The organism is Paenibacillus donghaensis (genome assembly GCF_002192415.1).
Taxonomy (GTDB): domain Bacteria; phylum Bacillota; class Bacilli; order Paenibacillales; family Paenibacillaceae; genus Paenibacillus_AQ; species Paenibacillus_AQ donghaensis.
The window spans coordinates 2,996,957-3,054,627 of sequence record NZ_CP021780.1 but is presented as its reverse complement, the minus strand read 5'-3'; the positions used below and the strand labels follow the sequence as shown (position 1 = coordinate 3,054,627).

Here is a 57,671-nt window from a genome sequence, read left to right as displayed (position 1 = left end):
AGAACCAAACTCCACACCGTATTCATCATCCCCAGGTTTTTAACCAGAATATAGGAGGGAATCAAACCGCCGCTGAAATACATGGTGAAGACCAAGGCTGACAAAATAAAGTTTCTTCCCCACAGCCGCTTCTTCGTTAACGGATACGCTGCGCAAATGGTCAGGAACATACATACGATGGTGTAGAAAATCGTAAGCACAATACTGTATCCAAGCGTATAAAGCATATCCACATCGCTCAAGATGGTTTTGTACGTTTCTGTTGTGAAGCCTACCGGCCACAGTCCTACTTTTTGGGAAACAATCGCTTCGTTAGAGCTGAAGGAAAGCGCTATCATGTACAGGAACGGAACAATACATGTGAAGGACAAGGCCACAATAAATGCAATTATCGCAATATCCGCTACACTCATTTTTTTCTTTTTGCGCATAGTGTTCGCCATCCTCACCATATCCCATCCTCACCTAATTTCTTCGCGATATAGTTAGCGGAAACCAGCAGGGTCAGGCCAACCACGGATTGGAACAATCCTACCGCTGTTGCCTGGGAGAAATCTCCCGAACTAATACCAACTCTGTACACGAAGGTACTGATAACATCGGAGTATTCGCTAACCAGTGAATTCCCCATCACGAAGGGACGATCGAACCCGATGGAAACCATCCTGCCAATTTGGAGAATCAGCAAAATATTGATGGTTGGCTTAATGCTGGGCAGTGTAATATGCCACATTTTACGAAGCCTGGTACAGCCGTCCATATCGGAGGCCTCATACAATTCCTTATTGATTCCGGTAATGGCTGCCAGATAAATGATGGTCCCCCATCCGACATTCTGCCATACGCCAACGGAGATATAAGTGATCAACCAAGGTGTTTTCTGCGACAGAAACTCGATTTTCTCTAAACCAAGGCTAGCCATGAAATTATTGACCATACCGCTATTGGAGAACATCAGGTATACGATACCCCCAATAATAACCCAGGACATAAAGTGAGGCAGATAAAGCACGGTCTGGGTCAATTTCTTGAATTTTGCCTGTCTCACTTCATTGAGCAGAATCGCCAGCAGAATAGGCGCCGGGAATCCCGCGATCAAATCCAGAACATTCAGGACCAGCGTATTCTTCAGTGCACGATAGAAGCTGTCCTGCTGGAAAATAAACCGGAACACATCCAGTCCAACCCACTCGCTACCCCTTATTCCTTCAAAAATGTTGTAATCCTGGAATGCCATAATCAATCCATAGATGGGAGCATATTTAAAAATGGCAATATACGACAGAGGCAGCAGCAAAAGGGCGTACAGGATGGCATCTCTTTTTATCCTGAGCCAAAAAGTGTTTCTTCTTTTTATTCCGATATGGTTTCGTTTACTGTCTAAAACCGCTTTCATTTCTCTCATCCCTCCGGCTGTATTAAGGAGCTCTCATGTCCTGTCCTTCATTATACCTACCGGAGCAAATAAGAAAATGTACTCCCTTAAATGAATTTTGTAATAAATTAAAATGTGGGAGGGCTACAGCAATTTTTTTCTGAATTCCTTTGGGGAGCATTGGTTGTATTTATAGAAGATTCGAGTTCACCATTATAAAACAAGCCCCCTCTCAGGGGTACAAAATAAGCCGATCCAGTAAAGGATCGGCTTATTTTTATAGCTTTCTTAAGTTCAATCACGTTTATTCTCAACAGATTTCATACGGTTTTGATCGTCAGGCAGACGGTCATTACTGAATTCCTGGCCTGCTTCTAACTCACCATGGCCGCAAACACTTCGGGAAAAATTTGTGAACTGCCTTTTTTGCTCATCCAGCTCGTGTTTACGCTTAAGAAGCTCCTGCGGATCCTGATTTGTCATAATGTTAACCTCCTAGGAAATCAAAATAAGTCTCCAAAAATGGAATCATGCTGTTTATTCGCACTACAGAAGTTTTCCATAATAGAGCGGTGCTTATGCAAGAAATTCAAAATCCAGCTTCTCTTTAGTTCTTATAAGGGATCAGCTATTTGATATTCAGATCCCTTCTATACTAAGTTTACGAAGCTATAGAATTATTGCTCTTTATCCCGGCCGAGCAGTCCGCTGAGAGCCTCTGTCACGTTCATACCGGTAAGCGTCTGTGCCAATTCAGGAACTTGGGCCATGATTTTGGCGATATCGCCGGTAATTTTGTTCACGCCGGATGAAGCTCCATCCTGGGATATCACTGTAATCTTATCGACCTTGGCCAGCGGGGAAGCGATTTTGTCAGCCAGCTCTGGCAGAACCTTCAAGAATTCCACTATAAGTGCGGCTTGCGTGAACTGTTTGTACGCTTCAGCTTTCTTCTCCAGTGCCCCCGCTTCCGCCGCACCGGCCAGTTGAACAATTTCCGCGTTGGCTTTCCCCTTCGCCAGTTCTGCTTCCGCTATTGCTAGCCCCCGATTGGTAATTGTGGCCGCCTCTGCTTCCGCCTCAAGAATTTGCCGCTGCTTGGCTGCTTCCGCTCTCATGATCGTAGCCTGGTTCTCCGCCTCAGCAGGCTTGATCACCGTTGCCTCCAACTCCTTCTGTCTCAGCTCAACTTCGATTTCCCGGACGGTCCGGTTGGCCTCCGCTTCCATCTGCGTGATCTTGACCTGTTCGGTAACCAGCGACTGCTTGATTTTGTTCTGCTGCAATTCGTACGCAAGATCCGCTTGTGCTTTTTTCACTTCAGTCTCCAGCTTGAAGTCCGCCTGCTTAATGTTCAAATCCTTCTCGAACAGAGATTCCTTGGCCCGAGCAGCGGTTCCCGCTTCAATGGTGGCCTGATGCGCATTGGCTTTGGCAATGGAGGATTCTTTCTCTGCCTCGGCTTGTTTGATCTGAATGTCGCGTTCCGCTTCCGCCTTGGCGATGCTGGCATCGCGTCGGATGCGCTCAATTTCCGGAACCCCCATATTGTCGATATACCTTTTGTCATCAGTAATTTTCTTAATGGTGAAGCTGACCACCTCAAGCCCCATCTTGTCGAGGTCTTCCGAGCAGGTCTCCCGCATCTTGCTGTTGATTTCGTCAGGTGTCTTTAGAATGGATTCCACTGTTAATTGTCCGATCAAGCCGCGCAAATGGCCTTCCACCGAATGCAGGATAATCGTCTCGCGGTCTTCTTCCGGCCTGTCGATAAACTGCTCACTGGCAGTCAGAATAGCGGTAGGATCGCTTTTAATCTTAATCTGAGCTACCGCCTCTAGGTTGAGCTTGATGCCCTGCCGGGAGAACATCGCCTGCGCAGGGATGACATCGAAGCTCATCAGCATCATGGAGATGGTCTTATTGTTCTGGAAGCCGGGGATGACGAACGTCCCGCCGCCCTGAACCACTCTTTTTCCGCCGAGGCCGTACACAATCATCGCCTGATTGGGCGGAACCTTTTTATAAGCGTTCACAATACTGAACAAAGCCAGCAGGATAACAACAACAATTGCCGAGATTAAATAAAGAATAACCATTCGGTTCGACACTCCCCGTTATTTATAATTGGTCGATTTTCCTCTCGAAGAGGGTTACTGCCGCCATTCCTTTATCCACCTTTAGAATAATCACCCTGTCGCCCCTCACGAGCTGCTGGCCGGTTTCTGCCCGCACTCCAATGGAACGCATCGTTCCATGCAGCACATATTTCATTTCTCCAACAGCTCCATCCATTGCAGAAATGCTGATGTACCCGAGTTGTCCCGCCTGCTCATAATCCATTTTATTCATGCTACTATCATACCGAGTCATCACCCGGGCCAGCACCACATACATCAGACAACCCAGAAGCAAGGCAACCACGGTGCAGATCAGCACCACTGCAAGCATATTCATACCGCTGAACCGGGTAAGCACATAACCAGTGCCACCCCAGACCGCGACAAACACCATTAGAGGGAGTATGGGCACAAAGCCCGGACCACCAGCATCGCCACCTCCCACATGCAGATGACCCGCCAGGCCATGCCCATGAAATCCGCCGCTGAGGAGAAGCATTAATCCAACCCAGAAACACACGATAAATACAGTAACGATAACAATCCCCCCTTTAAAGCATTTTAGATAGTGCCTAATGTCTCTGATTTTCGTTGTTATGAGATTTCTAGTCCTTCATACAGACCAACTTTTCTTTCTGCATGCGCAGCAAAAAGACCACAGAAGCGTCAGGGCTCTCCGTGGTCGGTTAATCGATCATGGCGCTCATCCTCTCTCTTCGAGGCTTACGGGGTTAGCTGACGGATTCGGGCAGCGAGATTGCCCTACCTTGCCAGATCGGCTTCTCAGCACGCAGCAAGGATTCACCCCAAGTGAGCGGCAGCATCAGAGCGAAAGCCGCAATCACCATTGGTTCCCCCGTTCCCACTATCGGAATTCAGCCATTTGAGAACAGTTATATTACATTCGGTTATTGATTGAATCTTACGCCTGTGGCCATTTAATGTAAAACGTTGCGGATGGCAAAAGAAGCCCAAAATGCCCCCTCTTCACGAATGAAGGCGCATTCTTTGGTTTTGTTCTTAAGCGGTCGATGATTTGCTCATTTTCGCTCCGCTTCAGAACTCTTATCTCATTTCTATCACACATTAAAGTTCCCGTCAGGAATATTCTGCAAATCATTCGGGAACGTTAACAGCAAAACTAATCGAAAGGTGAGCGCCTTATAATGACTAACCAAACTCAGACCTCATTTCCTTCTGTAGATCAAAATTCCGATTACATCGAAGCCGCACTGTTCTATACAAGTGACCTCAAAAAAAGATGCTTATCCTTTCACGGAAAGGAAGGAATGGTCATTTATCTGGAGTCTCTCACTGATACAGATTTGATTGAACGAAATGTGATTGTTCCTTTTAGCCGTAATCAGGACAAAGACCTTCCTGAGCTGTTCACAACACTTAGTTTCAGTTTGGAAACAGAACTAAACCAAGGTATTCAGGGGCTTCTTGAAGGAAGCTGTCTTTATTTTTTAGAAGGAACGTCTGAATTTTATGTCCTCTTCACTCCTGCCAAATACGAACGAAGCATTAGCGAACCTGAGAATGAAGGGGTTATTCGGGGACCTCATAACGGTTTTATTGAACAGATGAAGGTTAACTTATACCTGATTCGGAAACAAATAGCATCCCCAAACCTTATTGTCCGCTACTTCACACTTGGAAAATTCGCCCCCAAACAGGTAGGCATGGTATATATGGAGAATATCGCCAAACCTGAATTGATAAAGATTGTAGAATCAAGAATAAAGAAGATTTCGCTCGATTGGGTAATCACCACTGGCTTTATTCAGGAATTGACGGAGGATAACTCCTTCTCCATATTTCCACAACTAATCAATACGGAGCGTCCGGACCATACCTCATCCTATTTACTGGACGGATATGTCGCCCTACTGCTGGATGGGGACCCTACAGCTTTGATTTTGCCGGCGAGCTTCTTCAGCTTTTATCAGACACCGGATGACTATAACAATCGATGGATGATCGCTTCTTTTGTCCGGTTTATCCGTCTGATCGGCTTTGTAACAGCATTTCAGTTGCCAGCGCTCTACATTGCCACTGTTTCTTTCCACTCCAATGTCCTTCCCTTGCAATTGTTCTTTTCGATTCAAGGTTTATTGACCCGGGTCCCTTTTCCTCCGCTGATTGAAGCGATGCTGCTTGAACTTATATTCGAACTGTTGCGGGAAGCAGGACTTCGTCTGCCCAACCGTGTAGGTCAGACTATTGGGATTGTTGGGGGGTTGGTTATCGGGGATGCAATTGTTAAGGCAGGACTGGTTTCTTATTCGATGATCATTGTTGTAGCGTTGACTGCCATTGCATCTTTTCTTATCCCTTCCAACGAAATGAGCTCTGCTATCCGGTTTATGCGGTTTCCATTGATGATTGCTGCCTCATTATTCGGATATATTGGGATATCATTTGGGTTAACACTCATTTTCATACATTTGTGCAAGCTAGAATCTTTTGGGCAACCCTACCTTAGACCATTAAGTCCGTTAAATTTTCAAGGCCTGAAGGATACCTTCGTACGCTTTCCAATTTGGTCCATCCGAAAGAGTACAAGCAACCCAAAAACGAATAAATGATCATTAATCTACACAGTACTTACAGGAGTTGATACGGTGGCTCAAAAAGAAAAAAAGATCACAAGGGGACAACTCTTCCTTTTTATTATTCAAGCCCAAATCGGTGTTGGTATTCTGTCTCTTCCTAACAAACTTAACGAAACTGCCAAAGGTGGAGGTGGACTTTCTGTTTTAGTTGCAGGGGTTATTACCCAACTTGTCATCATTCTCCTGTGGGTCCTGCTGAAGAAATTCCCCGGTCTTAACCTATTCGGTATTTGCATAAAACTTGGAGGCCCGATTATTGGCAGTCTATTGATTATTCTGTACATCGGTTACTTTATTCTGCTTGGCTCCAATATTATGCTTAGTGCCGTTGAGGTGCTCCGGAGATGGATGCTGCAAACTACGCCAAGATGGGCTGTACTAGCTCTTTTTTCTATCATGACTCTCTATCTCGCAAGAGAAAAGCTGACAGTATTGGCAAGATTTTATACGCTAGCTTCCATGCTTTTTATTCCACTGTTTTTATTTATCATCTATGGATTAACTCAAGCCCATCTAGAAAATATGTTACCGCTATTGGAAAAAGGTTTCTGGAATATCGTAAAAGGAGCAAAGGAAACAACCATATCTATGTATGGTTTCGAATTAATGCTGATCATCTACCCGCTGTCTGAAGGTACAGATAAACAAAAATTGATAACGGTCAGTCTCTCTAACTTGTTTGTGACTCTGTTCTATTTCTTCGTGGTCTCTACCTGTCTGATGTTCTTTAACTCCGAGCAAATCAAAATGATTCCCGAACCGGTCATTTACTTAATGAAATCTCTAAGCTTTTTCATTATAGACCGTGCAGATATCTTGTTTTTGCCGATCTGGACCATAACCCTTGTATGTTCTATCGTAAGCTATTGCTATGCAGCGTCCATGGGGTTCAGTGTTTTATTGAGACGGAAAAGCCATCGAAATTTTACTCCGTTTGTGAAAATCATTACATTTATAATCGCGCTTGCGCCAGTCACTTCTGTTGGCATTCATCTACTGGATACAGCCTCTACATATGCTGCCTATCTCTTTATTGGTGGACTCCCGCTGGTAATGTTAATCATTTCTCTATTTATAAAGAGAAAAGGAAGTGGCCTTGCATGAGATGGCGCGTGAAATTAGGAACGTTTGCACTGTCGGTGTTGATTATTCTTTTCCCCCTCAGCCTCACCGGATGCTGGGACCGGGAATATTTGAAAGACTTGCATCTGGCCTACAGTGTGGGGTTTGATCTAAGTGAAAATGGAATGATAAAAGAAACTGTGGAATTAATCATTCCACCTGATATTGAGCAAAAAGCTACTACGAGCGAAATTCATACGAGTTATGGACATAACCTACGTAGTGCCAGCAATGAGATGCGTAATCGAGTGAGGGGAAACATAAGATTTCTTAAAAATGGTTTTCAATTATTTGGAAAGTCAGTGGCCGAGCATGGCCTTTACTCTAATTTGGATGTGAACTTCAGGGATCCAACCAACCCGACATCCAACGTTAGGGTAATTATTGCGGAAGGAAATGCCTCCGACATTCTTGAACAAAAAATGGTTGGGGAATTAAAGATTGGCGAATTCATTACACAAAAGATTGTAAGTCTTGAGGAAATGAGTGTATTTCCAAAAGAAACGTTAGATACCGTGTTCCGATTCCTGAAGGATCCTGGGCAGGACTTTGCTCTTCCCTATATAGCTATAGAAAGCAACGAGATTATCACGAAAGGATTGGCCCTTTTTAATGATCAGTATTATAGCGGGATGCTGAACCCAGATCAGTCAATATTACTAGTCCTACTGAAGGGGCAAAAGGGAAAAAATGCGCGATTCACAAAGAAAATTGTTCTGGGCTATCCGGACAATATACAGGAGTACATTACCATTAATGTAGGTTTAAAAAAAGTGAAACGCAAATTCAAGGTATCGGTTTCTGCTGACGAAAGTGTTGAAGTCAATTTGGAGTTAAAACTTCAAGCCATCGTAGAAGAGTTTCCCGGAGAGCGTTCGTTAAAAGAGAAAGATCTTCAAAAAATTAATCAAGCACTTTCGGAAATTCTCACAAAGGAAGCCGAATCGGTTGTGGAAGAAGTCCAAAAGGCTAACTGTGATATTTTTGGTGTTGGGAGAAAGCTTATTGCTTATCATCACAATGTCTGGAAGGAGAAAAATTGGTCTAAGGATTATCGTAAAGTACAATTCCATCCTAAAGTGGAGGTTAAAATTGTAGATACCGGCATTCTTGAGTAGAGATTCCCAACATTCTAAGGTGAATATCCGCTAAGCTCATGAGCTAATATTTGTCGGTTCCCGGCAGCTGCAGACGTAGGCCGTTAGTGAAGAACAGCCGGTAAATGAGTACGCTAAGCAGTATACTTGTAATGGCAGCGGATGACGTGAAAGAGAAGCCGATGAGTATCTGATAACGCACGGCTATGACCGGATTGGCTCCTCCCAGAGTAATATGCTTGTCCTATAAATATAAAAGACTGATCTTCAATATATGAAGATCGTCTTTTTAACTTTGCATTTCTTTTTGAATTTTCATTGCATAAATCATTGGCTAGCGACTTTCAATGGGACCATGTTCTTGTCCCTCGACATGTTAGCACCCTTAGAAATTCATCAGTAAACCCAGAGGTTTTTCCAAAGTTATTTAGCAGCAGTAATCATTTTTCATTATCTTGTAGTATCAGTATAGAGCGTTCTAATTTTGATATTATATCCCCGCTCCAGCCCCATAACATGACATTATACATTCCTCTAAATCCAACTTTTTTTACTTCACTAAGAAGGAGCAATAGGTCTAGTTCACCTTCATACAAAGGTTCAAATGTGGCAACTCCCCAGGTTCCATATGGAGATTTACGTGTCCCAGTAAGACTTACTTGCTTTAAATAAGGTGCTATGTCTTGTAAGGTTTGCGATAAATTCATACCGGAAACTGCAAACCAATGGATGACATTAAATACGAGCCCCAAGTTGGGGTGAATGATTTTATGGCAGAGTCTCGCTGCATCTTCATGACGTTCTATCCAATGACCAATATGTGCATATAATAAAATAGTAATATTCCGTCTTTCAGCAATTTCCAAAGCTTTGTTTAGCCAATTTATCGCAATCGCATCACCCTTCGGATTAGATGGTGCCACACCAGGGGCTACTCGTTGAATAGGAATTTTAACTATACAACCGTTATCAATGGACTCTAGCAAATGAAGTATTCGTTCATTTTGCGGGTGATCGAATCCCAAAGCCAAATCCGCCACCGTAACTACAGCTGAAAAATCCAGTTCGTATTTATCGTTCATACGGCTATAATTCTCGATCGCAATAAAATCCTCATCTGACCATAAAGCTACTTCAAATCCATCAAACCCGACCGCTCTTAGCATTTTATATTGAATATCAGTTTCATATTTATTACCGATAGGATTTATAAAGTCTGGAACCATTATAGATACTTTTTTACTCATAGGGTCCCCCTGGTTTTGTTAGTTGAATAGCATTAATTAGGAGGGCCCTACTTTTGATTCGTATTCTTCAAGTATGAACATTTGAGTCTTAGATCGGTCTTGGAAGTTTTCTTCATCTTTAGCGATTCTTGTTGCCGAGTCCGGGTGTTCAGCCAGTGCTTTCTCGAAGGATTCGCTATCCTTAAACCATAGTTCAGTCAGTACATCAAATGTTGCTTCGATAATGCCTGTTTGTGGTTCAATATCTGGTATCATTGGATGCAAGTATCTTCTAGCATAGCGTGCTGCGTTTGTACCAAAGAATTCCTCACCCAGCTTAGCGTGTTTAGATTCGTAATAATTGATAAACTCCTGCAACGACATTCCAGACTTGCGTTTAACCATAGCCAGCACTTTAAAATAAGGTAACGACCTATCCCCACATTCAGAATCGTGTTCTTCAACTGTGAACATCTGTGTTTTAGATCGCTCTTGGAAATTTTCCTCATCCTCAGCGATTTCAACCAAGGCCTCAGGATGCTCAGCCATCACTTTTTCGAAGATCTGCCTGTCTGTAAACCATAGCTCGGTTACTACATCAAATTCGGACTCGGCACCTCCCGATTGCGGTTCCGTAACTGGTGCCATTAGATGTAGATATCTTCTAGCATAGCGTTCTGCACATGTACTATAATATTTCTCTCCCAACTTCGCATGTGTTGATTCATAATAATCGATAAACTCCTGCAATGACATTCCGGACTTGCGTTTAACTAAAGCAATTATTTTAAACATAGTGTTTTCCTTCTTTCTTATGATTTTAATGAATAACAGATATTGATCGACATGTGTTGCTGCAAGATGTGTGTACTTCAATCACCTCCCAAACAAATGTGACAGTTTCAATGCTTTTCATAAATTATTCTTCATGAGTGCATTTAAAATGTGGAACCACAAACTCTCCTATCTCTTGTATGACTTCCTCTACAGGTCGGTAGCCGAATTTCAGAGCCAGGGGAACATGATTAATTCCGGCTTCTTGCAAAGAATAAAAATATTCAATCAAAAATTTATATCCTGTTTTGAATCCCGATGGTGACAGTGCAAGTGGTACCTCATTCGGATCTTCAGAAAGAACGATCCCAAATGGTTGGATAAAAGGCTTAAATTCTCCTGCTGTCAGACGCCATTGTTTAATTAGTTCACGTTGACGATCTGGAATTTGAGGATAGAAAAGCCACCCATCCGTATTTCTGGCTAGCCACTCAATTGATTGGCCCGAAAAACCTGTACCAAAGACAGGGATATCTGATAATGTTGGTTTTGGAATAATATCTCCATAATTCATATCTACTCTTATTGTTTGAATTTTAGGGAACGGTTCTCTCCAAACTTTTTTTACGACATCGATAGTCTCTCTGAATAACGCAGCTCTTTCTTCTCGATTCACTTTAAAAGCAGGAAATTCAATAGGACGATCACCTGTTGCAACACCAAACAAAAAGCGTTCTTGGGACATTTTATCCATAGATGCTGCCGACTTTGCCAAGTGAAGCGGATGTCGATAGGTTGTTACAATACTGGATGTACCTAATGCTATCCTTTGCGTATGAGCTGTCAAATATCCGAGAAATATCCAAGGATCATAAATTAGACCAGCGTCTCCAAATGAGGGATCACGCAGTGGCGAATCCCTAACCCACAAGGAGGCAAATTCCATCTCTTCTGCTTTTTTTGCGAGTCTCATTTGCTCTTCCAAATCCATCTTAGGCATCTCTGAATAATTTTCTATTGGAATTTGCAATCCTATTGTTAATTTGTTCTCTTTAAATGATCGTGCAAAACCATTATGCGATCTGAATTTCTCCATATTTTCCTCCTAATTTCTAAATTTAAATCGAACGTTCACTCTAAAGTTGTGTAAAAAAGTAACCGGTCCGAGTACCGGTTATTTGAAGCTATTTTCCTTTGGATACCGATTTCCAGCAAAAGCTAATCAATACTTTAATCATATCATCGCTCAATTCTTCATTCAGATGTTCTTTTAGGAAAAAAACAACCGAGCCGTAGTTCAACTGAACCATCAAGTGTGGATCAAATTCAGTGAAAAAATTCTGCTTGATCGCTTCAGCATAAAGGATCTCCAAAGGCCCGCACCAGCTATCCTTAGTTACTTCATCTTTAGTTGATTGATAAATGTAAGGTGACGAAGAATATCTTTGAATAAATTGAGAGGCATCTGGATGCTCTTTATAGAACTTAATGAAATTCTCCCATGCACGATAAAAACGTTCCTGAATGGAGGTAGGATCATAGAAATTATTTAACACATAATCACTGCATTCCTTCGTAACAGCCTTGTAAAGCTCATTAATAATATCTTCTTTACTCTTAAAATAATAATATATATTACCCGTTGATATGCCAGATTTTTTAGAAATTAGAGACATTGAAGTTGACTGCAACTCTTTTTTCATAATAATTTGCAGTGTTGTTTCTAAAACCGTTTTTTGAACTTTATTATATCCTTCAAACATGTAAAGTCACCCCCTTATAGAATCTTGAGGAAATGTTAAATCGAACGTTCATTCTAAATATAAAGATGACACGGTGTTTTGTCAATCCATTAACCACAGTCCAAAGCGAACGCGCTCAGATTATATTGCTTGATGATGCTCTCTGCTGACTTAAATCCGGATATTCAAACAGTGAATGTATTCTAAATAGATATCTATAATCTCCATTTCCCCTATTGTCATACTTCAGTACGAATTGCCTGGGCATCATGAGTATAACGGCTCCGTATTATATTCAATCCCTGTATTTGCATCCGAACGGCCGCCAGGTTAGCGTCCTGGCCTGGGACACACTCACACGACCGTCTCCCGGTATTCTATCATGGCTTGGGCTTGGCTGTGCTTTTAACACTTAAATCGTTCTCCCTATGTAGCTAACCGCCCAAAGACCTGCAGCAGCAGCAAATTCTCAATGGCGATATGTGCCTTCCACCAGTTCTCGCTGATCGCATACTCCCGCTCATACCCCGCCCAGCTCCAGGTCAGATTCCAGATCCCTTCGGGATTTCTGGTCTCCAGCAGATAATCCAGCTCTTGCTGCATCAATCCTGCTTGATCTGCATATCCGGGGCTTTGCGGTGACTTAATAAAAGCGGACGGTCTGCAACTGTATCCGCTCCATTCTGCAGCATCCCGGGCAATCAGCCGTGCGCTTTGCACCTGGACTGCCTCCTGCAGCGAAGAGTAAGGGAACTGCTCCTGCAGATCCGCCCAAGCGATGCATTTCAGCAGAGTGGCAACACATTTCAGCGGGTGCATTTCAAGTTCCGGATCCCGCAGGAAAAACTCCGCCAGTCCCCGTGCGATGTCCACTCCGCGTTCAAATAATGCACTATCCCTGGCAGTAAACTTCAGGATGAACCCAGCCAATATTGCTGTCGGGTTATAGAAGCTGCGTGCAGTGCTGTCCGAACTCGTATGCCACCAGGGTGCGTGGGGATAATCGTTGTTGGAGGCTACGACATTGTTCCACGTCCGGTCTTCCATGTCCACACCGCTGTCCAGATATTTCAGGATGCCCTGCACAATTGAATGTTCAGCATCCTCAAATTCCAATTCCAGCAGTCTCTCCACAGCGGTTGCCGTCTGGATAGGGGTGGAATTCGGATTCCACGCATCCGCCTCCAAGGCATGGCCGAAACCGCCATCTTCATTCTGATAAGCTGTCAAAGATTCCAGCACAGGTGATATTCCGCCATTTTCAAAGTGAAACTTCCATCTCGCCAGATCCAGCGGGCGGGCATTGTGGTAGATCCAGCGCCTTATAACCTCGTAATCCTCCAGCAGCAGCTTCATGAACAATCTCCTTTTAGCAAAATAGGTATGAATACTATGCTATCTTTATTACTATATTAAAGAGACTTCCATTAAAATACAAGGGAACACAGATTGCTAAAGAGGGATCTATAAGCGCGTCTTCCTGCTTCCAGACCGTCCAGCCCAAAAGAAAGAGCGCCCAAGTGCGGAGGTTTTCTTTCCGCTTGAACGCCCAATCCATGTCATTTCAGCTCTATTTCACATAAATCCGGATTTGATTGGCTCCGGTTCTCACTAATACCTGACACCCTTCAGAAGATGCGGTTGCTATTCCGTCGTCCCGTACGAGAAGTTGGCCCATGGTTCCGTCAGCCGCCTATTCCATTTATTGCGAATAATATTTACTTACTTTCTAGAGCTGAACGATCCCAAGCGTTATTCGGTAGATATACCTGATAACAGAAGTTGGATAGCATTTACATGTACGGATGCATATTCATCACTGCTTAAATCAGGCATGGCTAAGCAAAGCTGGGTTGCGCCTACTAACATGGACAATACTGCAAAGCTCAATGACTCGGTATCCGTTCCTTTGAAGGATTGCTGATCAATGCCTCTCTTCACAGCTTCCTTTATGGCATTCGGTATTAGCTCCACACTTTCTGATACCTTCGATAAAGCGGACGAATCATCTGTTAGCATCTTAAAGTATTCTTCAGCTACCGTAAGCAAAGGGTTTTCACATTCTCTTCCAAACTGATCTGCCAGCGCTATAAGCTGTTCGGATGGAGACAGAGATTGATATTCAGTACTAAGCCATCTGAGCGACAGTCGCCCAACATAAGTTTCGAGAAGCTGAAGGAAAATATCCTCCTTATTTCTAAAGTGATGATATATATTACCTTTACTTAATTGAGTTAATTCACATAGATCGTCCATTGTGGTTCCTTTATAGCCCTTCTTTATAAATAATGTATGGGCATTGGATAAAATGAATGCTTTAGATTCATCGGCCGGTAATCTTCTTCTTGCCATGTTTCCCTCCTACATATCATTGTCCATGGGTCACCTACTGGAAATAAATAAACAAAGGGCCCATGGCCCGATCCGTCTAGTACGAAGGTTCCTGCACCGCACATTCATACAAGGAGAATCTCTCATGAGCTACCCTCATTTTAGCATAGTTGAACACAAATCCTCCACCAGCAGGGAGACAACGTCCGAGTCTGTCCTATATTATATTCATCCCTTCTTAACTGAAACTATTCAAGAAGTGGTGCGAGTACAATCAATTCCCAGGCTTCGTAAATACCCCGACCAACAAAAGAACCACTATCGGAACATAGAGCCATGCGGTCTGAATAAATCCGTGTTTATACCCGCTCCAGCAAGATTTGATACCGATGCTTTTAGGAAATAAAAATGATTTCCCTTGTAGATAAATTGCGAGCATGACAAAAACGTAGGCCTGCCCTTCAATTAGTAATGTCAGATAATGCGGAATCAACATAGCTTGATATTCAAGCGGTGCAAACGCCATACCCCAAAAAATTGCACGATATAACCCCATAAAGAGACCGATAAATGGTATAACAAGTGATGGTCCTGTCATAGTCAGGATTGTACCAAGTATTAAATTAACAAGAAATGTTAATAAACTAGCCAATAATATATTGCCGCTAGTATAAGCGGATACCGCCGTTGATTCCAGCCAAGGGGATGAAAGTTGTTGATTGGCACTATCAATCGCCTTTACCTGCAACTCGGGGAAAAAACAAGTAACAAGCATACTGAGAAGGAACAGTCCGTAAAAGACTGCATTCATCAGAATGAAGGCTTTCTTATTTTCCCTAATGAGTTCAATTGGTTTTCGTATCACTTTCAGTTGACGCAATGACTGCTTTGGAATTGTTCCTCTTATGGGCCAGATACTTCTTCTATTTTTAACTCACTCTTTGCTGTATGAATGAAGGCCGCCATTGATGGAGAAATCCATTTCTCATGATGCCAGAGCATTTGTGCCGAAAATGATAAATCAGATAAATCCCATGGTAAAGCAACCAGCCTCCCCTCTCTCAACTCTTCCTTCAAGGCCATATCAGGCAACAGGGCGATCCCAAGACCAGCCACAGCACATTGTTTAATTGCCTCTACGCTATGAAACTCCAGTTCTGTCAAAGCATCGGCGCCTTTTTTCAATAGGGACTGGTGAAAATGACTGCGATAAGAACAGTTCTTTTCGGTCAACAAAAAATGCTGTCTGTGAAAGTCATCAATAATCAATGAGGAACGAGATGCCAGCAGATGATCCGGAGATACCACCATTCGAAATAGCTCATCTTTCAAAAACTCTGAATGAAGGTCTTTGGCTCCAACGAATTCATCCAATACAAAAATGACATCTGCAAGCCCTTCTCTTAGACTATGTCTAAGCTCTTGGCCGGACAAGGGACGAAACAAAAGACGAACGCCTGGAAAGTCTTCACGAAAACGTCTAAACAAGGAGGGAAGAAGGTATGCGCAAAGAACTTCGTCTGCCCCTATAATAACGGTTCCCGTCGTTTCTCCGTGCTGACTAGATACGCACTTCGCTTCTTCTACATCGTTTAAAATTTTAGTGGCATACGGCAAAAATTGTTGGCCGGCATCCGTTAACACGACATTCTTGCCTAATCGATCTAGCAATTTCACGCCCAGCTCTTCTTCCAAGGATTTGATTTGCATGGTTATGGTAGATGGTACATAGCTCAATAGTTCAGCAGTTCGACTAAAGCTGCATGTAGAAGCAAGAGTACAAAACGTTTTAAGTTGGCGTATTTCCATTAATCTAGCACCTTCTTCGTTCAAAATAATTGAATGTAATATTCAAAAACGTTTCGTTGATTTGATGATATGTGTATTGTAGAGTGAAAACAAGTGATTACTAATTTTATTGTGAAGGAGCATCCATCAATGAACGATTATGAAACATATCCCCTTGGAGATATATTGCTTCAATCGGGTCAGCAACTCCCTCAAGCATTTATTGCTTATAAGACCTACGGAACCTTGAATGCCGCAAAGAACAATGTTATTGTATATCCGACTTGGTTTGCTGGTCTTCACACAGATAATGAATGGTTAATTGGAGAGAACAAGGCACTAGATCCCAATCGATATTTTATCATTGTGCCCAATATGTTGGGTAACGGATTATCGTCCTCTCCTAGCAATACTCCCGCTCCTTTTGATAAGGCCAATTTTCCTCTCATCTCTATGTATGACAATGTACGTTTTCAACATCAACTAATCACTCAAAAATTCGGTATCACCAAAATCAAACTAGTTGTGGGTTGGTCTCTGGGAGCCATGCAAGTTTTTCAATGGGGAACGAGTTATCCTGAAATGGTCGAACGTATTGCACCATTCGGCGGAACGGCAAAAACCAGACCGCATGCGCAGCTGGTATTCGAAGGTATGATCGCAGCGTTACAGGCGGATACGAATTTTAAAAAAGGAAGGTACGAGCGTCCACCGGTTATCGGTCTCGCAGCGATGGGAAGAGCCTATGCACCATGGGGTTTTTCGCAGGCGTACTATTTGGAGAATTTGTATCAATCTGAAGGATACAATTCCTTGAAATCTTATGTAGAAGATTACTGGGATCAGGTATTTTTGTCCTTTGATGCTAATGACTTGATTGCCATGTTGCGTACAGGAATACATGGGGACATTAGCGATAATCCCGTGGATGGCTGCAACTTCGAACAGGCATTAAGTAAAATCACCTCTCCTGCACTCGTTATGCCGGGGTCAAGTGATTTGTTCTTCACTCCAGAGGACAGTGCGTATGATGTTCAACATATGCCGAATGCTGTTTTTCGACCCATAGAATCCAAGTGGGGACACTGCTTTGGAATCGGAGCAAACGAACCGGATTCACTCGTTATAGATAGTCATCTAAGACAATTTTTGCAGTTAGGATAGTTAAACAAGTCGCTTTAGGCATCATTATTATCTTTCACGCACCTATATAGATGAATATCAAATCGGTAATGACACCATGTCTTGTCCTTTACGGCAATAGGTACAAGTTCTTGTCTTCGACTCGGGACAAGAACTTGTACCCATTCCCTCTTAAAAATAACAAAAAAAGCTGATCTTCAACAAGATCAACCTTTTTTAGAAGGTCATTCTTCGCTTCCAAGAGTTCACACCTGATCAACACTTGGACAATGTGGTCGTTAACCACCACCAACGATTTCCGCGAAAAGTGGTATTCAATGTAGAATTTTCTAAAATAAAAAGGATAATATTCATTTGCACCCCTCTTATGGTTACATAACGCTCCTGTACGTTCGCTCCCTATAGGGAAATGAACCTTTAGAAAAAGGTCAATTGTTCCTTACTTTCAGGTACGTAGTTCGTAAAAACATACTCGACTTCATCTCTCCGCGTTTGCCCTAACTCTGCTTTCGGACACCTCAAGTTATTAAGTATCAATGAACAAAAAAAGCCTCTGCAGATTGCAAAGGCACACACTGTATACATTTTTAATGATCCACACCATGTCTTAGAGGTACAATTATTGCTTTTGTACCGACAGAGGTTTCTTGAGCATTTACTATTGCGGCATTGAAACCGACGAGAGAAATCACAACCATCATGAGCATGAATACCTTTTTCATTTTGAATCCTCCTCTAATCAAGTATTTGCTTCATTAACTGCTTGTACTCATTTAGCTGAATGGAATTTGATTGATCACGGAGCAACTCAAACAGAACAGCAGATTTCCTGAACCCTGTGTCATCTCTAAGTTTAATGCTTGATGCTAAAGATGTAAGTAATTTGTTTATGGCATCATATTGCTTACCATTTATGGAATAGTACTTCGCCTCTAGGTATATATAATCGACATAATAGCGAATGTTTCGTTCCTTTTCGTAATACTCTCTCATGGATGTAATCTTTTCTTGGAAATCAGACAAAACCTCATCGACGTTATACTTGAATTTGATAGCTGATTCCAGGATATGAATCAATCCTGGCAGTATCTCTTCCTCGTTGTCCTGCAAGAAACGTATGTAAGCTGGAAGTATTGCGGTGTTACCCTTGTTCAAGTCAATAACGTATCGGTTCGCTGCAGCAATCTCCCGATAATATTCAACCTCGGCCATTCCCTCAGCGTCTATTTCATTGATCCAGCCGAGCTCCGAATATTTGTCGATGCAGGCACGTGCCTCTTCATACCGTCCTATCTTCTGCAGAGCGATCCCCTTCAAACACATGCTATAGCCAAAGTAATAGACAATAGGTCGCTGCAGATTGAGAGACCTTACTTTTCGACCGTCTGCTCTCTCACGCTGATTAGCGGTGTAAAGTGAGTCAATCTCGGTATATAATTTATCAGCAATCAAGAGGATGCCGTCCCAATTTTCTAGAGTAAAAGAAGCCTTGAGCATTTGAATTAATGAATCAACGTTGATCCCTCTAAGATCCAATTCCAAAAAATCATTCCTCCTCTCGTCAAACATAAAATAATACATGACTTTAAATTCCATCTAAACCAAAATATATTGTGTTGTCTAATGATATTGTTCCGTAATTTACCATAAAAATATGTGAGGATTATCACTATTTGCATGCTTGTTTATGCATCTGTCCAAAATCGTTGATTTTAGGGGGGGTGGAAACGAAAAATCCGACAGCAAATGAAAAATAAGTGTTAGACTGCTCAATCCGACCGCCGCCGGCTGCATGCGGAAACACCAGGAGCGTGAACTCGATCCGGCGTGCCAGTCTACAACTTTATTTTCCGAGTTTATCAAGAGCTAATTTCAAAAGAATCAATAAAATAAGCCATTTGAACATATTGGTCATGGATAATATGTCAAATAGCTTATTTTCTTAATTGCTTATTCAACTAACGGTAGCAATAGGTAAGCCTTTGATACGATCTCCAGCTTTTCCCCTGCTCCACGCGGAGCGTGCGAGTTTCCCCGCACTCCGCGTTCCCTCTAACAAGATGCTTGCGGGCAAAAGAAGCTTTAGAAATAAGGGACAGATATCGTTATATATACTGGCACCAGGTTCGGGGAATCGAATCACTACAGCTGGGGTTTATGCATTTGCGAGAGAGATAAAAGACAGACACAAACCAGTTCGATCATACTTCTTGTGGCTGCCCGATGTTAAATTTTACTATTATTCGCGTTCATTGTTAATGTTGCATTGTGTTAGTTGCCCAAAGTACCCCTCCATTTGGAGCATATATTACAACATTACCATCATCTTGTACGACTAACCAAGCGGCCGTATTACCAAATGTATTTGTTGCCCATAACGCACTGTGCTCTCCATAAATCACAAAGTTCCCATCCTCTTGAAGTACGGCCCAATCAACATTTTTGCCATATGTTCTACTTGACCATAGTGCATTGATAGAACCAGTTGGATATAGAACCAGATTACCATCACCTTGAAGAACTAGGGAAAATTTCGTGTTTTCTGATTGGAGTATGTCTCCTGGTCTTAATTTTTCCGTGGGGTGTATCCGATCCCCAATTACATTGAAGATCACTTTGGGATAAATTTTCCCGATGAATTCTTTGTCTTTTTGTGATAATTTTGAATTCCAGTCTACTTTGTAATCTCCTCTTGTATGCGAGTCGGGGATTTTATATATCATTATAGAGTTTTTATCGAATTCAGTATAATTTGTTTCAGAATGACTATATCTTTTCAAAACGTTCATAAATGTGGTATCTCTATCCCACCCATCATTTTCTAAGTAATATCGGTATACAGCTGGTTCATCCCATGGCACATTCCCCTCTGGACTTTGATGTTCGTGGATTAGCCCAAGTGCATGTCCAAATTCGTGAAGAACAACCCTTGAGAATTCATCATCGCTAGAATCTGGCTCGAGCCACCCAAAATGCATTGTTGGTTTGTCCTTTGCAACTGAAAGACAATCAGTTCCTACTTTTGAATTAGATGACGTTCCTTCGAATGAAATTCGAATTTCAGAATTGGTGGGATCAGAAACAAAATCAAAAATAATATTAGCGTACTCAGTCCATTCAAGAGCATACTTTCTAACCTTCTCATGAACTAATGGATCCCCATCCATAAAATAAACACTGATCGTACTTCCATTTAACCAACGCCTACTCTTTATTACCGCAGCTTCTCTCACGATATCAACACCATTATTATGTAAATCGTTGGGAAGGGATTCAAATACTTGAGTGCAAATCTTTAGATTATCCATCTTTTTTCTAACTCCTTTTCCATTTGGATATTCGCTTAATAAGTTTGCGCTATAATTTACCCGAAATTTCCGAAATTATGCGGTAAGTGTCTCATGAACATAGTCCCTTGTAAGACAAGAACTTGATCCCTTGCCGATTCCCTCCATTTGGACATGAAAAGATCAACCCATTACAAATGAATTGATCTAAAACCATACCTAACATAGGAATTAGCGTAATTCTTTAATTCAAGATTCTCTGGAAAATCAATAGCTATACGTGTCGGCATGAATGTCTTCATCTTAGAACTTGCTCTCTTTTTTCTCAAACTATTACTGGTGCATTTATGTAAAGCGAATTAGCTTAAGATATGCAAGTAGGTTCCCTTTTCGGCTAACGATATAAGTTCTTGCCCTTGACTTGGGACAAGAACTATATCGTCAAAACAAAAAAAGCCGCTAATGCGACTTCTCATGCTTATATGTTCTCGTCCTTCAACAACATCCCAATGCATGTTGCTTCCCGCGCATCGTACACTGTACATTAGGCGGCTCGTGATAATCGCATACGGCTACGGGAGCAGTGACTTCAGGGCTGATGTCAGCTCTTGCTCGTCTAGCGAGATATGCTGGACTTCTCCGTTCTTATATTCCAGCTTAACAACGTACATTCCGTTTTCACCTGTATAGTCAAGCTGATGTTGCAGAATATAAGTAATCAGCGCCTTGTCCTGGGTAACGGACGAAAGCTTCTGCTGACGGGCCAGAGCCATATGCTGCTCAATATTGTTAATATCCTTAGGAGAGAGCTTCCCCTTATAGTCATCTTTAATAATTTCAGCCGACTTCACATCTGCGGCACGAATGCCAATCTTTTCAGTGAATCCCTTCTGCTCCAGCCAGCTGCCCAATTCCTTATAAGAAGAAAACCAACTGTAACTGTATATACGGTAGTGCAGCCCGGTGTTACCGTCAACCTGTTCATCAATAGGGTTATTGACAGGCTGGATATATGTCCTCGCCAATTGACCTTTACTCTGGTCCTCATAAGACATATTCAGAATTTCCCGGGTCAGGATATTCTTGAATTCCTGGACATCCTCCGGCTCCGAGATGCTGACTGACCGATCCCTGATGGTTAATCTGAAGCTCTCAAGCCCTTCGTCCAGTCCATGGAGACTATATTCCCAACGCTTGAAATCCGTATTCTCCATGACAGTCTTCATCTCGGGTTCGAAGCCAAGAGCAGGAACCCAGTACTGGCGCAGCACCTTCCGCCCGTTATCCAACTGGTAGGCTATAGTGAACATTCTGCTTCCACGGTTATAGCCTGCAACCGTGGAAGAGGCCGGGACATCCCCCGGGCGTACAGTAACCAGTGCCTGATGCAGCTTGCGTACCGCCTCGATGTATTGTTGATCCCCGGACATGGGCACCTTCTTGCCGGACGAGGCCCTGCCGGAAGAATAGCCGTTGTATGGATCAGAGGCATACATCGAATAATTATTGCCGGCATATACCCCTGTAATGCGGTCTCCTGCCGGCACCCGGCTCTCGTAGCCGGTTAATCCGGACACCGGAATGTAAATCAGCAAACCCAGCAGGATTCCATACACCGCGAATTCCAGCGGCACTCTACGGGTCATAATCTGCCAGGTTTTGCGGACTAGCATCTCCGCTGCGATATAGCCTAGCAGTGCCCCGGCCACGTAGCCGAAGATCGTCCAGTTCAGCTGACGAGATTTAACCTCGGAGAAATAGGCTCCAAAGAGCAGCATGGCGCAGAGCATAACACCTGCTTTGAATAGCGGATTGAAATAGGTGAAGGCGATGGCCTGTCCGGATTTCTCCACACTGCGCTTACGGTACAGCACAAAGGACAAGGCGAGAAACAAAACGGACAGCGCAGCATAAGTCCACATCTCCACTGCACTGAAAGTGTCATTGGTATAAGTGACCAGACGCAGTAACGGCGACCAGGCATATAGACTATTGCTTAATCCCGACCATCTCGGGTAGCCGAACAGATACATGCTTAAATGAGAATTGACCAGTTGAATCAGTGCCACAGGAAGGATCAGCAGAATATAAGTGATGATTCCCTGGAGTATCGTTTGTCCTGTGCAGATGCCGACAAAGACGCTGAAGACAAAAAGGAACAGCGTAACAACACTGACAGTCAGGCACCAATTCCAAATATCCGCACCGGAATAAATGTACATATTGCCCTCTAGTGGAGTTACGATTGCAGTAACCGCCGCTGTCAGCCAGACCGGAAGCAGCAGCAGCCCGAGTCCGCTCGCCAGATGGGCAGTAAGCAGATGCTCCCGGCGCAGCGGAAGACTGTGCCACAGATCGGAAGCCGTTTTGGACTGCAGATAGCGGAACAGGAACAGCCCTGCAGCTACCGGCAACGAGAGGACGAACAGCATCTGTATATTTCCGCCTACGCGGAACAGCGAATCTATCTTTTGCGGTTCTGCATCCGGATAACTGCCCGTGAACAGCTGCAGCGGAAGCGAGAACAACAGCCCCAGTGTATACATGATTCCGATCCACCCGTGCTGGCGCATATTCTGGCGGATAACGCTGCTGTTAAAGAAGTATCGGCTGCGCGTCATAACCGGCATCCCCCATTTCATAAATAAAGATTTCTTCCAGCGTCAAGGGAAGCAGGTCGAACACATACGGCTCATAGACATGAACAGCTTGCGAAATCCGCTCCCGGTCGCCCTTTACGATATACAGGTTCACACTGCCCCTGTGCTCCTGGTGAAGAATCTGCAGCTTGGACTCCAGTGCCGAAGCATGACGCTCATCGCGGAAAGCCACCTGAACCTTGTGCGTGTCCGCCTTGAGATCATCAAGATCCTTCTCAACCAGCATCCGGCCATCGTGCATAATGCCCACATGATCGCACAGATCCTCAATCTCCCGCAGATTATGCGAGGAGATCAGCACGGTCAGCTCCCGCTGCGCCACCTCCTGGAACAGCAGGTTCTTGATCTGGCGGCGCATCACCGGGTCCAGCCCGTCAATCGGCTCATCCATAATAAGCACATCCGGCGTGCAGCTAAGCGCAAGCCAGAATGCCGCCTGGCGCTGCATCCCCTTCGAGAAGCGGCTGAGCTTCCGCCCCGTATCCAGGCGAAACGCCGAGCCCAGCTCCTTATAGCGCTTATCACTCCACCCCGGATAGATTGATCGGTAGTACGCAGCCATACTTTTGAGTGAAGCCTGCGGGAAGAAGTATGGGCTGTCCGGCATAAAGATGACCCTCTGCTTCACCTGCGTGCTCTCAAACACAGGCTGGCCGCCAATCTTGACCGTCCCCTCCTCCGGCCGATAGATACCGGCGAGTGTCTTCAGCAGTGTGGTTTTCCCCGCACCATTGGAACCCAGCAGGCCATAAATGGCCCCTTTATGTACAGTCAGCGACAGGCCATCCACAGCCTTTTCCCCCTGAAAGCTCTTGCTGACCCGGCGAATCTCAATCATGATTGCTCCCCTCTCTCTCTTTGCTCCAGCACCTGACGGTACAGTGCCCCTACTTCACTTTCGGTAAATCCGAGGTATACAGCTTCCGCCATCAAGCGCAGCAGCTCCTCCCGAAGCCCGGCTTTCTTGCTCTCGTTCTGCCCTTGCTGCAATGGCGCGACAAAACTCCCTTTGCCTTGCAAGGAATAGATATAGCCCTCACGTTCCAGCTCCCGGTAGGCTTTTTGAATCGTATTGGGGTTCACTGTAAGCTGTGAGGACAAGATTCTTACCGACGGAAGCTGCTCATCCGCCTGCAGAATTCCATGCATGATCAGTTCCTTGACCTTATCGGTCAACTGCTCGTAAATCGGCTTGCGGCTGCGGACATCCAACTCGAACATGACAGTCCTCCTTTCCTGTGCTGCATTCTGACGGCACCTGGGTGTATTAACTGTACTACTATTATTAATACAGATTGGCAATGATGTCAACCTAAAGAAGCGGCCCCACAGGGCCGTTCTCGGAGTTTATTATATATGGCCAGCATTGTCGAAATGCAACCTTGTACAACGAGTCACCGCAGAAGATGTGGAAAGTAATTTCGGCTCAATCTAAAAATCAGCGATTGACTTTATGCTTGTAAGTGCGCATCGCAAACAGATAGGCAACAACTAGAATAGCTATGCACCATGTGATGGCTACCCAAATATCATTGCCGACAGGCTGCCCCATCAGGAGGGAGCGAACCGCCTCTACAATAGAAGTAACTGGTTGGTTCTCAGCAAAGGCGCGAACGACTGGCGGCATCGATTCGGTAGGCACAAATGCCGAGCTGATAAATGGAAGGGAAATAATCGGATAGGAAAAAGCAGACGCATCGTCCACCGATTTCGCGACTACAATATTTCGATATACCCTTCTGTTCCATTCACGCGAATTCGTTGCCCATCTTTGATCAGCTTGGTAGCATTTTCTACTCCGACAACTGCCGGCAAGCCATATTCACGTGCGATAACTGCTCCATGGGTCATCAGTCCGCCAACTTCGGTGACCAGGCCTTTGATGGATACAAACAATGCTGTCCAGCCTGGGTCGGTAAATGCGGTGACTAATATATCTCCATCCTCCAGATCAGCATCTTCCATGTTTAAGATGACACGTGCTCGTCCCTCTATCACTCCGGAAGAAACAGGTAGACCTACAATAGCTTCGACTGGGAGATTTTCTCGTTTGTACTTACCTGCAATGATTTCACCATCAGATGTGAAAACACGTGGTGGAGTTAGTTTATCAAAAAATTTGTACTCGTCTTTTCGTTTGCTGATCATTTGGTAATCCAGTTTATTTGTGCGTACGGCTTCGTGAAATTCTTCAAAAGTGAGGTAGTAAATATCTTCTTTTTCATGAATAACGCCCGCTTGTACGAGTTGTTCGGCTTCTTTCAGTAAAGCCTGCTTATAAACGAAGTAGCGACTAACTATGGCGTATTTAGGATATTCACGATAACCGGCGAAATTCCGGATCAGGTCGATCATTCGTTTTGTTTCTTGGGCTTTTTGTTCACCATCCGGTAATTGCTTCAATCGATCCAATAACTCTTGTTCTTTTTTCAAAGCTTCCTGTCGCCCTTGCTCAAATTTCCGATGACTCGCGTTAAATTCAAAGCTTTTGATATTATTTAGAATCATGGGGACAAGTGTAGTTGGTTTTTCGCTCCACCGGGTTCTAGTAATATCGATTTCACCGGCACACCGCATTCCATATTTGTTGAGATAAGCATAGATAGCGTCCCGGGTTTCATTTCCACCATCAAACTTAACCAGTTCATCCAAAAAGTTATCATCTTTTACATGTTGTAAATAATCAATGACTTCCGGATAAGGACGAATCACATCTGCGACATCCAATAGCGCCAGACCCATTTCCGAAGTGATATTGTTTGGCACAGATTGAGAAAGCGTATCCGCTACATTTTTTTCACCTAACCACGCCTTCATTTTTTCGTTGATCCATGATGAAGCGTTCATAGCAGTCATAATTACACCAAAACTTTGTGGGTCAGATACAACCTTCTTTAATTCCTGGATATCTTCCAGAATAAAATCAAATAAACCTAATCCTGATTTCGTTTGGATGTTATGCTTTAACTCGTTAATCGATGTTTCACTGCGCTTAATCAAAGCAGGAACTATTGTCGGATCGTATTCGATTTGTGTTTGATAATCCGCAGGCGAGATCCTTTTATTGCTTTTAGCGGGACCCGGTTCTTTTTCACCATCTGGTGACGATTTGATAAAATCTTCGCGCTCAATGATGGTTATGAATGCGTCTCTTATGAGCGGATCGGATTTTCCCAGGACATTGACTAAAGTTTCCCTGCCGGAAGGTGAAGCCAGCATAGCTGTAACATCAACAAACAACCTCCCACCAGCTCTACGCATGGGTGCAGGAGTAATTAAGAGGTAAAAAGACAATCCTAGAGGTTTCATGGGGTCAGTCATCATTTGTTGGTGACCGACAGATACATAAACGTGATTCTCTTGATCATTCGCTTCAGGGATCGGGTATAAAGTAGTGATTGGCCGACTCTGGACAATATAAAAGGTATCATGGGCCAAACACCATTCGATATCTTGTGGGCAACCAAAATAAGCTTCGATCTGTCTTCCGATGCGTGCCAGTTGTAAAATTTGTTGTTCAGTAAGTGTTTGAGCCTTTTGCTGATTAGGATCGATCTGCTGAGTCTCTGTTCCGCCTTCTTTTAGTCCATAGATCGCCAATTTTTTGGTTGCTATCCTCTTATCGACGATTTCCTCATCCTGTACCTTATAACAATCGGCAGAGACCAAGCCAGAGACCAGTGCTTCTCCAAGTCCAAAACTGGCATCGATGGATAGCAGCTTCCGGTTAGATGTAATCGGATCAGCAGTAAATAGAATCCCTGAAGCCTGTGGCAAAACCATCCTTTGAACGATAACGGATAAATAAACCTGTCTGTGGTCAAATCCGTTTTGCATACGGTAGATTACCGCGCGATCGGTAAATAACGAAGCCCAACATTTACTGATATGCTGCAGAATTTCTTCTTTGCCGATGATATTTAAATAGGTGTCTTGTTGACCAGCAAAAGAGGCATGTGGTAAATCTTCGGCAGTTGCACTAGAACGCACTGCATATGCATGCTCAACACCAAGCCGGGAGAGATTGTGAGTAACTGCATTCACCACATCGGAAGGGATTTCTGCATCCTTAATGATTTGTCGAATCTTCCTGCTGATTTCACCAATTTGATCCCGATCTTCTGCTTTCAGCATGGTTAGTCGATCCAACAAGACATGATACGTTTCGTTTGACTCGATGGCTTTTGGATATCCCGCTGTTGTAACACAAAATCCTTCCGGTACTTGTATGCCTTCAATTTTTGATAACTTCCCTAAATTTAACCCTTTTCCGCCAACGAGCAAAAGCTGCGTATTGTCCACTTCCTGAAAACCGAGAACCAAAGAACTCATTCAATATCTCTCCTAACTATTAAATTGAAAAAAAATTTGACAAGAGTTTACCGGCATGGTACATTTAAAACGTAGAATGTGATATTTATGTCAACGTAAGTTGTTAAAGTCGCAAACCGATTATATCATCGTGTCTGTTTATATGCAATATTCAAGAACCTGTTAAACTGCTCAGGTTCTTTTTTGATTTCCCGCTATCTTTAGTATCATCAAAAACCTCCGGTTTGTTACTTCATTTATGTGTAGACATTCCTTTATTCGGGAATTTTATTAACGCAAAAAAGATGATTCCTGCAGAATGCAGAATTCATCTTTTTATGGAATACTATTGAAAAAGAAACACCTTTATAATATAATTTCCTATTTCGTATTCCAGTAACTGACGATGCTTATAAATAGCCAGGAGGAATTTGGAATCCGCCTGTCAGCGGCTCGCACACTTCAGCAAAGTCGATGCTGATATGATCCTTGAAATGCCCGCTGATAATCTGAATTCCACAAGGCAATTCAGCGTTAGCGCATGGTAGAGGTAGAATTGTGGCTGGCAGCCCAAAGACTGTGGCAAGTATGTTCCAGATTAAATGCTCATTATAACCGGTCGCTCGTCCATTCACTTCAAGAATCCTTCTATGTACCGCTTGCTGCATATGGGGAATAGCCAATACTGGACTGATTGGCAGCAGCAGAACGTCATATTCCTGAAGCAATGAAGTAATCACCCGGTTGTATTCCTGTCGCAGACGGTCTGTCTCCTCTTGTTCCACTTCACTCTGATTCATCGCCCGGTAGTACTCATCAAGTCCTTCGGGGAACGCCTTCGTCACCAAGCGGGATGCCCGCAGGCCGAGGGAAGCCAGACTTGCAGTAAGCCGCTGCCTGGAATTTAATGAGGTGCCCACAAGCCGTCCGGACAGCTTCATGGCTAGTTCGAATAAATCATCCATCTGGATTTCTGCAGGCATTCCATGAGAAACCTCCATACCCTCCATGCCGGACAAAGCTTCTGTGAAATCGGCATATCTTCGTTTGATCCGATCATCCAATTCATGCCCCGGTGCTTCAAACCAGGTAAGCACTTTAATTTTTGGCTGCTCCTTTAGGGTGTTTTTACGGAAATCAGGAGCAACAGGCACTTCTACCCAGGGATCATATAGTACATCCATCATCAACCGCAGATCTCCGGCACTTCTGGCCATGGGTCCGGCTGCCGACAAATCGGGTTCGCTTGGATCACCGGGAGGGTTGCCGGGTACATGTCCTTTAAGTGACAGCATACCTAGACTGCAACGGTGGGCATATACACCGGTATAATGCGCTGGAATCCGCAGACAGCCGATCAGATCGCTGCCGAATTCTACTGGCGTGCAGTCTGCAGCCACAGCGGCGGCACTGCCTCCGGACGAACCGCCTGGCGTCAAGCTTATGTCCCAGGGGTTATTGGTCGTTCCGTAGAGGTCGTTATACGTCTGCCAATCTGAAGTCATCGTCGGCACGTTGGTCTTACCCAGGATAATGGCTCCGGCTTGAACCAGACGCTGCACCGAGGCCGCATGTTCTGTAGCCCTGTTATGTTTTAGGTGCGGAGCCCCGGAGGTTGTAAGCATCCCGCTAACATTAAAAGACTCCTTTACCGTAAGGGGCAGACCATGCAATGGTCCATACTTTATGCCTTCCGCTCTATCCCGGTCCGCCTGATCCGCCTGAGCGTAGGCGGTTTCCCGCTGCTGCTGTACCACAGCATTAAGTTGTTCATTCACAAGGTCAATCCGGCCATAATAATAATCCAACAGCTGCCTGGAATTAACCTCGCCCTGTTCAAGCAGCCGGATCACCTCGGAGGCGGCAAGATAAGCTAAATTCAAGGTTCTTCCTCCCTGCATCTATTTTAAAATATAAGAAAGTATATGTTATCCGCGATCCTTTATCCTTCTATTTCTCGCTGAAGCGGACACCGCCTCTTACAGAGGGCGGCGAAGCCGTTTCTACTTATTTAACGCTGTCGAGCAGCTTCGCAAACTTGTTGGGACTCATAATTTCATGGGTGATAAACTTGCCGTCTACGAACAGGCTGAAGGTTGTCCATACCGAGGGGGCGGCTTGGGCTGCTTCCTTGGTAGTAAGGAGTTGGGCAGTAAACGGTATGCCTCTCTTCTTCGCTACTGTCCGCAAATCCTCCAATATTCCAACGGCAAAGGGGCATTGTGGCGTGTAATAAATACAAATTCCATCTTCTGTGGCCGGTGAAGACTTCACGGCAGTTGCAAAAGACGGTTCTTCTGCTTCATCGTTCCATTTAAGCACGGCCAACTCGAAATACGGGGCCGCTTCATCGGCGATTTGAAATCCCATATGCTCAAAAAAACGTTTGTCGCTCAAATATGGCATTTTCTTCTTGCTCACAATATGCACGATACCGTCCATGCCCAGGGCTTGGGCATCTGCCTTGCATTTAGCCAGCAATTGCTTGGAATGACCGTTATCCTTGTGTCGGCCGGACACCCATAGGCAGTTAATGTACATATAGTTAGGAGCATGAAGCGGTATCCAGGCGTTCTCAGCTGGCAAATATTCAATAAAAACCTTCGCCCGGTCATTCAGCCGGTAAAAAACCAGTCCTTCCTCCATCCGTTCGCTCAGCCACTGCTTTTTGTCCGAAACGGCTTGTTCATATTGCTTAGCCCCCAAGGCGCAGCAGATATGTTCTTGTCTTATATTTTCTTTAGTAATCTGCAAATAGCTCATCTTGTCACTACCTCACTATTCATTAGAATATTCGGGACAGCCCCAAGTTGCTCAGAGCTATCCCGGACGAATCTTGCTCTAGAACCCATGCTGTATGGAGAAGAAAGCTCCCTGCGGATCCTGCAAAGTGGCAAATTTCCCGACACCCGGCACAGAGGTTGGAGGAATAACTACAGTAGCTCCCAAGGCAACCGCATGCTGAACGGCTTCCTCGCACCGGGGTACTTTGAAATAAAGTCCCCAGCCGCTCCTCATGTCACCCATGGTACTGGGAATAGACTTCATGCCTGCTGCGTAGTCTGGACCTGCTTTGAACTGGAGATAACGCCCTGAGGGAGCAGGCACTTCCTCCATCGACCAACCCAGCAGTTCCATATAAAAATGAGCGGCTGCGTCCAGATCTGTTGTATACAACTCATGCCAGTCCATACTGTAAGGTTCATGCAGAACACCCGAGCCTGGGTGCTCTCCCGCTTCCCACAAAGCAACCATGGCTCCGGTAGGATCGCGGAACGCACACATGCTACCCTTATCGGCTATGCGTCTTGGGGGAATGAGCATTTCCGCTCCGAGTGATTTAGCCCGTTCCGCTGAGATGCCTACATCCTGAACGGCAATGTAACATCCCCAGAAGGAGGGCTGATTGGCTTCTTCCAAGGAATACATAGCAGCCACATCTTGTTCTTGCGATTGGATTACCGTATAGCTGCGCCCATCCTCCATCGTTGTAATTTGCGTGGTCCAGGGAAATAACGCCGTATAAAATGCAGTGGATGCCGCCGGATCACCGCTGCCCAGCTCGGCCCAACAAAAGGTCCCCTCGATATAAGTCTTCATATTTGCTCCCAGATCTATTTTCTTCATCGTCTGTTCCCTCCTGTAATTTGGTTATTGTCGGCCTTGCCGTTGTTTGCCAGCCAGTTGGGCCAGGGCGCTGCGCCGGGAATCCGCCCGATCCCGCTCCAAGGGCAGTCCATCGTGTGGCTTTGAAGCAGCTTCATCTTCCAATAGGAATTCACACAGCTCTGTTATCGTCGGATACCTGAATAGTTCTACCATGGTCAGCCTGCTGCCATAATCCGCCTGTAATTCGCGGAACAACGCTACCATGGTAATCGAATCACCGCCAAGATCGAAGAAGTTGTCGTGCAGGCCGACATCCTGACGGTTCAGGACTTGGCGCCAGGCTTCTGTAATCTGCTGCAAGAGCTGGGCCGACCCGGTTGGCAGTTCGCCGGTCAGGAGAGCGGCTGCTTCGTTTGTTTCCTGAGACTGTGGTGCCAGCAGAGCAAGCGCATTGCGGTCCACTTTGCCGTTAGCTGTCAGCGGGAAATTCTCCAGTTCCTGTATGGCAGATGGCACCATATACGAAGGCAGCTTCTCTTTTAAATAGGCTGTCAGTGCCTTGCCGATGTCCGGTTTGCTCTCTGTTGTGGATGTTTTATCAGAAGAATACCGGTTCAATTCGTCCAGTTGTCCGGCCAGGCTCATCTGCTCCTGCGTAATGCCGCCCCCAAGCAGGCAATGCAGATACACGTCGCTTGCGCCCAGTCGGAGCATCGGCCGGATCTGTTCAAAGCCTAGAGTACCCATCTGAATCAAGCCAATTCCATGTGCAGGACCTTTATCTTCCAGCAGTTGCGAGATGATCCCCGCCTCCATCATCGCATAGCCCAGACCGTCCTTCTGCCCATACATAGGGGCGATGGCATCCATCCGGCCGATCAGGAAGATCTGGAAGGCCGAAGCCTCATAAACCGCGCGGTTTCCCGGCGCATGAATAGCAGCATTGATCCCTGGGTTTTCTTCGAGCTGTACAAGCTGATGCTCCTTGCGGTTGTAATAATACAGGCCGCCAGGCAGTGCTTCTACTGCTCCCGGCTTCAAGTGGAAGTAGACTTGAACCGGATATAAACCACCTGCTGAACCATATTGGAACTTGGGAAAAGGCAGCCCGTCGAAGGTTCTTTGCGACAACGCGGACGTAAATGCCCCGAATTGGCGCTGGGAAATCGGTTCCTGCACGAAGGTGCGGTAGCTGCGCCGCCGCAAGAAGGGGGCACCTTCGTCGGTGTCATACAGACTGTAGCTTCTACCCGACAGATCTTTCCGCAGTGCGGGTTCATTCAGTTTGAACAACATCCGGTCCACCGCGCCTGTAATCAGCTCCTGTCCGGCCATACCCGCAACACCGTAGGCTTGTTCACGGTCCACGGTCACGTAAGCAGTTAACCGCTTGCGTTCGCCTTCTCCTTGGGTCAGTACGGCGGCGTTCTTGATATAAGAGTGGGATTTCAGGGCAGCTTCAACCTCACCCAGCTCAATGCGATGGCCGCGTATCTTGATCTGCAGATCCTCCCTGCCCAGGAATTCAATATTTCCGTCCCCGGCGTACCGCCCGAGATCTCCGGTACGGTAGAGCCGCTGGCCGGTCAGAGGATGACGGATGAATCGTTCTAGGGTGCGTAATTCATCCTGCCAGTAGCCCATGGCAAGCCCTGCTCCCCCAATGTACAGCTCTCCGCTCACGCCTACAGGGCACTCCTCCATCCGTTCGTTCAGCACGTAAATCCGTTGATTGGCAAGTGAACGTCCGTAAGGAATGCTGGTCCAGCCAGACATGAATTCCTTGACCGGGAAGGCGATCGACCAAATAGCCGCTTCGGTGGCTCCCCCCAAAGAAACTACTTCAAGTCCCGGATTCAACCGGCTGGCTGCTTGAGGCAGAGCCAGTGGTATCCAGTCGCCGCTAAGCAGAGCCAGACGCAACGAGCTGCACACCGGTGAAATCTCCTCTTTGACCAGTTCGGTGAGCATACTTAGAAGCGCTGGAACCGTATTCCAGAGCGTCACGCCAGTCCGGTTCATCAGCTCCAGCCAATGTGCAGGATTTCTAAGATGATCTTTGTCCGGCAGCACCAGTGTGCCTCCTGCAGAGAGCATCCCGAAGATGTCGAACACGGACAGGTCAAAGTTTAGCGCGGACAAGCCGAGCATGACATCATGCGGTCCAACCTCATAAGTGCGCAGGATTTCTTCAGTTGTATTCAGAACAGAGTGGTGATTGACCATCACACCCTTGGGAACGCCTGTGCTGCCTGATGTGAACATAATATACGCCAGACGGTTCGCCGCCTCCGGGTCCGCTGCATCGTAGCTACCGTCCGCTTGGCATTCCCCTGTAAGAACAACCGGCACAAGTTGCGGCCAATCCGTATGATCCAAATGGGGCTGGACGACAGCACTTTTGACTTGTCCAAGCCGCAGAAGCTCTGCAATCCGGCCCTTAGGAAGCGAAGCGTCCACAGGCAGATAAGCCCCACGGGCTTTGAGAATCCCGAGTACGGCGGCGATTTGCTCCCAGCCTTTGTGCATCACAACGGCCACCGGCTCACCTGGCCTGATTCCAATTCTTAAGAGCTGACCGGCTACAAAATCTGCGTAGCTGTTTAGTTCGGAATAACTCAGCTGCCGGCCGGAGGCGATAAGAGCCACGGCGGACGGACGGTTCCCGACATGGCCATGATAACGCTCAAGAAGTGATTCAGGTAACGAATTCGGCCTTAGAGAACCGGTATGGAACGATGCCATCTCATGGAGACGTTCGCGGTGCGGCATCCTATGCGCAAGCTCCATGCTCAGGGGCAGTGGTTCGTTCCAGACTTCACCTTCTTTAGCCAGCATACTCAGCAACTGGCAATAGGCCGCGAACATCTCGTCCAGCATGCCGTCCGGGAACAGCTCATCTACCGAATCCCAGTTGAAATGGAGTTCCCCATTGCGTTCCAGCACTTGATGATCCAGCCATACCTGAGGGGTCTGCGAGACACTGTAACGGTCCTCCTGCAAGGTCTGATCTGGCGGGGCTGCGCCCCCAGCTTGCTCCGTTTGGTTCAGAATACTCGTGAAGATCACCGGTACGATGGCTTTCGACGGCTCTTTATATTTGGCCAGCAGCTCCCGCGTCACCCGCACACCGCTGAAATAGCGGTGATCCATATCCTCCAGCAGCCTGCGCTGATGGCGCTGCGCCCGCCGGATGAAAGCGCCGGGTTCACGGTTGTCGATTTCCAGCAGGGTAAGAGATGTGAAGTCCCCTATGACTTCCCCCACTTCGGGATGGATCGGCAACCGGTTGAATAAGGTCAGATTAAGGGCGAAATGCGCCTTGCGGCTCCATAACGTCAGCACTTCGGCAAAAGCGGACAGCAGCGTCACCGTAGAGGTAATGCCATACCCCTCTGCTCTTTTTTTGATCTGCTTCCACTGTGTGGCAGACAGTACATGCTGCCGCCGCCTGAATTCCGGCTTGAGCACTTGCGCCGGCTCCTTCACGAGTTCAAACTGCGGTCCCATCGGCAGGGAGTCCAGCCGGTTCTGCCAATACGTCTCAGAGCGGCGGAATAATTCGCTCTGTTCAATATCTGCCGAGGCCAGCACATAATCGCGGAATGACAGGGTCAGAGGCTCGAAGACATGGGCTGGATTCGAGTACAGCACAGACAGCTCGCGCAGCAGCAGCTCAAGGCTCCAGGCATCGGCGATGAGCAGATCGACGCTGATATGCAGGCGCACCCGGCCTTCCGGCAACCGAGTGGCGCGGACATCAAACAGCGGCCACTGGCAGCAATCCAGAACCTGATGCGACATCTCTTCACGAAGGGAGTTTACGTGTGCGTTCCGCTCTTCTCCCCCGGTGGAGGCCATATCATAGGAACGGATCGCATAGCCGGGAACGTGAGGCAGAATTTGCTGCCGTCCATCCGGCAGCATCACCGCGCGAAGCATCTCATGGCGTTTAATCAAAGACTGAAACGCCTGTTGGAACACCTTCAGATTGAGGTCTGCAACATCATTTTCAAAATACATATGGGTCGATACATTCCCAAGCTCCAGACCTTCTGCACGGCCGATCCAGTAGGCTTTTTGCACATCGGTCAGTGGGAAAGGTTCATAGCGCTCTGCCTCGGCAACCTTTACCTCGGGAAGATCTGTATACACACTGATGCCCTGGTTGGCCTGTTCCGCTGCGAGTGCCGCGAGATCGTCCACAGTGGGATGATCGAAAAACTGCTGGAGAGAAAGCTCCATACGGAAGGTTTTGTTCAGTACAAACAAAATCTGCGTCGCCAGCAGGGAATGCCCGCCTAGCTCGAAGAAGGTTTCCTGCCCGTCCGTGATCTCTATACCCAGGCTCTGCTCCCAGATTTCTTTGACTTTTTGCCGGTAATCCATGCTTGAAGGCCTGTTTGCTTCGCCTAAGTCACTCGCAGCATTTGTTGCGGCACGTCCACCGGATGGGCCAATCCAGAACACCTCGCGTTCAAAAGGATATGTGGGCAGCTCCAGCTTGCGTCTATGCTCCCCATCGTAATAGAGCATCCAATCCGGTCCAGCGCCTGCCAGCCACAGCCGGGAAATTTCCGTTTGCAGCCAATATAGACCTGGGGCTTGATCAGCTGTGGAAGGCTGTCCGCAGTCTTGACCGGACTCACCGAGGTTGAGAATATAGATCTGTTCCGCCTGTGCGGGTGCCTGCCGGGAATGGCTTTCAGCCCCTTCGATACCGGCCTGCTTCAGAGCATCCTCCAAAGCGCATTCGCCTTTCAACACCCGTGCGACCCAAGCTCCTGTTCCTGTACCGGTAATGGAGGAGACTTCGATGCCCCAACTGAGAAAAATACGGCCAAGCGCCATTTGCAGGGTGAACGATACTATTCTCCCAGCCGCGTAATCCTCTGATACTAGCGCGGACCGCACCGAATGTCTCACATCCAGTGGATATGAGCGGCGGATTTGGTCGGACAACTCGCCGATCCAATGCCGGAATGGCGGATGTGATTCGTATAAATCGCGAGCGGCCTCGGATGAGAGCACACAATTCTGGGAAAAGCTTAAGCCAACCGCTGATTTGCCCTCGGCGACAGCACTGGAGGGAGTAATCTTCGCAGCCCTAAGCTGTTTCAGCAGATCAGTACGTCCACGGAATACTATGGCTGTTGAGACGGGAAACACCGCGCGCCCTGTCTTTAGGGTGAAGGCTACGTCGCTTAGATTCAGCTGCTGGTGTTCTTCGATATATATGGCCATATTGGAGCACATCTGTTCCAGCGCACTTGTGGTCTTGGCCGACAGGACGAGCAGCTCACAGCGGTTCTCCGCATCACCTTCCGTCCGGGCCGGTGCTTCGGTTAACACCAGATGGGCATTAATACCCCCTAGTCCAAAGGAGCTGACTCCGGCATATCGTCCCTGCTCACCCGCCTCCCAGTCAGACAACATATCATTCACATAGAAGGGACAATCCCGCTCCTCCAGTTTGGCATTCGGGGTCTCAAAATGCAGACTCGCCGGAATTTGCCGGTGTTTAAGCGAAAGTGCCGTTTTGATCAGACCGGCTGCCCCGGAAGCCATCTCGACATGTCCAATGTTGGTTTTGGCCGAACCAATCGCGCAAAAACGGTTCGAGCGCGCCGATGCAAACGCCCTGCTGAGTGCTTCCAGCTCGATATCATCCCCTAGCGGCGTGCCGCTGCCATGGGCTTCAACGTAGCTGATATCATCCGGCTGGACTTGAGCGATGCTCATCGCTTCGGCAATGACTGCAGCCTGGCCATTCACGCCCGGAGCGGCATAACCAATCCGGTTAGCGCCGTCGCTGTTAATCGCCGACCCTTTGATCACAGCTTGGATCGAATCGCCGTCCCGCAGCGCATCCTCAAGCCTTTTCAAGACGACAACCCCGAGGCCGTTGCTGTATACCGTCCCGGTAGCTTCTGCGTCAAAAGCGCGAATCTGCCCATCCGCAGCGGTCAGCCCTCCCTGGTGGTACACGTAGCCTGGCACCTGCGGGAATTTAAGCGTCACCCCCCCGGCCAGAGCGAGGTCACATTGCCCGCTGAGCAGACTCTCACAAGCCAGATGTGTTGCCACAAGGGAAGTGGAGCAAGAAGTCTGTACGGCAACCACAGGTCCGCATATATTAAGACGGTAGGCGATTTGTGCAGTCATATGGTCTTTATCGTTGGCGATCATCAGCTGCAAATCACTGACGGATTCATTCCGGTCCCGGTCCGCAAGCAAATGGTTAATCAGGTACGTACTAGTGCTGACTCCCGCGAACAAACCAATCAATCCGGGATAATTCAGCGGATTATATCCCGCCTTCTCCAGCACCTCCCAAGCGCATTCCATAAAAATCCGATGCTGCGGATCGGTGATTTCGGCTTCCCTGGCAGTTAGCTTGAAGAAGGCCGCATCAAATTTCTCCGTATCCTTCAGTGACGTGTTCACTTGAATCAGGCCTTCGCTTCCTAAGCGGTTCAGGGGTTCAATGCCTGGTCCTGCCGGTGCGGGGCTTAACTGAAGCGCATCCGTTCCACTGGCGAGAAGCTCCCAATATTGCTCCAAGGAATCTACTCCGGGGAACCGGCACACCATGCTGACGATGGCGATATCATTGCTTATATCCTGCTCCGACTGTTCTTTGCCCACTATGTTTCCTCCTTATGTTGATAATCATCTGCGGCGCGTCTGTCTCGCATGAAACCGTCTGTCTGCCCTATCTACCGCTTTTTGCTCTATCCCGGCTTGGGATTCGTCCACTGGAGCATTCCCGAGAAATTCGACCAGCGCTGCCACTGAGGTATGCTTGAACAGCTCGACGATGGGAATCTCGCGGTTTAGCATGCTTTGCAGCTTCAAATGCATCTGGACCAGCTTCAGCGAGTTGCCACCCAGGTCGAAAAAATGCTCGTCTCTGCCAATGGACGGCCGGTTGAGCAGCTCCTTCCAAATGGTTGTAACGGTCTCTTCCAGTTCGGATTGCGGCAATCCCGCGGTGGTCCCGACCTTCTCAGGCGCAGTAGCCAGGAGTGCCTTGCGGTCAATTTTACCGTTGGGTGTCAAAGGGAATTCATCAAGAATGCTAATACTGTAAGGAACCATGTATCCTGGTAACCGGGATCTCAAATGGGCTCGCAGCACCTCTGGGTCCGGCACCGATTGCCGGTCAGGGTTGAGAATCACAAAAGCACGCAGACGTTTCGCATCCTGCTCTCCTTCTGCAAGCACAGTAGACTCTTGCACGCAGGGCCACGTCTTCAGGGCACTCTCGATTTCACTTAATTCAATGCGGTAGCCGCTGATTTTGACTTGGAGGTCGTCGCGGCCAAGGAATTCAATGACCCCGTCTGAGCCATAGCGCCCCCAGTCTCCTGTCCGGTAGAGACGTTCTCCGGTGATGGGCGACCTGATGAAACGCTCTGCTGAACGCACCTCATCCCGCCAATAGCCGCCGGCCAGACCTTGACCGCCAATGTATAGCTCTCCAGGCACCGCTACCGGACATTCCTCCATCCGTGCATTCAGCACATAAACACGTTGGCCAGACATGGATAGTCCATAGGGAATGCTGTGCCAAGCCGGATCAACCGTGTGAACCGGGTACTGAATCGACCAGATGGCCGCTTCGGTTGCTCCGCCAAGGGCAATTACTTGGGTGGAAGGGTTTAGACGGCGGATGGCTTCCGGAAGACTGGAGGGAATCCAGTCTCCACTCAGCAGACACAATCTGAGAGAATCGGGCCGAACCTCAGGTGCCGCATACATTACAAGCATGTTCATAAAGGCGGGAACGCTGTTCCAGACTGTGACTTGTTGCATCTGCATCAGCTCCAGCCAATGAGACGGATCGCGCAGCCGGTCCGCGTCTGGCAGTACAAGTGTACCTCCGGCCGTCAAACAGCCAAAGATGTCGAATACGGATAAATCGAAGCTTAATGAAGATAAGCCGAGCACAATGTCTTGCGGGTTCAGCTCATAGCTGCGGTTGATGTCGGTCAAGGTGTTGACCGCAGCCTGATGGCTGATCATCACTCCTTTGGGCGTACCAGTGCTGCCGGAAGTGAATAGAACATAGGCCAGCTGATCCCCCATCTTATCGGCGTTGCTGCCATATTCCGGCGTAGCTTCGTATCCGGTGTTCTCGTTGACCTCTATGCTGTGAATGCCGGTAGCGGTCCAACTGGCCGCAGGTACAGAGGACTGAACCAGTGCGACTTGTACCTGTCCAAGCTCCAGCAGCTCGTTGATGCGGTAAGCGGGCAGACTCGCATCCACCGGCAGATAGGCGGCTCCGGCCTTCAAAATACCGAGCACCGCTGCCACCTGCTCCCAGCCTTTGTCCATCACCACGGCGACCAGGGTCTCCTGCTGTACGCCATAGGCTACCAACTGATGTGCTACAGCATTGGCTTTGCGGTTCAATTCCTTATAAGAGAAGGTATACCCGCCCACAATCAGCGCCGTTGCATGGGGCTGGCTGCAGGCCATCCGCTGAAAGCCTTGGTGCAGGGCAACATCCGGCAGCTCCAGGCTGCGCCGGTGCCGGGTATCCAGTTCCGCCAATTGGAGGTGGTGAGCGAATCCGGCTGTACCCGGGCCAGCCAGTGGCAGCGGCAGCTCCCAGGCCGATTCTTCTTCCGTCAAACGGCGGAGCAAGCTTCCGTAGACGGCAAACATCTCTTCCAGCATCCCCGGCGGGAATTTGCCCTCTACCGCGTCCCAATTGTAATGAAGCTCGCCGTTGCGTTCAGCTACTTGGTGATCGAGCCAGACCTGAGGGGTCTCCGACAGACTGCGCGCTTCCGTCTCGGATTCATTCCTCCGCTGAAAGATCTGATCGAATCCGTCAGCTGTCCCTTCCTTGCCGGACAAGTCCAGCAGGCTTGTGAACACCACCGGGACCGGCTCACTGAGAATGCTCTGGGCCAGAAGTTGTTCCGTCACGCGAATACCGCTGTAGAGGCGGTGATCGAGATCGGTCCACAGACGCTCCTGCAGCTGTTCAGCCCTTCTGCCAAAAGAACAAGAGTCCCGATAATCCACCTCCAGCAGAGAGATGGTTGTGAAGTCGCCAACCAGCTGATCCATCTGCGGATGCAGTGGCAGCCGGTTAAACAGTGTCAGATTCAACAAGAAATGAGGCTGCTTGGCATACAGTGCAAGGACTTCCGCATAACAGGCGAGCAGCAATGCGGAAGTGGATAATCCCCGTCTGCGTGCAGTTGCGGACAGCTTCGACCAGAGCCGTGCCGGAAGTACAGCCTTCCAGCGCTTGAATTCCGGCCGTTCAGGGCCGTGAAGGGCTGAAGCTGGCAGCTGAGGAGCGGCAGGAAGCCGTGGAATCCGCTCTTGCCAATAGGACTGTGCCCTCTGGTAACGGCTTGCGGAGGTGACGGACATCAAGGACAACACATAATCACGAAAGGTTGCTTGGAGTGGAGGCAGGGCGGCCGTTCCAGCATACAGCCCGGCTAGTTCCTCCAGGATAATCCGAAAACTCAGTGCATCAGCAATCATAAGGTCAAAGCTGATATGAATTCGGGTTCGTCCTTCCGGCAGCCGAGTTGCCTCGATTGCGAACATCGGCCAACTGCCATTATGAATGGTGTGCGCCATCACTTGACGAATTCCGTTCAGCCGTGAGGTACGCTCTGGCTCAGAGCAGCCGCTTACGTCCACAACGTTCACTTGGTAAGGCGGAACTTCTTCAAGAATCTGCTGCTCACCGTCCGGCATTACCCTTGCCCGCAGCATAGGATGGCGTTTCACAAGCGCCTGGAAGCACTGCTCGAAACGTCCGAGATCAAGCCCGGCGAACTCCATCTCCTGATAGACATGGGTGGCCGCACTGCCTGTCCGTCTTCCGCTCCAATAAGCCATCTGTACTTCCGTCAACGGAAAAGGTTCAAAGGCTTCCTGCGGCGACACCCGGAATTCGGGTAAGTCCACTGTTACAGCACGTCCTGTCTCCAGTAACGGGTTCACTGCCGCTGCATCCAGTTCAGCTGCCACATTGGCAATGGTAGAAGCAACAAGCAGCTGCCGGAGTGTGAAGTCCACCTCCATCTTGGAACGCATTTCCGCCAGCAGTTTAACTGCCAGTAAAGAATTTCCTCCCAAATCAAAAAAATGATCGTGGATGCCAACTCGGCTCCAGTTCAGTACCTCTCCCCAAATTTCGGCGAGCTGGATCTCAATGATGCTCCGCGGTGCTGTGTAGCTCCGGGTCACATCCGCTTTGTCCAGCGGCAGCCGCGCAAGGAATTGCCGGTCAACCTTGCGGTTGGGTGTTAACGGCAGCTTCTCAAGCTTAATAAAACGGGCCGGGATCATGTAACTGGGCAGCACGGCGCGCAGCATATGCGCAAAGCCTGCTTCACCAGGAACGGTACTCTTGCCAAGGGCTGCTGGTGAGGGTACCCAATAAGCAGCGAGCAGCTGCTCTCCCTGTCCGTCGTCACATGCGACTACGATGCTGGCCGCAATGTCAGGATGAAGGTTCAATTGATGTTCAATCTCTGAAGGTTCAATGCGGAAGCCTCTCAGCTTGAGCTGCTGGTCTTTACGGCCGAGATAGACCAGTTCTCCTCCTGGAAGGAGCCGTACCCGGTCTCCTGTATTGAACATCCGTCCACCTGACGGGTGATGCGGATTCATAATGAACTTCTGTGCGGTCAGTTCCGGCTGACGGTGATACCCGTCCGTTACACTGTCGCCTCCGATATACAACGTGCCTTCGGCTCCGAAAGGCACAAGTGCCAGCTCTTCATCCAGAATCAGGCAGGTCGTGTTGCCAATCGGCCTGCCGATCGGGACTTGGTGCAGGAAATCATCCGGCGTAAGTTTGTGGGCCAGAGACCATACTGCAGTTTCGGTGGGCCCGTACAAATTCCATACCGTGTTACCCCGGGTGAACAATTGTGCAGCCAGTTCCGGCTTCAGCTCCTCACCGCCGCACAGCAGATTCATGCGCTGTGAACCCTTCCAGCCTTCTGCCAGCAGCAGCCGCCACAACACAGGTGTTGCCTGCATAAAGGTTGGCATATAACGGTCGATCTCCCTCATAAGCAGTCCGGGATCGCTGTTGCTTCCCTCCTGCGGGAAGATGACGGACGCCCCTAGGGATAAGGGCAAGAACAGTTCGAGCAAGAAAATATCAAACGAATATGTCGTAAGGGACAACAAGGAATCTTCGGATGTCATCTGCAGCAGATCCTGCATGGAATATAGGAAATGCACCGCATTCCGGTGAGTGACGGTTACCCCTTTGGGCTGGCCGGTACTTCCCGAGGTATAAATCAGGTAAGCGTGCTGCGGTGTACCCGATTCCCGGGAGACAACGGAGTCGCCAGGGGGCTGCCAACATACGCTGCCGGGGCTGATATCGCAGCAGCGGTGGCCGCCGAACCGTTCGGCTTCCGCAGGATGATCTACCAGAATGCAGTCGAGCTCGGCATGGCCCGCGATATATTGCAGCCGCTGCTCTGGAAAAGCCGGATCAAGCGGAACATAAGCGCTGCCGCTGATTAAAATGCCGAGAATGCCTGCTGCAAGCTCGAATGAAGGAGCGGCGCAGATGCCGATGCGCCGGCCGGGACCTGCGCTGCCTGAGTGCTGTAAAGATACGGCTAACCGCTCTGCTGCCCCGTATAACTCTGCATAGGTGTAGGATCGCTGTCCGCAGACCACAGCCACGGCGGTTGGCCTGGCGGCCGCTTGTCGCTCCACCAGTGAATGCAGTGTGGAGCACTCCGGGTAAACGGCTCCCGGACCGGTACCTGCCCTTAGCAGCTTTGCCTCTTCCAGTGGAGCAATCAGCGGAAGAAACCGGAGCGGCTGATGTGCTTGCGCTGGCAAATGTCTAAGCATCCAGACATAGTTTTCGAGCAGTCCTTCGGCCAGCCTTTTGTCATAGAGATCGGTGTTGTATTCCAACATCACGTCCAGATGGTGGAGATGCTCGATCACTTCCACGGTGATATCGAATTTGGCGGAAGACTGAGTCCACTTCTGTGGTGTGCAGACAGCGCCATCCAGTTGATCCAACGACATATTGCCTTGCTGAAAGATGAAAAAGAGCTGGAATAAAGGCGAATAAGCCATGTCCCTGGGTGGATTTAATTCTTCCAGTACATGCTCAAACGGGACCTCCTGAGCGTTCAAGGCTCCAAGCACCGTCCGGGTAGTCCATTGCAATACTTCCATGAAGCTGTTCGCATCGCGGATATCCGTTCTTAATACGACATTGTTGACGAAGCAGCCCAGCATCTCTTCCGTTTCTTCCCGGCATCTGCCCGCCGTTGGGGTGCCGACTACAGCATCTCCATTAACCGTGTACCTGTACAGCAGAACGTTAAAAGCAGCCATTACAGTCATGAAAAGTGATGCGCCTGCGGACCGTGCGAGAGCCCTGAGGGCTTCAAGCTCTGGCGCTTCGAGCCGCAGCGAGCAGCTGTCCCCCCCTGAGGTCAGCATACGCGGGCGCGGGCGGTGGGAGGGTATCGTATAGAAAGGATCGGCTCCCCGCAGCTGCTCCTTCCAGTAATCCAGGCCTTCCGCCAGCATGTCTGGCTGCATCCACTCTCTCTGCCAGCAGGCATAATCGGCATAGTCATACCTATGCCGGTTATGTCGAGGACTCTGACCCTTGCATAATGCGTTATAGAGCTGCACCCATTCTTGTGTAAGCATTCTAAGCGACCAGCCGTCAGCAACAATATGATGAATGACGAATACAAGCATATGGTCATCCTCTGCCAGTTCGAGTAATCCTGCGCGCAGCAAGGGCGCCTGGCTAAGATCAAACGGCTGTGTAAGCAGTGGCTGGGCCGCCTGTTCGGCCTGCTGCAGCCGCTCTGATTCAGTTCCGCCGGCAACCTTGATCCGCACCAGCGGAATATCGCTGTGAGTGGCGATATACTGATGGGGTTTCCCTTCCATAGAGATGAAGGAGGTCCGGAAGCTCTCATGCTCCGACGCCAGCAGGCGCAGGCTGGCTTCCAACGGACCGGTCTGGAGGCGGCCGGTTATCCGGATGGCCTGATACAGATGATAACTGGAAGCGGTGCCGCCCAGCTGCTCCATCAGCCATAAACGCTCCTGGCTAAAGGACAGAGGCAACCCGGTTTCTCGCGTTTGCTTTTCCAGTGGAATTTGCAGCACAGGGATTCCCCGCTCACGCATTTGCCGCCGGAACCATTGTTTTTGCTCAGGGGACAACGCGGATAAGGCTACTTGTTCTGCCATTACCCCTTCCCTCCGCCCGGTTTGAGTTTGTCTTCTGCCAAACCGCTGGCAATCTCTTCACTGCTCATGGCGGCCATTTCCTGGAATAATTGTTCAATGGTCTGTTTCTTGGATACGTTCTGAAGTGTATTCTCTAACAGCGGAGCCATTCCGCTTACGGTCGGATGCAGAAAGATGCTGTCGATCGACAACTGCACACCCATAGCTTGCCGAATCCGCTCCAGTACCTGGGTGGCAAGCAAGGAATGGCCTCCCAGCTCGAAGAAGTCATCATCCACACCGACCGGCTGCAGATGAAGCTCCCCCTCCAGAATATCCACAAGCTGCTGCTCCGTTCTCCCCTCCGGTGCGCGGTAAACTGCCGTTACTTCAGGCCGGGCATGGTGTCCGCTATAAGGTTCGGGAGCGGGATTTGGTGGTACGGATACACCGGATGCATGAATCCCGCGGGCAGCAGCGGTATGGGTGCTGACCGGGACAGCTTCCGGATATACCCAGTAGCTCTGGTGTGAGAAGGCATACGTCGGCAGCGGTACCCGCCGGCGCGGCTCATTCCCGTAATACAGCTCCCAATCCAGTTCAGCTCCCCAGACCCATAGGTTGGCCATGGCCTGTGCCAGCACCTTGGCGTCCTCATCCTGCCTGTGGGCAGGGCGGATGGCGGGCACCCATACGCTGTCATTAGCTGCCGCCGGGTTCTGCCGCCCCAGACTGCATAATGCGGAGCCTGGCCCCAATTCCACAAACAAGCGGTTCCCTTCGTGAAGCAGGGCTTCCAGTCCGTCCATAAATACAACAGGTTCGAGAATATGGCGGGTCCAGTATTCGGGATCGGTAGCCTCTTCAGCCTGCAGCCAAGTCCCGGTAAGACAGGACATCAGCGGAGTCACAGGTTCATGTAATTGGATCTGCCTCAGCAGTTCACGGTAAGGAGCGACCACCGGCTGCATTAGAGGAGAGTGAAAGGCGTGGGATGTGGCCAGCCTTTTATGATATATCCCCTCTTCTGCCAGCAGATGCTCCAGTTCGGCAATGGCTGCCTTTTCTCCAGACAGCACGCATAGCGTAGGACCGTTAACCGCAGCTAGAGTAATTCTCGCCTGGAGATATCCGTCTACCGCTTCACGGCTGAGACCTACCGCCAGCATGTCTCCCCTTTCGGTCCGTGACATCCACTCCGCCCTGCGGCAGACCAGCAGAACGGCATCCTCAAGGCTGAATACTTCAGCAATTGCCGCTGCGGCATATTCACCCAGACTGTGGCCAATCAACGCCTGGGGGCGGAATCCCCGGCTGATCAGCAGCCGGGCCATGGCGTATTCGACCGCAAATAATAGCGGCTGGGTAAGCGCGGTCTCATTCACATCCAGGGCTTGCGGATGATTCTTCACAGCTTGAATCAATGGCTGGATATCCATCCCCGTGAGGTTCTTGATCTGCACTGCGCAGCGGTCGAAATGTTCCCGGAAGACCGGCTCAGAAGCATAGATCCCTTCGGCCATCCCCGCATACTGCGAGCCTTGTCCCGTGAACATAAAGACCAGCGGGCGCTTGCGGGAAGGGCTCTCACCATGGTATATCGCATCCGGATCAGCCGTTTCCAGGGCTAGGACAGCTTCTTCCGCCGTAGAGCAAACCACAGCCGCTCTGTGTCCGAAGGTCTGTCGGCCCACGGAGAGCGTATAGGCGGCATCCGCCAGTTCTGTCTTCGTGTCTTCGCGCAAATATTGCTGCAATCTTTCCAGATTACCATTCAGGGAAACCTCGGTTTTCGCCGAGACGGGCAGGATGCTCCACCCTGGCGCTGCTGCTACTGCTGTACTGGACTCCTGCGGACCTTCTTCAAGGACCACGTGGGCATTGGTTCCGCCCATGCCGAGCGAGTTCACTCCGGCGCGGCGCGGGTAGGCTTGCTCAGTCCAATCCATAAGCTTGTTGTTCACATAAAAGGGACTGTTGTCAAAATCAATTGCCGGATTGGAACGTTTATAATTTAGTGTTGGCGGAATTTGCTTGTGATGCAGCATGAGCGTTGCTTTGATGAATCCGGCGATACCGGCTGCAGAATCCAGATGCCCTATGTTCGTCTTGACCGAACCAATTGGACAATAACCGAGCTGCTCCGTGCCATGGCGGAATGCCTGGGTCAACGCCTCGACTTCAATGGGATCTCCCATCCGGGTGCCGGTCCCATGTGCTTCTACGTAACCGATAGTCTGTGGATGAACCTCTGCCAGTGCCTGGGCCGCAGCGATGACTTCGGATTGTGCGCCTACGCTTGGCGCGGTATAGCTGATTTTATCCGCCCCATCATTGTTGACTGCAAACCCTTTGATGACGGACCAGATATGATCCTTGTCGCGGATCGCCTCATCCAGCCGTTTCAGTACCACCAGCCCGTACCCGTTGCCCGGAACAAATCCGCTGCTATTCTCGTCAAAAGCACGGCAGTACCCATCCGCCGACATTATTCCTCCAGGCTCATGCAGGTAGCCCGCCCGTTCAGGCGGACCTACCGTGATGCCTCCGGCCAACGCCATATCACATTGATAAGTCAGCAGACTCTGCGCTGCCATACAAACGGACACCAAAGAGGTGGAAGACGAGGACTGTACTGCAATGGACGGTCCTTTGAGATTCAGCCGATAGGAGATAGTTGTAACCATGCTATCCTTGTCATTGCCGATAGCTGCCTGCAGGTTGCCGGTGGCCAGCATTTTTTGAAGATGGGGATAGAGGTTAAGGAACAGATACGAACTCATGCTTTTCCCGGCAAAAACACCAACTGAGCCTCCGCATTCCGCCGGCTGGTAGCCCGCATGCTCCAGCGCTTCCCAAGCACATTCGAGCATCATTCGGTGTTGGGGGTCCATTAGCTCCGCGTCCTTAGGGTTGATCCCAAAAAAAGCGGCATCGAACGCATCCAGCTGGCCGATCTCCCCTTTGGCCCTGATATAATTCGGATGACTCAGAATGCTGGGGTCAATGCCGGCCTCCTCCAGCTCCTGGCTGGAGTAATGGGAAATGCAGTCCTTGCCCTCCGTCAGATTTCGCCAGAAGGCCTCCAGATTCTCGGCCTGGGGGAATCTTCCAGACATACCGATAACCGCAATCTCATTTCCGTTATAAGGATACTCAGGATGACTCATAGCATCTATTCCTCCCTTTCTGTGGTGCTGCGAACCGCTATGGAAGAAGCTGTTTTCCGATAACGGAGAAATGCGTTTTTTTGCTTGGCGGCTGTCTCTTGAATGGCAGTTCCTGGCGTATCATGCGCGCCTTCGCTGAGATAGCTGGCAAGCGAACGAACGGTTGGATATTTGAATAAATCCACCAGCTTCAACGAAACTGTAAACTCCCTGCTCAGACGGTCATGTACTTTGGCCAACAGCAGCGAATGTCCACCCAGATCAAAAAAGTTATCATCTACTCCAAAGTCCCTTAGCTGAAGAATCTCCTCCCAGACCTTAGCGATGCTACGCTCTGCGGCCGTCTGTGGCTGGTCATGGGCGGACCCGCTGGGGATCAGGCTCTCGCCAGGCTGAGGGAGAGCGGAAACCTCGAGCTTGCCATTTGCATTATATGGAATGTGGTCCAGCTGAATATAAGCAGCTGGCTTCATATATGCTGGAATCCGCGGCTCCAGCCAAAGTGCCAATTGCTGGCCGATAATACTGGTGCGGCTGCGAACCGTATAGTAAGCGATCAGGCGCAGGTTGCCTTCATAATCCGGCTGTGGATGCACAGCAGCCTCCACTACCTCCGGGCAGGCACATAAATGCCGCTCCACTTCACTCAGCTCAACCCGGTATCCACGAATCTGGACCTGCCGGTCGCTGCGGCCGATGAAAGCTAATTCGCCGCCGGGGAGGAAGCAGCCGGTATCTCCGGTCAGGAGCAGACGCTCACCCTGGCGGAATGGATGAGTAATGAATGCTGCTTCAGTCAAATCCCGGCGGTTCAGATAACCGCGGGCCAAGCCGTGTCCCGAGATGCAGATTTGTCCTTTCACCCCAATGGGAACCGGCTGCAGCTGAGAGTCCAGCACATATATTTGCTGGTTCGCTACAGGTCTGCCCAGCGAAGCGGAAACCGTCTGTGCCCCGTCCTGCCCAGGTTTCAGCAGCGTGTATGTGCTGCATACGCCGGATTCTGACAGTCCATACCCGTTGGCAATGTCAACGTTACGCAGCTTGTCCACATGGGTGGGCAGCAAGGTCTCTCCTCCGCTGAGGATCAGGCGCAGTCCGGTGGTGGTTCCCCCGTCACTGTTCAGGCGCCGCACCATGGACGGCACAGTGCTGAGAATCGTAACCCGGTGCCGCTCCATATATGCCCGCAGCTTGTCCAGGTGCAGCACCGTTTCGGTATCCGCCAACACCAGTGTCCCTCCGGCAGCCAGAATCGGCAGCGATTCCCCGATGAAACTGGCCGAAGCGACCGATGAAACAGGCAACAGCCGATCCGTAACCGACGCTTGGTACGATGTAATAAAGGAATGAATCAGATTGTCGATGCTGCGCCGCTCCAGAAGGACACCTTTGGGAGTACCTGTCGAGCCGGAGGTGAAGATGATAAAACTGAGCGATTGCGGAGAACCAACGATAGTCGGTCTCCAGTCGTCCTGTTCGCCAAGCACCGGGAGCTGTTCCTCCAGCAGGATCAGACGCTCAGCCGAAAGCGGGAGCTGTGCGGCATGAATGGCATCAGTGACTGCGTACACGTGGCCTAACTCATCCATCATCTGCCGGATACGTTCTCGGGGCATAGTAGGATCAATGGGTACGACCGCTCCTCCCGCTTTGGATATGGCCAGCGCGGCCGCCACAAAACGTGTGGAGGAGGGGAGGCAGACGATTACAGGCGCCTCTTCGGGAAGTCCCTTAGTCATTAGCAGTGCCGCCAGACGGTTCGCCCACCGGTTCAGGTCGCGGTAACTAAGTGGCTGTTCCCCTTCAAGCACCGCATATAGTTCGGGGGCCTCGGCGGCTCTGCGTTCGATCCATCTTAGGAATCCATCTTCCGGCACGGGCGTTGCTGTCTCGTTCCATGTCTGCACAATCAGGTTCTCCTCTGTGGGATCCAGCAAATCAAGTCGTCCGAGCAATTGCTCCGGACTAGCCAGAGCTACCGATAGCAGCCGGGCGAAATGGGCAGCCATACGCTTCACCGTTGCTCTCGTGAACAGATCGGAACTGAACTCAAAAGTCCCGCGCAGTCCTCCGTCCTCCTCCCAGCAAGATACCGACAGATCATTCTGGGCTATCCCGATATCCAGCGGCACCGAAGACAATCGTAGTCCCTGGGCTTCCATTGCAGGCATCTCCAGGTTATCGAGCTGGAACATGGTCTGGAAGACCGGCTGGACGCTTCGCTCGCGGTCCGGGTTCAGCTTCTCCACAAGCAGATCGAATGGCAGCTCCTGATGATCAAAAGCTAGCAAGACCTCTTCCTGAACGCTCCTTGCATATGCTATAAAAGGCATTTCGTTCTTGGGATGCGTGCGGACCACCACTGTATTCACAAACATCCCGATCAACGGCTCCAGCTCTGTTCTGGTCCGTCCGGCTACTGGTGTGCCGACCAGTAAATCATCGGCTGCACAATATCGGAAGAGCAGTGTCTTGAAGACAGTCAGCAGGAAGTGGAACACCGATAAACGTTCCTTCCTGCAAAAACGCTCGATGCGCCCGTAAAGATCAGAATCTATAGAAAAGGTCTCCATCCCTCCCAACCCCGACATGACACTCGGCCGTTTATAATCGGCCGGGATATCCAGCATAGGGGGAGCCCCTTCCAACTTCTCCAGCCAGAATGCCAGATCCCGGGCATATACAGTCCCTTCATTACGTCTCTCAAGCCACCGTACGTAGTCCCGGTACTGTAACGCAAGCGGCTGCAAGTCAGGTGCTGTCCGATTCAGCTCCGCTTCATACAGACGTGTGAAATCCCGCAGAAGAACTCCCTTGGACCAGCCGTCCCCCACGATATGGTGCATACGGATGATCCAGATGTGTTCCTGCTCAGCAACACGCAGGAGTGTGAAGGAAATCAGCGGATCATGCACCAGATCCATCGGTTTGCCTGCAATATGTGAAACTTGCGTACGCAGCCATTCGTCAGGACAGGCTGGACTAATGTCCTCTACTGACAGCACTTCAAAGGCCAGCTCTCCTGTGCGTGGGCAGGCGTAAGGCTCACCCTCGTGCAGCCTGTAGCTCACATTCAGCAGTTCGTGCCGTTCCAGCAGGGAACGCAGGGCTGCACGCATGCAGTCCAGGTTCAGATGACCTTCAATCTTCAGCGCCGCACTGTTATTGAAGGCGGAGCTTCCCGGATGAAGCTGCTGGAGGAACCAGATCCCGCGCTGGGCGTGGGACAGACCGAAGGAGCCGGACTCTCCCGTGCGGGGAATCGCCTGGTGTCCCGGAGCTGAAATCCCTTTTTTTCGCAATAATGAATCATACAGTTCATTGTTCATCATCAATCATCCGCTCCCTTAGATTCGTGCGGCCTTCCTTCCGTGGAGGGCAAGCAGCAGGCTCCGGTCTGCTTTGCCGTTGGGCTTCAGTGGAATATCGTCGATCCAGATGAAATCTGTTGGAATAGCGTAGGCAGGCAAATACAGAGCCAGCTCAGCGCGCATGATCTTCAGCTTTTCTTTGTCCGGAAGTGGTTCTGCATTAGCTGCCGCAATCACAAAGGCAGTCAGGAATTGTTCTCCCGCGTCACCTGTGCGTACCCCTGCAACAGCTGCTTTGACATGGACGCTGCGGAGTAAAGCGCCCTCCACTTCGCCCAGCTCGATACGCAATCCGCGCAGCTTGATCTGATCGTCTTCCCGTCCGGCGTACAGTACTTCTCCTTCTAAATTCCATGCGGCCAAATCGCCTGTCCGGTACATGCGTTGTCCTGGTTCATAAGGATTCGGCACGAATTTCTCCTGTGTCAATTGCGGCTGGTTCAGATACCCGCGGGCCAGCCCAGTTCCTGAGATATAGAGCTGTCCTATCTCCCCAATGGATGCCAGCGAAAGATCATCCCGCAGAACATACAGGCGGATGTTATCAATGGGTCTTCCGATGGGAATCTGCTGCTCCAGAGAATTCCGCTCGCAAACATGATAGGTGACGTCAATCGCCGCTTCCGTAGGACCATACAGATTAATCAGCTTCACACCGTACTCCGCCGGGAACGTATCATAGAACTGCCGGGCCAGCGGCGCGGTTAACGCTTCTCCGCTGCAAAAGACATACCGCAGGCTGCGCAGGCGTTCCAGCGCAAAGCCGCTGCCGATATACTCAAGGAACAAACGCAATACGGATGGCACAAAATGAACAACGCTGACCCCTGTCTTCTCGATGAGCCGAACGAACACACGCGGATCATTCTCCTTGCGCGGCGGCAGCAGACAGACCGCTGCTCCGGTGGTTGCCCACCAGACCAGCTCCCAGACCGAGACGTCGAACGTATACACTGTTTTTTGAAACAGGATATCTTTGCTTGTAATCGGAAATTGGGTCTGCATCCATTCGATCCGGTTCACCAAGGCCCCATGTTCCATAAGCACACCCTTCGGGTCCCCTGTGGAACCCGAAGTATAGATGACATAAGCCAGGTCACCGGGCTGAGGACCGTCCGGCAGGTTCGTCTCGGGCAGGTCAAGGTCTGTCAGACTGTCTAACGGGACCCATTCAGTAGTTGCAGGCAGTATCGGCGGGCGGGAATGGATGCCTTCTGTAATGATCCAACCCGGCGAGCTGTCTGCCAGCATTCTTTCCAGCCTCACAGGCGGGCTCTGCTCATCCAGCGGCAAATAAGCTGCTCCAGCTTTGAGGACGCCGAATACCCCGACCAGCATGTCAAAAGAACGCTCAAGCATTAAGGCTACAATCGCTCCGCTCCCGGCACCGCTTGACCTCAGGATATGAGCCAACCGGTTCGCTGCGCGGTTAAGTTCGCCATAGGAGTAGACGGTGTCCTTCCCATATACAGCGGGTGCAAGCGGCTGCTCCGCCACCCGTGCTTCAAACTGCTGAACCAGTGTGGTGTCCTCTGAATAAGCTGCTGCGGTATCATTGAAGCCACGCAGTGTAAGCATCCATTCATTCTCCACAGGAGGCAGGTTCATTCCGGTTCCCTCCTTGCTAATGACGTGTACTCCGTTTGTAGCTCCACACCGGTTTTTTGCTTGATTTGCTGCCAGCGGAGCTGCTGTTCCTTATCCGGGGTCCGCTTCTCTTCAAACACAGCCTGCAGCATAGACAGCGCTCTAGCAACATGCTCTTCTCCCAGCGGGAACACCCCTTGATCCAGCTCATGCTTCATCTGTTTAACCTGTGTGTACAGCTGCAAGGACGGCATGTCAGAGGCATCAGCCTGATTGTAATTACGGGTGGTCATGGCATGAGTTAAGCACATGCCGATCGCTTTAAGCCGCAAATCTTCGGCAGTCATTATGGATTCGCTCCTTTGCCTGCCTGCCGAAGACGCGATGAGGTGATTCCGCATGTTTATCCGGTCCATTTTTTCATCGTGGGCATACACACGGATTTGCTCTGAAATTTCGGGCATCAGTGTCTTGAGAATGTTTTGCGGTCCCATTTCAATGAACGTGCGGATACCGTTCTCCACCAGAAATGTGATGGATTCCTGCCACAGGACAGGCTTGTATAATTGCTGCGGCAGCAACATATGCATTTCCTGGATGGACGTATAAGGCCGTCCGGTAACATTGGACAGGAGTTGGCAGGCCGGGAGGCTCCAATTGTTTTGGAGCAGTTCCGCCGCCATTTCTGCCGCTCTCGGCTGCATCAGCGCGCAATGGTATGGGGCGCTGCCGATCAGATGGCTGATCTGAGCTTGGGATGACGATTCCGAGACCCGCTGTTCCAGCTCTGCCAGTGCCGCATCTTGGCCGGAAACCGCGAGCTGGCTTCGCGAGTTCAGACAGGCGATGCTGACCTCCTGTCCCTCAGCTTGCAGCTCCTGACACAACAACTCGACTCGCGCAGGGTCGACCGATTTCATGATGCTCATTGCACCGCCTGTGGCTCTCATGACCTCTTCCGCCAGACGGGCGCGATATCGGACCAGTGTCAGCCCATCCTTAAAAGACAAGGCACCACTGCAAATCAGTGCAGAGTATTCGCCCAGACTGTGTCCTGCCATATAAGCAGGCAGCGGCCCGCCTTGCTCCACATATAAACGGTAATGGGCCACACTCGACGCACAGATGGCCGGCAGCATATGACCGATCCGATTCAGCTTGACGGTACTGCCCTGCATCATCAGCCCGGATAAGGACAGACCGAGAATTTCATCCGCCTCGTGCAGCGTATCCTGCACAACCCGCGAGGATTCATAGAGGCTGCGCATCATGCCTTTATATTGGGCCCCCGATCCGGGGAATATAAGAGCCAGGTCTGCTTGCTTATTCATTTGATCTTCCCCTTCTTTCACAGATACGGATAGTGTCACAAACGGAAGGTTCGTGCAATTTGCAATTCATGCATCTGTGAAGTGCCCTCAATAATCTCCATGATCTTGGCGTCCCGATAGCACCGTTCCACTGGATTTCCGTTCAAGCAACCCGCTGCACCGTGGATCTGCAAGGCATGGTCGGCAGCAAGGACCGCCGTTTTGGAGGCGTGGTACTTGGCGACCAAGGTCTCTGTGATGGCCGCCGGATCACCTTGCTCCCTCAGCCGTCCGGCGGCGGCGCACAATTCGCGGGCTGCTTTGGTTTCGGTGATCATCTCGCTCAGCATCTTCTGCACAAGCTGATGTTTGCGCAGCTGTTCACCGAACTGGGAACGCGCAGCCGCATAATGAAAGCTCAGCTCCAGGCAGGCTTGAGCAAGCCCCACGCTGCCGCAAGCAGTGGTATAGCGGCCTTCATCCAGCGCATAATTTGCTACATGAGTGAAGCCAAAGCCGACTTTGCCTACCATATTCTCCGCGGGCACACAACAATCCTCAAATGATAGCTCGGCCAGCATATTAGCCCGCAGGCCCATCAACCCGTGCAGTGGCTCAACTCTCAAGCCGGGAGTTCCCCGCTCTACCAATACGGCGACACCGCGGCCGTTCAGCCGGGCGAACACTAGAAACAAATCGGCGACTTGCCCGAGCGTAATATACTTTTTGCGGCCATTCAGGATAATGTGCTCCTCTTCTTTCACTGCTTCCGTCTCGAGCTTGGCGATGTCGCTCCCTACCCCCGGTTCGGTGATGGCAATAGCCGGTATCACTTCACCCGCCGCGATGGCGGGCAGCCATTTGGCCTTCTGGGCTTCCGTCCCAAAACGCGAAAGCGGTTTGCAGACCATGCCGAATACAGTGCAGGCGTTCTGTACCGAAGCATATCCCCGTCCCAGCTCTTCATGGATGGCTCCGAGGGTGGCGTAGTCGGCGGCGGTCCCCCCATATTTTGCCGGAACTGCCAGACCCATAAGCCCCTGTGCCGCCATCTCGGTGAACAGTGCGCGTGGAATCTCTTGATCTTGATCCATCTGGACGGCCTGAGGTTGGATGCGCGTATCAACAAAGCGGCGAATGGCTTCAGCCGTAGGGACGGCCGGCGTTTGCAGCGGCGTATTCATTAGAGTGCAGCTCCCGTCTGTTGATGGCGTTCAATCAGCACAACCAAATCACGAACCGTCTTGATATTGTCCATATCCAGCTCTTCTTCTTCCAGCTCCAGGTGGAACGTCTTCTCGATGAACATAATCAGCTGGATCATGAACAGGGAATGCACCAGGCCCAGCTCCAGAATATTGTCGTCCTCATGAAGTTCCTTGGTTCGCAAGGAGCGGGTGAGAAATGAAGTTACCTTTTCTTTGATTTCCTCATGATTCATAGGGATCAGCCTCCTGTTATCAATTGTAAGAATAAAAACCCTCACCGGATTTCATACCGTGCAGCCCGGCATCGACCATTTTTTTGAGCAAAGGACATGGACGGTATTTGCTGTCGTTGAACCCTTCATACAGCACATCAAGTGACTTAAGGATGGTGTCAAGCCCAATCAGATCAGCCGTTTGCAAGGGGCCCATCTTGTGCCCGAAACACTGCTTGAACAGAATATCTATGTCCTCGGACGAAGCAACCTGCTCCTGCCGCATGAAGATGGCTTCATTGACAAAAATCATCATCGCCCGGTTGGTCACAAACCCCACGGAGTCTTCAACAACCACACTTTGTTTGCCCAGGCTGCCCAGAAGCTCCTGTGTCACGTGCAGTGTCTCTTGAGCGGTATGATAACCTTTGATGACTTCAACCATCGGTTTGAGCGGCACCGGATTCATAAAGTGAATGCCAACCACCCGCTCGGGACGTTCCACCAGTGCAGCCACGCGCGTGATCGAAATTGCCGAGGTGTTGACCCCCAGTATGCAATCCTTCGTACAGACCTTGTTAAGCTTGTCGTATACCGTCTGCTTGATATCCCAGTTCTCGGTCACATTCTCCACCACGAACGAACAGGCGGAGAGAGCTTCGATCTCTTGGGTGAATCGGATACGGTCCAGCACTGCCTCAGCAGGTTCGCGCGGCGCTACACCGGTCATCATCTTTTGAAAACGAAGACTCTCCCGAATCTTCTCCCGGGTCCGGTGCATCTGCGCTTCAGATATATCGACAACCACTGTATCGTAACCGCCTTGGGCGAAGACCTGGGCCACGCCGCTTCCCATCACTCCAGAGCCTACAACGCCAATCTTCTGGTTCATCGTTTAACCTCCGTCCCTTATTCTGCTCATTATACGTTTTCATAGGTCAGCTTCTGGTATTCCCGGTAAGCATCGGCAATGTCCGCTACGGTTTCGGCATCCCCCACTCGCTCACCAGGCTGTCAATCATTCCGGTCACTGTCGGCTTCTCCAACACTTTTCGAAGCGGCAATTCGGCGCGGAACACATCTTTGATCCGTGACAAGAGTCGTGTCAGCAACAGGGAATGCCCACCCAAATCGTAAAAATGGTCCTCTACACCCACCGGATGCACGCCGAGCAGCTCCGCGATAATTTCACAGATAATGGACTCCGGCTCCGTCACCGGAGGTGTGTATACCCCCAGATAGGCCGGGCGTTCACGAAGGCCAGCATCGTAAGTGCGGTCGGAAGGAACAGGTTGCACCGGGAGTGGCTGTTCCTTCCGAGCCAGCGAGAGCTGAACCGCCGGGGGCTGTGCTGAAATGATGGCCCGGCTAATCCGGCTGCGGATCGGCCACAGCCGTCCATATAAGGCATATTCCTGATCCCGGGTAATGCCTGGACCCGTGTCATCTGTGCTGCGGATGAAATCCCGGCTCAGCGATAACCAGGGGATTGTCCCGCTGGATGCATCTTCCGCAGCCGCATCCATCACACCCGCCGCAGCCGCCAGTTCAGTTAGGCCCAAGCCGCCCACTACAGAAGACAAGGAGGATAGAATCCAGCCGAATTCGATTTCAGCACCACAGTCCAGCAGCAGCGCGTTCAATTCCTGGAAGGTCTGGGACTGTGGAATCTGCAGGTCTGCTGCTGCGGACAACACAGCCAGTGTCCGCCATTCCAATGCTTGCAGCTCTGGTTCGAATACCACTCCGTCAATCCGACCGCTGATTCCAGCCGCCGCAGTAACGGCCTGGCGAAGCTGTGCAGAGCCGAGGCCTTCGGAGGCTATGACCTCTGCTCCAGGCCGTTCAGCCAAGAAGCTGCGGATTAATTCCGCGCCACCGGCGGGGGAGACGACTAAGTAGACTTGTTGGGATGTTGTTTCTGCTGCTGCATAATTAGAAGGCTCGCTCAAAGGAGCTGGAATCGGATCGAAAGCTTGTACCAACCGCGTTCCGCCCCGGTAAGCGGCCACCATCGCTGTGCCGGTTGCCGAGATAAGCTCCTGCCATAGCTTATCCGCCAGGCGTTTCTCAGGCTCTGGCTGGAAGTCAACCAGGATGCCTTGCCAGCCGGGCTGCTCCTGACCCAAGGTAAGGAGCGGTCCAAGGATAGCGCGCCGTTCGGGCGTCCCTCCTCCTGTCCCCAAGATATTAATGATACGGCTGGCAGCTACGATCAACCGAATATGCGCTCCGCAGAGCTCTTGGTCCAAGGCAGAAGCTAAATGAATCAACGACAAGTATCCACGCTCCGCAGCGTCTGCTTCGCTGATCCCTGCAAGTGCAGGGCCTCCGGGAAGGGGCTGCTCCTCCAGCATCCAGGCATGAAGGATACGGTCGATGC

The 57,671-nt window shown here is 49.4% G+C and carries 37 protein-coding genes, 2 pseudogenes and 1 riboswitch (2 of these 40 running past the window's edge); of the genes and pseudogenes, 4 read left to right on the top strand and 35 right to left on the bottom strand.

Annotation, left to right across the window (positions count from 1 at the left end; genetic code table 11):
• From B9T62_RS13125 to B9T62_RS13105, 5 genes are all read right to left on the bottom strand, one after another.
• Positions 1-431, bottom strand: the 5' end (the start) of a protein-coding gene (locus tag B9T62_RS13125) for a carbohydrate ABC transporter permease (RefSeq protein ID WP_245864445.1). The gene continues 445 nt to the left of window position 1, outside the view; the window shows 431 of its 876 coding nt (coding positions 1-431); the start codon lies at positions 429-431; its stop codon lies off the left edge, out of view.
• Positions 432-445: 14 nt separating this feature from the next.
• Positions 446-1,396, bottom strand: coding sequence for an ABC transporter permease (locus B9T62_RS13120; protein ID WP_087915659.1), 951 nt, complete (start codon positions 1,394-1,396; stop codon positions 446-448).
• A gap of 273 nt (positions 1,397-1,669) precedes the next feature.
• Positions 1,670-1,858, bottom strand: a complete 189-nt coding sequence (locus B9T62_RS13115; RefSeq protein ID WP_087915658.1) for a hypothetical protein — start codon at positions 1,856-1,858, stop codon at positions 1,670-1,672.
• Positions 1,859-2,052: 194 nt separating this feature from the next.
• Positions 2,053-3,474 (bottom strand): flotillin family protein, encoded by a 1,422-nt coding sequence (locus tag B9T62_RS13110; protein WP_087915657.1) that lies wholly within the window; start codon positions 3,472-3,474, stop codon positions 2,053-2,055.
• Between the two features lie 22 nt (positions 3,475-3,496).
• Positions 3,497-4,033 (bottom strand): NfeD family membrane protein, encoded by a 537-nt coding sequence (locus tag B9T62_RS13105; RefSeq protein ID WP_483869957.1) that lies wholly within the window; start codon positions 4,031-4,033, stop codon positions 3,497-3,499.
• A 167-nt stretch (positions 4,034-4,200) separates the two neighbouring features.
• A riboswitch (cyclic di-AMP (ydaO/yuaA leader) is annotated at positions 4,201-4,386 on the bottom strand.
• Between the two features lie 275 nt (positions 4,387-4,661).
• On the opposite strand from B9T62_RS13105, the gene B9T62_RS13100 reads away from it, so the two are divergent.
• Genes B9T62_RS13100 through B9T62_RS13090 form a run of 3 tightly spaced genes read left to right on the top strand, consistent with a single transcriptional unit; the run spans position 4,662 to position 8,353 of the window.
• Positions 4,662-6,086, top strand: a complete 1,425-nt coding sequence (locus tag B9T62_RS13100) for a spore germination protein (protein WP_087915655.1) — start codon at positions 4,662-4,664, stop codon at positions 6,084-6,086.
• 36 nt (positions 6,087-6,122) lie between these two features.
• Positions 6,123-7,217: a GerAB/ArcD/ProY family transporter gene (locus tag B9T62_RS13095; protein ID WP_157685592.1), complete on the top strand. Its 1,095-nt coding sequence runs from the start codon at positions 6,123-6,125 to the stop codon at positions 7,215-7,217.
• Positions 7,214-8,353 (top strand): Ger(x)C family spore germination protein, encoded by a 1,140-nt coding sequence (locus B9T62_RS13090; RefSeq protein WP_087915653.1) that lies wholly within the window; start codon positions 7,214-7,216, stop codon positions 8,351-8,353. Before B9T62_RS13095 ends, B9T62_RS13090 begins: the two co-directional genes overlap by 4 nt.
• A gap of 43 nt (positions 8,354-8,396) precedes the next feature.
• On the opposite strand, the pseudogene B9T62_RS13085 reads toward B9T62_RS13090, so the two are convergent.
• From B9T62_RS13085 to B9T62_RS13045, 9 genes and pseudogenes are all read right to left on the bottom strand, one after another.
• Positions 8,397-8,561: pseudogene (locus B9T62_RS13085) on the bottom strand (ABC transporter permease); the annotation flags it as partial.
• 211 nt (positions 8,562-8,772) lie between these two features.
• Positions 8,773-9,579 (bottom strand): sugar phosphate isomerase/epimerase family protein, encoded by an 807-nt coding sequence (locus tag B9T62_RS13080; protein WP_087915652.1) that lies wholly within the window; start codon positions 9,577-9,579, stop codon positions 8,773-8,775.
• Positions 9,580-9,615: 36 nt separating this feature from the next.
• Positions 9,616-10,353: an EthD domain-containing protein gene (locus B9T62_RS13075; protein WP_157685591.1), complete on the bottom strand. Its 738-nt coding sequence runs from the start codon at positions 10,351-10,353 to the stop codon at positions 9,616-9,618.
• A 124-nt stretch (positions 10,354-10,477) separates the two neighbouring features.
• Positions 10,478-11,428 (bottom strand): LLM class oxidoreductase, encoded by a 951-nt coding sequence (locus tag B9T62_RS13070; protein ID WP_087915650.1) that lies wholly within the window; start codon positions 11,426-11,428, stop codon positions 10,478-10,480.
• A gap of 88 nt (positions 11,429-11,516) precedes the next feature.
• Complete coding sequence (locus tag B9T62_RS13065; protein ID WP_087915649.1) at positions 11,517-12,095, bottom strand: TetR/AcrR family transcriptional regulator; 579 nt, start codon at positions 12,093-12,095, stop codon at positions 11,517-11,519.
• Between the two features lie 405 nt (positions 12,096-12,500).
• Positions 12,501-13,430 carry a hypothetical protein gene (locus B9T62_RS13060; protein ID WP_087915648.1) on the bottom strand — a complete coding sequence of 310 codons (930 nt, stop codon included), beginning with the start codon at positions 13,428-13,430 and terminating at the stop codon, positions 12,501-12,503.
• 396 nt (positions 13,431-13,826) lie between these two features.
• The gene (locus tag B9T62_RS13055) at positions 13,827-14,426 is read right to left on the bottom strand and encodes a TetR/AcrR family transcriptional regulator (protein ID WP_087915647.1); all 600 of its coding nucleotides are present in this window, start codon (positions 14,424-14,426) and stop codon (positions 13,827-13,829) included.
• Between the two features lie 253 nt (positions 14,427-14,679).
• A complete protein-coding gene (locus tag B9T62_RS13050; RefSeq protein WP_087915646.1) occupies positions 14,680-15,285 on the bottom strand; it encodes a hypothetical protein in 606 nt (201 codons plus the stop codon).
• A 23-nt stretch (positions 15,286-15,308) separates the two neighbouring features.
• Positions 15,309-16,214: a LysR family transcriptional regulator gene (locus tag B9T62_RS13045; protein ID WP_087915645.1), complete on the bottom strand. Its 906-nt coding sequence runs from the start codon at positions 16,212-16,214 to the stop codon at positions 15,309-15,311.
• Positions 16,215-16,343: 129 nt separating this feature from the next.
• Between B9T62_RS13045 and B9T62_RS13040 the strand changes: the two genes are divergently transcribed.
• A complete protein-coding gene (locus tag B9T62_RS13040) occupies positions 16,344-17,357 on the top strand; it encodes an alpha/beta fold hydrolase (protein WP_087915644.1) in 1,014 nt (337 codons plus the stop codon).
• Positions 17,358-17,923: 566 nt separating this feature from the next.
• Here B9T62_RS13040 and B9T62_RS41260 read toward each other — a convergent pair.
• The 21 genes and pseudogenes from B9T62_RS41260 to B9T62_RS12940 form a co-directional block, all read right to left on the bottom strand.
• The gene (locus tag B9T62_RS41260) at positions 17,924-18,058 is read right to left on the bottom strand and encodes a hypothetical protein (RefSeq protein WP_281257728.1); all 135 of its coding nucleotides are present in this window, start codon (positions 18,056-18,058) and stop codon (positions 17,924-17,926) included.
• A gap of 13 nt (positions 18,059-18,071) precedes the next feature.
• A complete protein-coding gene (locus B9T62_RS13035; protein WP_087915643.1) occupies positions 18,072-18,878 on the bottom strand; it encodes a DNA-binding protein in 807 nt (268 codons plus the stop codon).
• Positions 18,879-19,591: 713 nt separating this feature from the next.
• Positions 19,592-20,644, bottom strand: a complete 1,053-nt coding sequence (locus B9T62_RS13030) for a hypothetical protein (protein ID WP_087915642.1) — start codon at positions 20,642-20,644, stop codon at positions 19,592-19,594.
• A gap of 551 nt (positions 20,645-21,195) precedes the next feature.
• Positions 21,196-23,244, bottom strand: a complete 2,049-nt coding sequence (locus tag B9T62_RS13025; protein ID WP_087915641.1) for a hypothetical protein — start codon at positions 23,242-23,244, stop codon at positions 21,196-21,198.
• Positions 23,219-24,121, bottom strand: coding sequence for an ABC transporter ATP-binding protein (locus B9T62_RS13020; protein WP_087915640.1), 903 nt, complete (start codon positions 24,119-24,121; stop codon positions 23,219-23,221). Before B9T62_RS13020 ends, B9T62_RS13025 begins: the two co-directional genes overlap by 26 nt.
• A complete protein-coding gene (locus tag B9T62_RS13015; RefSeq protein ID WP_087915639.1) occupies positions 24,118-24,504 on the bottom strand; it encodes a GntR family transcriptional regulator in 387 nt (128 codons plus the stop codon). The genes B9T62_RS13020 and B9T62_RS13015 overlap by 4 nt, the downstream gene beginning before the upstream one ends.
• 217 nt (positions 24,505-24,721) lie before the next feature.
• A pseudogene (locus tag B9T62_RS40695) lies at positions 24,722-24,997 on the bottom strand (ABC transporter permease); the annotation flags it as partial.
• A 2-nt stretch (positions 24,998-24,999) separates the two neighbouring features.
• Positions 25,000-27,615: a phosphoenolpyruvate synthase gene (gene ppsA, locus B9T62_RS13005; RefSeq protein WP_087915638.1), complete on the bottom strand. Its 2,616-nt coding sequence runs from the start codon at positions 27,613-27,615 to the stop codon at positions 25,000-25,002.
• Positions 27,616-28,004: 389 nt separating this feature from the next.
• Complete coding sequence (locus B9T62_RS13000; protein WP_281257727.1) at positions 28,005-29,477, bottom strand: amidase family protein; 1,473 nt, start codon at positions 29,475-29,477, stop codon at positions 28,005-28,007.
• A 124-nt stretch (positions 29,478-29,601) separates the two neighbouring features.
• A complete protein-coding gene (locus B9T62_RS12995) occupies positions 29,602-30,357 on the bottom strand; it encodes a GNAT family N-acetyltransferase (protein ID WP_087915636.1) in 756 nt (251 codons plus the stop codon).
• Between the two features lie 78 nt (positions 30,358-30,435).
• Positions 30,436-31,221: a VOC family protein gene (locus B9T62_RS12990; RefSeq protein WP_087915635.1), complete on the bottom strand. Its 786-nt coding sequence runs from the start codon at positions 31,219-31,221 to the stop codon at positions 30,436-30,438.
• 24 nt (positions 31,222-31,245) lie between these two features.
• Positions 31,246-37,851 (bottom strand): non-ribosomal peptide synthetase, encoded by a 6,606-nt coding sequence (locus tag B9T62_RS12985; protein ID WP_087915634.1) that lies wholly within the window; start codon positions 37,849-37,851, stop codon positions 31,246-31,248.
• A 24-nt stretch (positions 37,852-37,875) separates the two neighbouring features.
• Positions 37,876-44,448, bottom strand: coding sequence for a non-ribosomal peptide synthetase (locus tag B9T62_RS12980; RefSeq protein ID WP_087915633.1), 6,573 nt, complete (start codon positions 44,446-44,448; stop codon positions 37,876-37,878).
• Positions 44,448-47,597: a type I polyketide synthase gene (locus B9T62_RS12975; RefSeq protein WP_087915632.1), complete on the bottom strand. Its 3,150-nt coding sequence runs from the start codon at positions 47,595-47,597 to the stop codon at positions 44,448-44,450. Before B9T62_RS12975 ends, B9T62_RS12980 begins: the two co-directional genes overlap by 1 nt.
• A gap of 5 nt (positions 47,598-47,602) precedes the next feature.
• Positions 47,603-50,932, bottom strand: a complete 3,330-nt coding sequence (locus B9T62_RS12970; RefSeq protein WP_087915631.1) for a non-ribosomal peptide synthetase — start codon at positions 50,930-50,932, stop codon at positions 47,603-47,605.
• 15 nt (positions 50,933-50,947) lie between these two features.
• Positions 50,948-52,579 carry a non-ribosomal peptide synthetase gene (locus tag B9T62_RS12965; RefSeq protein ID WP_087915630.1) on the bottom strand — a complete coding sequence of 544 codons (1,632 nt, stop codon included), beginning with the start codon at positions 52,577-52,579 and terminating at the stop codon, positions 50,948-50,950.
• Positions 52,576-53,889, bottom strand: coding sequence for an ACP S-malonyltransferase (locus B9T62_RS12960; RefSeq protein WP_087915629.1), 1,314 nt, complete (start codon positions 53,887-53,889; stop codon positions 52,576-52,578). Before B9T62_RS12960 ends, B9T62_RS12965 begins: the two co-directional genes overlap by 4 nt.
• Before the next feature lie 35 nt (positions 53,890-53,924).
• The gene (locus B9T62_RS12955) at positions 53,925-55,052 is read right to left on the bottom strand and encodes an acyl-CoA dehydrogenase family protein (protein WP_087915628.1); all 1,128 of its coding nucleotides are present in this window, start codon (positions 55,050-55,052) and stop codon (positions 53,925-53,927) included.
• Positions 55,052-55,309: an acyl carrier protein gene (locus B9T62_RS12950; protein ID WP_087915627.1), complete on the bottom strand. Its 258-nt coding sequence runs from the start codon at positions 55,307-55,309 to the stop codon at positions 55,052-55,054. The genes B9T62_RS12955 and B9T62_RS12950 overlap by 1 nt, the downstream gene beginning before the upstream one ends.
• Before the next feature lie 19 nt (positions 55,310-55,328).
• Positions 55,329-56,180: a 3-hydroxyacyl-CoA dehydrogenase family protein gene (locus tag B9T62_RS12945; protein ID WP_087915626.1), complete on the bottom strand. Its 852-nt coding sequence runs from the start codon at positions 56,178-56,180 to the stop codon at positions 55,329-55,331.
• Positions 56,181-56,265: 85 nt separating this feature from the next.
• Positions 56,266-57,671, bottom strand: partial view of a type I polyketide synthase gene (locus B9T62_RS12940; protein WP_087915625.1) — the 3' portion only. The gene runs 2,974 nt beyond the window's last position; the window shows 1,406 of its 4,380 coding nt (coding positions 2,975-4,380); its start codon lies beyond the right edge, outside the window; the stop codon is at positions 56,266-56,268.

Excerpts from the sequence above, each read along its gene's own strand:
- B9T62_RS13120 (WP_087915659.1), bottom strand. The coding sequence starts at position 1,396 with ATGAAAGCGGTTTTAGACAGTAAACGAAACCATATCGGAATAAAAAGA.
- B9T62_RS13115 (WP_087915658.1), bottom strand. The coding sequence starts at position 1,858 with ATGACAAATCAGGATCCGCAGGAGCTTCTTAAGCGTAAACACGAGCTG.
- B9T62_RS13110 (WP_087915657.1), bottom strand. The coding sequence starts at position 3,474 with ATGGTTATTCTTTATTTAATCTCGGCAATTGTTGTTGTTATCCTGCTG.
- B9T62_RS13100 (WP_087915655.1), top strand. The coding sequence starts at position 4,662 with ATGACTAACCAAACTCAGACCTCATTTCCTTCTGTAGATCAAAATTCC.
- B9T62_RS13090 (WP_087915653.1), top strand. The coding sequence starts at position 7,214 with ATGAGATGGCGCGTGAAATTAGGAACGTTTGCACTGTCGGTGTTGATT.
- B9T62_RS13080 (WP_087915652.1), bottom strand. The coding sequence starts at position 9,579 with ATGAGTAAAAAAGTATCTATAATGGTTCCAGACTTTATAAATCCTATC.
- B9T62_RS13075 (WP_157685591.1), bottom strand. The coding sequence starts at position 10,353 with ATGTTTAAAATAATTGCTTTAGTTAAACGCAAGTCCGGAATGTCATTG.
- B9T62_RS13070 (WP_087915650.1), bottom strand. The coding sequence starts at position 11,428 with ATGGAGAAATTCAGATCGCATAATGGTTTTGCACGATCATTTAAAGAG.
- B9T62_RS13065 (WP_087915649.1), bottom strand. The coding sequence starts at position 12,095 with ATGTTTGAAGGATATAATAAAGTTCAAAAAACGGTTTTAGAAACAACA.
- B9T62_RS13060 (WP_087915648.1), bottom strand. The coding sequence starts at position 13,430 with ATGAAGCTGCTGCTGGAGGATTACGAGGTTATAAGGCGCTGGATCTAC.
- B9T62_RS13055 (WP_087915647.1), bottom strand. The coding sequence starts at position 14,426 with ATGGCAAGAAGAAGATTACCGGCCGATGAATCTAAAGCATTCATTTTA.
- B9T62_RS13045 (WP_087915645.1), bottom strand. The coding sequence starts at position 16,214 with ATGGAAATACGCCAACTTAAAACGTTTTGTACTCTTGCTTCTACATGC.
- B9T62_RS13040 (WP_087915644.1), top strand. The coding sequence starts at position 16,344 with ATGAACGATTATGAAACATATCCCCTTGGAGATATATTGCTTCAATCG.
- B9T62_RS41260 (WP_281257728.1), bottom strand. The coding sequence starts at position 18,058 with ATGAAAAAGGTATTCATGCTCATGATGGTTGTGATTTCTCTCGTCGGT.
- B9T62_RS13030 (WP_087915642.1), bottom strand. The coding sequence starts at position 20,644 with ATGGATAATCTAAAGATTTGCACTCAAGTATTTGAATCCCTTCCCAAC.
- B9T62_RS13025 (WP_087915641.1), bottom strand. The coding sequence starts at position 23,244 with ATGACGCGCAGCCGATACTTCTTTAACAGCAGCGTTATCCGCCAGAAT.
- B9T62_RS13020 (WP_087915640.1), bottom strand. The coding sequence starts at position 24,121 with ATGATTGAGATTCGCCGGGTCAGCAAGAGCTTTCAGGGGGAAAAGGCT.
- B9T62_RS13015 (WP_087915639.1), bottom strand. The coding sequence starts at position 24,504 with ATGTTCGAGTTGGATGTCCGCAGCCGCAAGCCGATTTACGAGCAGTTG.
- ppsA (WP_087915638.1), bottom strand. The coding sequence starts at position 27,615 with ATGAGTTCTTTGGTTCTCGGTTTTCAGGAAGTGGACAATACGCAGCTT.
- B9T62_RS12995 (WP_087915636.1), bottom strand. The coding sequence starts at position 30,357 with ATGAGCTATTTGCAGATTACTAAAGAAAATATAAGACAAGAACATATC.
- B9T62_RS12990 (WP_087915635.1), bottom strand. The coding sequence starts at position 31,221 with ATGAAGAAAATAGATCTGGGAGCAAATATGAAGACTTATATCGAGGGG.
- B9T62_RS12980 (WP_087915633.1), bottom strand. The coding sequence starts at position 44,448 with ATGGCAGAACAAGTAGCCTTATCCGCGTTGTCCCCTGAGCAAAAACAA.
- B9T62_RS12975 (WP_087915632.1), bottom strand. The coding sequence starts at position 47,597 with ATGAGTCATCCTGAGTATCCTTATAACGGAAATGAGATTGCGGTTATC.
- B9T62_RS12970 (WP_087915631.1), bottom strand. The coding sequence starts at position 50,932 with ATGATGAACAATGAACTGTATGATTCATTATTGCGAAAAAAAGGGATT.
- B9T62_RS12965 (WP_087915630.1), bottom strand. The coding sequence starts at position 52,579 with ATGAACCTGCCTCCTGTGGAGAATGAATGGATGCTTACACTGCGTGGC.
- B9T62_RS12960 (WP_087915629.1), bottom strand. The coding sequence starts at position 53,889 with ATGAATAAGCAAGCAGACCTGGCTCTTATATTCCCCGGATCGGGGGCC.
- B9T62_RS12955 (WP_087915628.1), bottom strand. The coding sequence starts at position 55,052 with ATGAATACGCCGCTGCAAACGCCGGCCGTCCCTACGGCTGAAGCCATT.
- B9T62_RS12950 (WP_087915627.1), bottom strand. The coding sequence starts at position 55,309 with ATGAATCATGAGGAAATCAAAGAAAAGGTAACTTCATTTCTCACCCGC.
- B9T62_RS12945 (WP_087915626.1), bottom strand. The coding sequence starts at position 56,180 with ATGAACCAGAAGATTGGCGTTGTAGGCTCTGGAGTGATGGGAAGCGGC.